Origin of the sequence: Stenotrophomonas testudinis, assembly GCF_024499815.1 — a bacterium.
In the GTDB taxonomy this organism is placed as follows: domain Bacteria; phylum Pseudomonadota; class Gammaproteobacteria; order Xanthomonadales; family Xanthomonadaceae; genus Stenotrophomonas.
In genome coordinates this window covers 170,399-228,069 of record NZ_JAMOKY010000001.1, presented here as the reverse complement: position 1 = coordinate 228,069, position 57,671 = coordinate 170,399, and the positions used below count along the sequence as shown (strand labels likewise).

Annotated in this window: 42 protein-coding genes (1 of these 42 cut by a window edge); 23 read left to right on the top strand and 19 right to left on the bottom strand. The window is 68.1% G+C overall.

What is annotated here, in order from left to right; translation table 11 throughout:
* The first annotated feature begins 42 nt into the window (after positions 1 to 42).
* The 3 genes from NQ204_RS00975 (at position 43) to NQ204_RS00965 (ending at position 4,961) form a co-directional block, all read left to right on the top strand.
* Positions 43 to 3,450 carry an autotransporter domain-containing protein gene (locus NQ204_RS00975; RefSeq protein WP_256642819.1) on the top strand — a complete coding sequence of 1,136 codons (3,408 nt, stop codon included), beginning with the start codon at positions 43 to 45 and terminating at the stop codon, positions 3,448 to 3,450.
* 151 nt (positions 3,451 to 3,601) lie between these two features.
* The gene (locus NQ204_RS00970; protein ID WP_079223275.1) at positions 3,602 to 4,378 is read left to right on the top strand and encodes an AMP nucleosidase; all 777 of its coding nucleotides are present in this window, start codon (positions 3,602 to 3,604) and stop codon (positions 4,376 to 4,378) included.
* Positions 4,379 to 4,421: 43 nt separating this feature from the next.
* Complete coding sequence (locus tag NQ204_RS00965) at positions 4,422 to 4,961, top strand: DUF924 family protein (RefSeq protein ID WP_116863844.1); 540 nt, start codon at positions 4,422 to 4,424, stop codon at positions 4,959 to 4,961.
* A 68-nt stretch (positions 4,962 to 5,029) separates the two neighbouring features.
* Here the strand turns inward: NQ204_RS00965 and grxD are convergent, their stop codons facing one another.
* On the bottom strand, positions 5,030 to 5,956 hold the full coding sequence (gene grxD / locus NQ204_RS00960; RefSeq protein WP_108769965.1) for a Grx4 family monothiol glutaredoxin: 927 nt from the start codon (positions 5,954 to 5,956) through the stop codon (positions 5,030 to 5,032).
* A 60-nt stretch (positions 5,957 to 6,016) separates the two neighbouring features.
* Here grxD and NQ204_RS00955 point away from each other — a divergent pair, with 60 nt between their 5' ends.
* The gene (locus tag NQ204_RS00955; RefSeq protein ID WP_256642818.1) at positions 6,017 to 6,796 is read left to right on the top strand and encodes a polysaccharide deacetylase family protein; all 780 of its coding nucleotides are present in this window, start codon (positions 6,017 to 6,019) and stop codon (positions 6,794 to 6,796) included.
* Positions 6,797 to 6,961: 165 nt separating this feature from the next.
* Here the strand turns inward: NQ204_RS00955 and NQ204_RS00950 are convergent, their stop codons facing one another.
* The 3 genes from NQ204_RS00950 to NQ204_RS00940 are packed head-to-tail and all read right to left on the bottom strand — an operon-like array spanning position 6,962 to position 9,579.
* Complete coding sequence (locus tag NQ204_RS00950) at positions 6,962 to 7,681, bottom strand: class I SAM-dependent methyltransferase (protein ID WP_116863846.1); 720 nt, start codon at positions 7,679 to 7,681, stop codon at positions 6,962 to 6,964.
* 3 nt (positions 7,682 to 7,684) lie between these two features.
* The gene (locus NQ204_RS00945; protein ID WP_256642817.1) at positions 7,685 to 8,302 is read right to left on the bottom strand and encodes an SGNH/GDSL hydrolase family protein; all 618 of its coding nucleotides are present in this window, start codon (positions 8,300 to 8,302) and stop codon (positions 7,685 to 7,687) included.
* A 2-nt stretch (positions 8,303 to 8,304) separates the two neighbouring features.
* Positions 8,305 to 9,579, bottom strand: coding sequence for a pyridoxal phosphate-dependent aminotransferase (locus NQ204_RS00940; RefSeq protein WP_256642816.1), 1,275 nt, complete (start codon positions 9,577 to 9,579; stop codon positions 8,305 to 8,307).
* A gap of 113 nt (positions 9,580 to 9,692) precedes the next feature.
* On the opposite strand from NQ204_RS00940, the gene rsgA reads away from it, so the two are divergent.
* The 4 genes from rsgA (at position 9,693) to NQ204_RS00920 (ending at position 16,204) form a co-directional block, all read left to right on the top strand.
* Positions 9,693 to 10,802 carry a ribosome small subunit-dependent GTPase A gene (gene rsgA / locus NQ204_RS00935; RefSeq protein WP_150453263.1) on the top strand — a complete coding sequence of 370 codons (1,110 nt, stop codon included), beginning with the start codon at positions 9,693 to 9,695 and terminating at the stop codon, positions 10,800 to 10,802.
* Between the two features lie 126 nt (positions 10,803 to 10,928).
* Positions 10,929 to 12,182, top strand: coding sequence for a flavohemoglobin expression-modulating QEGLA motif protein (locus NQ204_RS00930; protein WP_256642815.1), 1,254 nt, complete (start codon positions 10,929 to 10,931; stop codon positions 12,180 to 12,182).
* 491 nt (positions 12,183 to 12,673) lie between these two features.
* On the top strand, positions 12,674 to 14,962 hold the full coding sequence (locus NQ204_RS00925; protein ID WP_116864603.1) for a TonB-dependent receptor: 2,289 nt from the start codon (positions 12,674 to 12,676) through the stop codon (positions 14,960 to 14,962).
* Positions 14,963 to 15,100: 138 nt separating this feature from the next.
* Positions 15,101 to 16,204, top strand: a complete 1,104-nt coding sequence (locus tag NQ204_RS00920; protein WP_256642814.1) for a DUF4274 domain-containing protein — start codon at positions 15,101 to 15,103, stop codon at positions 16,202 to 16,204.
* Positions 16,205 to 16,309: 105 nt separating this feature from the next.
* On the opposite strand, the gene phbB is transcribed toward NQ204_RS00920, so the two are convergent.
* The 3 genes from phbB to NQ204_RS00905 are packed head-to-tail and all read right to left on the bottom strand — an operon-like array spanning position 16,310 to position 19,599.
* The gene (gene phbB, locus NQ204_RS00915; RefSeq protein ID WP_116864601.1) at positions 16,310 to 17,050 is read right to left on the bottom strand and encodes an acetoacetyl-CoA reductase; all 741 of its coding nucleotides are present in this window, start codon (positions 17,048 to 17,050) and stop codon (positions 16,310 to 16,312) included.
* 25 nt (positions 17,051 to 17,075) lie between these two features.
* Positions 17,076 to 18,404, bottom strand: coding sequence for a CitMHS family transporter (locus NQ204_RS00910; RefSeq protein ID WP_079225368.1), 1,329 nt, complete (start codon positions 18,402 to 18,404; stop codon positions 17,076 to 17,078).
* A gap of 58 nt (positions 18,405 to 18,462) precedes the next feature.
* Positions 18,463 to 19,599 carry an OprO/OprP family phosphate-selective porin gene (locus NQ204_RS00905; protein ID WP_256642858.1) on the bottom strand — a complete coding sequence of 379 codons (1,137 nt, stop codon included), beginning with the start codon at positions 19,597 to 19,599 and terminating at the stop codon, positions 18,463 to 18,465.
* 297 nt (positions 19,600 to 19,896) lie between these two features.
* Between NQ204_RS00905 and NQ204_RS00900 the strand changes: the two genes are divergently transcribed.
* Genes NQ204_RS00900 through NQ204_RS00880 form a run of 5 tightly spaced genes read left to right on the top strand, consistent with a single transcriptional unit; the run spans position 19,897 to position 24,178 of the window.
* Positions 19,897 to 20,589: a response regulator transcription factor gene (locus tag NQ204_RS00900; RefSeq protein ID WP_256642813.1), complete on the top strand. Its 693-nt coding sequence runs from the start codon at positions 19,897 to 19,899 to the stop codon at positions 20,587 to 20,589.
* Positions 20,582 to 21,973, top strand: a complete 1,392-nt coding sequence (locus tag NQ204_RS00895; protein WP_256642812.1) for a sensor histidine kinase — start codon at positions 20,582 to 20,584, stop codon at positions 21,971 to 21,973. Before NQ204_RS00900 ends, NQ204_RS00895 begins: the two co-directional genes overlap by 8 nt.
* Positions 21,970 to 23,025 carry an ABC transporter substrate-binding protein gene (locus NQ204_RS00890; protein ID WP_116864600.1) on the top strand — a complete coding sequence of 352 codons (1,056 nt, stop codon included), beginning with the start codon at positions 21,970 to 21,972 and terminating at the stop codon, positions 23,023 to 23,025. Before NQ204_RS00895 ends, NQ204_RS00890 begins: the two co-directional genes overlap by 4 nt.
* 49 nt (positions 23,026 to 23,074) lie before the next feature.
* Positions 23,075 to 23,722, top strand: coding sequence for a response regulator (locus tag NQ204_RS00885; protein ID WP_256642811.1), 648 nt, complete (start codon positions 23,075 to 23,077; stop codon positions 23,720 to 23,722).
* A 3-nt stretch (positions 23,723 to 23,725) separates the two neighbouring features.
* Entirely contained in the window at positions 23,726 to 24,178 is a 453-nt protein-coding gene (locus tag NQ204_RS00880; RefSeq protein WP_256642810.1) for a DUF695 domain-containing protein, read from the top strand.
* Positions 24,179 to 24,215: 37 nt separating this feature from the next.
* Here the strand turns inward: NQ204_RS00880 and NQ204_RS00875 are convergent, their stop codons facing one another.
* From NQ204_RS00875 to NQ204_RS00865, 3 genes are all read right to left on the bottom strand, one after another.
* A complete protein-coding gene (locus tag NQ204_RS00875) occupies positions 24,216 to 25,049 on the bottom strand; it encodes a DUF6891 domain-containing protein (RefSeq protein ID WP_256642809.1) in 834 nt (277 codons plus the stop codon).
* A 103-nt stretch (positions 25,050 to 25,152) separates the two neighbouring features.
* A complete protein-coding gene (locus NQ204_RS00870) occupies positions 25,153 to 27,801 on the bottom strand; it encodes a hybrid sensor histidine kinase/response regulator (RefSeq protein WP_116864597.1) in 2,649 nt (882 codons plus the stop codon).
* Between the two features lie 68 nt (positions 27,802 to 27,869).
* A complete protein-coding gene (locus NQ204_RS00865; RefSeq protein ID WP_256642808.1) occupies positions 27,870 to 29,036 on the bottom strand; it encodes an OprO/OprP family phosphate-selective porin in 1,167 nt (388 codons plus the stop codon).
* 324 nt (positions 29,037 to 29,360) lie between these two features.
* Here NQ204_RS00865 and NQ204_RS00860 point away from each other — a divergent pair, with 324 nt between their 5' ends.
* The gene (locus tag NQ204_RS00860) at positions 29,361 to 30,704 is read left to right on the top strand and encodes a dicarboxylate/amino acid:cation symporter (RefSeq protein ID WP_116864595.1); all 1,344 of its coding nucleotides are present in this window, start codon (positions 29,361 to 29,363) and stop codon (positions 30,702 to 30,704) included.
* Between the two features lie 228 nt (positions 30,705 to 30,932).
* The gene (locus NQ204_RS00855; RefSeq protein WP_256642807.1) at positions 30,933 to 33,224 is read left to right on the top strand and encodes an NADP-dependent malic enzyme; all 2,292 of its coding nucleotides are present in this window, start codon (positions 30,933 to 30,935) and stop codon (positions 33,222 to 33,224) included.
* Between the two features lie 155 nt (positions 33,225 to 33,379).
* Here NQ204_RS00855 and NQ204_RS00850 read toward each other — a convergent pair whose 3' ends face one another.
* Positions 33,380 to 34,126, bottom strand: a complete 747-nt coding sequence (locus NQ204_RS00850) for a basic secretory protein-like protein (RefSeq protein WP_116863960.1) — start codon at positions 34,124 to 34,126, stop codon at positions 33,380 to 33,382.
* 4 nt (positions 34,127 to 34,130) lie between these two features.
* The gene (locus NQ204_RS00845) at positions 34,131 to 37,475 is read right to left on the bottom strand and encodes a GH92 family glycosyl hydrolase (protein ID WP_256642806.1); all 3,345 of its coding nucleotides are present in this window, start codon (positions 37,473 to 37,475) and stop codon (positions 34,131 to 34,133) included.
* 417 nt (positions 37,476 to 37,892) lie between these two features.
* Here NQ204_RS00845 and NQ204_RS00840 point away from each other — a divergent pair, with 417 nt between their 5' ends.
* The 4 genes from NQ204_RS00840 (at position 37,893) to NQ204_RS00825 (ending at position 43,382) form a co-directional block, all read left to right on the top strand.
* A complete protein-coding gene (locus tag NQ204_RS00840; RefSeq protein WP_256642805.1) occupies positions 37,893 to 40,634 on the top strand; it encodes a TonB-dependent receptor plug domain-containing protein in 2,742 nt (913 codons plus the stop codon).
* Between the two features lie 110 nt (positions 40,635 to 40,744).
* Complete coding sequence (locus tag NQ204_RS00835) at positions 40,745 to 40,942, top strand: zinc-finger domain-containing protein (RefSeq protein WP_108769947.1); 198 nt, start codon at positions 40,745 to 40,747, stop codon at positions 40,940 to 40,942.
* Positions 40,943 to 40,954: 12 nt separating this feature from the next.
* The gene (locus NQ204_RS00830) at positions 40,955 to 42,070 is read left to right on the top strand and encodes a glycosyltransferase (RefSeq protein ID WP_256642804.1); all 1,116 of its coding nucleotides are present in this window, start codon (positions 40,955 to 40,957) and stop codon (positions 42,068 to 42,070) included.
* Positions 42,051 to 43,382 carry an O-antigen ligase family protein gene (locus NQ204_RS00825; RefSeq protein WP_256642803.1) on the top strand — a complete coding sequence of 444 codons (1,332 nt, stop codon included), beginning with the start codon at positions 42,051 to 42,053 and terminating at the stop codon, positions 43,380 to 43,382. The genes NQ204_RS00830 and NQ204_RS00825 overlap by 20 nt, the downstream gene beginning before the upstream one ends.
* A 55-nt stretch (positions 43,383 to 43,437) precedes the next feature.
* Here NQ204_RS00825 and NQ204_RS00820 read toward each other — a convergent pair whose 3' ends face one another.
* Positions 43,438 to 44,355 carry an LpxL/LpxP family Kdo(2)-lipid IV(A) lauroyl/palmitoleoyl acyltransferase gene (locus tag NQ204_RS00820; RefSeq protein WP_116863955.1) on the bottom strand — a complete coding sequence of 306 codons (918 nt, stop codon included), beginning with the start codon at positions 44,353 to 44,355 and terminating at the stop codon, positions 43,438 to 43,440.
* A gap of 60 nt (positions 44,356 to 44,415) precedes the next feature.
* On the opposite strand from NQ204_RS00820, the gene waaA reads away from it, so the two are divergent.
* Positions 44,416 to 45,714: a lipid IV(A) 3-deoxy-D-manno-octulosonic acid transferase gene (gene waaA / locus NQ204_RS00815; protein WP_200751356.1), complete on the top strand. Its 1,299-nt coding sequence runs from the start codon at positions 44,416 to 44,418 to the stop codon at positions 45,712 to 45,714.
* A gap of 213 nt (positions 45,715 to 45,927) precedes the next feature.
* Positions 45,928 to 47,184: an amino acid transporter gene (locus NQ204_RS00810; protein WP_256642802.1), complete on the top strand. Its 1,257-nt coding sequence runs from the start codon at positions 45,928 to 45,930 to the stop codon at positions 47,182 to 47,184.
* 148 nt (positions 47,185 to 47,332) lie between these two features.
* Here NQ204_RS00810 and NQ204_RS00805 read toward each other — a convergent pair whose 3' ends face one another.
* The 3 genes from NQ204_RS00805 to NQ204_RS00795 form a co-directional block, all read right to left on the bottom strand.
* Entirely contained in the window at positions 47,333 to 48,691 is a 1,359-nt protein-coding gene (locus NQ204_RS00805) for a TolC family outer membrane protein (RefSeq protein ID WP_256642801.1), read from the bottom strand.
* Positions 48,692 to 48,707: 16 nt separating this feature from the next.
* The gene (locus tag NQ204_RS00800) at positions 48,708 to 49,355 is read right to left on the bottom strand and encodes a protein-L-isoaspartate O-methyltransferase family protein (protein WP_116863953.1); all 648 of its coding nucleotides are present in this window, start codon (positions 49,353 to 49,355) and stop codon (positions 48,708 to 48,710) included.
* Between the two features lie 139 nt (positions 49,356 to 49,494).
* Positions 49,495 to 50,172, bottom strand: a complete 678-nt coding sequence (locus NQ204_RS00795; RefSeq protein ID WP_116863952.1) for a TetR/AcrR family transcriptional regulator — start codon at positions 50,170 to 50,172, stop codon at positions 49,495 to 49,497.
* Positions 50,173 to 50,293: 121 nt separating this feature from the next.
* Here NQ204_RS00795 and NQ204_RS00790 point away from each other — a divergent pair, with 121 nt between their 5' ends.
* Positions 50,294 to 51,424, top strand: a complete 1,131-nt coding sequence (locus tag NQ204_RS00790) for an efflux RND transporter periplasmic adaptor subunit (protein ID WP_256642800.1) — start codon at positions 50,294 to 50,296, stop codon at positions 51,422 to 51,424.
* Between the two features lie 4 nt (positions 51,425 to 51,428).
* Positions 51,429 to 54,590 carry an efflux RND transporter permease subunit gene (locus NQ204_RS00785; RefSeq protein ID WP_256642799.1) on the top strand — a complete coding sequence of 1,054 codons (3,162 nt, stop codon included), beginning with the start codon at positions 51,429 to 51,431 and terminating at the stop codon, positions 54,588 to 54,590.
* 194 nt (positions 54,591 to 54,784) lie between these two features.
* On the opposite strand, the gene leuB is transcribed toward NQ204_RS00785, so the two are convergent.
* The 3 genes in view from leuB to leuC are tightly spaced (each overlapping or abutting the next) and all read right to left on the bottom strand, a layout consistent with a single transcriptional unit that may run on beyond the window.
* Positions 54,785 to 55,846: a 3-isopropylmalate dehydrogenase gene (gene leuB, locus NQ204_RS00780; RefSeq protein WP_256642798.1), complete on the bottom strand. Its 1,062-nt coding sequence runs from the start codon at positions 55,844 to 55,846 to the stop codon at positions 54,785 to 54,787.
* Positions 55,836 to 56,414: a 3-isopropylmalate dehydratase small subunit gene (gene leuD, locus NQ204_RS00775; protein ID WP_256642797.1), complete on the bottom strand. Its 579-nt coding sequence runs from the start codon at positions 56,412 to 56,414 to the stop codon at positions 55,836 to 55,838. Before leuD ends, leuB begins: the two co-directional genes overlap by 11 nt.
* A protein-coding gene (gene leuC / locus NQ204_RS00770) for a 3-isopropylmalate dehydratase large subunit (RefSeq protein WP_256642796.1) crosses the window boundary here: on the bottom strand, positions 56,414 to 57,671 show its 3' portion. It continues 161 nt past the right edge of the window; the window shows 1,258 of its 1,419 coding nt (coding positions 162-1,419); the start codon falls outside the window, past its right edge; the stop codon is at positions 56,414 to 56,416. Before leuC ends, leuD begins: the two co-directional genes overlap by 1 nt.

The following is a 57,671-nucleotide window of genomic DNA, read 5'->3' as shown; positions in this document are numbered from 1 at the left end:
TGGCAACTGTACTTTTCATGGAATTCAAGGACGTACCTGTTGATGAGCGTTTCCACGTCGTACCGTACCGCCGCTGCACGCCGCGCCTTCCTGCCCTCGCCGCTGGCTTCGGCCATTGTCGGCTCGCTGCTGGTGGCCGCCTCGCTGCCGGCCTTGGCCCAGGGCAGCAGTGACGAGCTGTCGCGCTACCAGTTCCAGCGCAGCCTGCAGGCTGCCTTCGCCGCCCCGTCGCTGGCCTCTACCGCCGTCCCGTCGTCGGGTTTCGCCCCGGCTGCAGGCGATGAAGCCGCCGAGCCGATCATGGGCCAGGCCGGCGATGCCGCCAGCTGGCGTACCAGCGAGTTCAACAACGACTGGGGCCTGGGCGCGATCAATGCCGATGTCGCCTATGCCCGCGGCCTGAGCGGGAAGGGCATCCGCCTGGGCGTGTTCGACAGCGGCAGCGGCCTGGATCACGACGAGTTCGCCGGCAAGGACCACCGCAGCATCCATATCGCCGACCTGCTGGAAGACGGCAGCCTGTGCGGCAACACCGGTTTCATCGACGGCCCGGATGCCTGCTTCAGCAGCGACGGTGACGATGTCTCGATCGAATACACCGCGTTCGACGCCAGCGTCCCGCAGAACATCCGCGACATCATCATTTCCGACCCGCGCTACGTGCAGCCGGGCATTTCCTTCCAGACCCACGGCACCCATGTGGCCGGCACCATCGCCGCCAACCGCGATGGCAACGGCACCCATGGCGTGGCCTTCGGCGCCGACCTGAGTGTGGCGAAGCTGTTCTTCAACAGCGCGCAGGTGTGGGCGCGTACCGCCGCCGGCTACCAGGTGGTTTCCGTCGGCGGCGTGGGCCCGGACAGCACGGCCTTCGAAAGCATGTACGCGCAGATGAACGAGCAGGGCGTGCGTGCGCTCAACCACAGCTGGGGCCTGAGCAACGAGCCGACGACCGTGGAAGACGTCGACGGCCTGTACGAATACAACATGGATTACCTGGACATCTTCGCCGAAGGCTCGCGCAGCAACGGCATGATCCAGGTGTGGGCCGCAGGCAACAACCAGGTCTACGCCGACGAGGCGGAAGACGCGCCGATCGCCGGCATCTACGCCACGCTGCCGCGCGCCTTCGCCGACATCGAGCCGTACTGGCTGAGCGTGGTGAACGTGGCCGAAGTGGCGCCGGGCAGCTATGTGCTGGACAGCTCCTCCAACCGCTGCGGCCTGAGTGCCAACTGGTGCCTGGCCGCGCCGGGCACCGACATCCTGTCCACCGTCTACGGCAGCGATTCGGCGCTTGACGCGCAGCTGGTCAACGGCGGCAACGGCAACGTGCTGCTGGAAGTGCTGGAACGCGTGCCGACCTACAGCTATGGCTGGATGACCGGCACCTCGATGGCGGCCCCGCACGTCACCGGCGCACTGGGCCTGCTGTTCGAGCGCTTCCCGTACCTAGACAGCGCGCAGGTGCGCGACATCCTGCTGACCACGGCCACCGACCTCGGCGCCGAGGGCGTGGACGATGTCTACGGCTGGGGCATGATGGACCTGGCCAAGGCCATCGAGGGCTACGGCTCGCTGCGCGTGGACACCGACGTGGTGATGAACCAGAAGGCAGGTGGCCTGAAGGTGTGGGAAGGCGATGCATGGGACGACTGGACCAATGACATCGGCGGCCCGGGCAAGCTGACCAAGAGCGGCATCGGCTGGCTGCGCCTGAGCGGCGACAACAGCTTCAACGGCGCCGTGGTGCGCGAGGGTGTGCTGGAGCTGGACGGCGTCAACGCGCTGACCAGCGCCGTGGAAGTGACCGGTGGCAGCCTGGTGCTGAACGGCACGCTGGAAAGCACCGCGCTGAACGCCAACGGTGGCGTCAGCTTCGTCACCAGCACCGGTGTGCTGGACGGCTCGGACCTGAGCGTGTCCGGCGGCGTGGTCTCGTTCAACGGCGTGCAGACCGGCGGCCAGACCTTCGTCGGCGCCAAGGGCACGCTGAAGTGCGTGGGCGAACTGGGCGACACCACCGTGTCCGGCATCATCGCGCCGGGCAACTCGATCGGCACGCTGACCATCAACGGTGACTACGTGCAGACCGCCAGCGGCGTCTACCAGGCCGAACTGGCCCCGGGCGGCCGCAGCGACCTGCTGCACGTCACCGGCACCGCCACCCTCGGCGGCTCGCTGGTGGCACTGCCGGAAGCGGGCACCTACTACCTGGGTGAGCAGTTCAACTTCCTGCAGGCCGATGGCGGCACGATCGGGCAGTTCGCGACCACCGATTTCAGCGCGTTCTCGCCCTTCATGCAGTTCAGCCTGGTCTACGGCGCCTCCGGTGCCCGGATCGAGGTGGCCCGAGGCGCCGCACTGGCCACCGCCGCCACCACCGCCAACCAGCGCGCCGTGGCTGGCGTGGCCGACACCCTGGCCGTCGGCCAGGGCCTGCCGCGTCCGCTGACCCTGCTGTTCCCGGAACAGGTGGGTGCGGCGCTGGACGGCCTGAGCGGCGAGCTGCACGCAGCCACCGCGGCAGCGCTGGTGGAAAGCAGCCGGAACGTGCGTGATGCCGCGCTGTCGCGCCGTGCCGGTGCCACCGCACCGGGCGCCAGCGATGCCGACGCGACCGGCGTCTGGGTGCAGGCCATCGGCGGCAGCACCACCCTGGACGGCAACGCCAACACCGCCCGCACCCAGGCCAACAACAACGGCTTGCTGGTCGGCGTGGACCGCGAGTTCGGCGGCTGGCAGGTGGGCGTGCTGGCCGGTACCGGCCGTACCGACGTGAAGCAGCAGCAGGGCCGTCGTGCGCGCTCGAAGATCGACAACACCCACTTCGGCGCGTACGCCAGCCACAACTGGGGCGGGTTCGGCCTGCGTGGCGGCCTGGCGGTGAGCAACCACGACGTGGACAGCGCCCGCGAGCTGGCGTTCTCTGGCTACACCGACACGCTGAGCGCCCGCTACGACGCCCGTACCCGCCAGGCGTTCGTCGAAGCGGCCTACCGCTTCGGTGGCCGTGAAGCCGGCCTGGAGCCGTATCTGCAGGTGGCCCGCGTGGAAGTGGACACCAAGCACATCGACGAGCGCGGCGGTGCCGCCGCCCTGCAGGGCCGGGTCGACGACGCCCGCACCACCGTGGCCACGGCCGGTGTGCGCTTCGACAAGGGCCTGAAGGCCTCGTTCCAGCAGGACAGCTGGCTGCATGTGACCGGTGCGGTGGGCTACCGCCGGGCCAGCGGCGACCGTGACCCGTCGGCATCGCTGGCCTTCGCCAGCGGCAGCGATGCGTTCGTGGTCAGCGGTGCGCCGATCGCCGACAGTGCGGTGGTTGCGGAGCTGGGCCTGTCGGCCTGGCTGACCGAGCGCCAGCAGCTGGAACTGGGCTACAGCGGCCAGTACGGTGATGAGAGCCGTGACCACGGCGCCAACCTGCGCTGGTCGGTGCGCTTCTAAGCGCCCGGCGCGGCAGTAACGGTTCCCGGGCAGGACGCGCCGGGAATCCCCAGGAGGGCGGCCGCAGGGTCGCCCTTCTTTGTTGCCGGGCCAGGTGAAGGCCGGCGGACACGCGCCTACAATAGCGGCCCCACGCCGTAGCGGATGCGCCATGAAGAGCAAGCAGGAAATCGTCGACAACTGGTTGCCACGCTATACCGGAGTGCCCCTGGACCAGTTCGGCCAGCACATCCTGCTGACCAACTTCGGCGGTTACCTGCATACCTTCGCCGAGCTGACCGGGGCGCCCATCGTCGGCCTGGACCGGCCGATGGCCAGCGCCACCTTCGACGACATCACCATGATCAACTTCGGCATGGGCAGCCCCAATGCCGCCATCATCATGGACCTGCTGTCGGCGGTGATGCCCAAGGCGGTGCTGTTCCTGGGCAAGTGCGGGGGGCTCAAGCGCAAGAACCAGCTGGGCGACCTGGTGCTGCCGATCGCCGCCATCCGCGGCGAGGGCACCTCGGGGGACTACCTGCCGCCGGAAGTGCCGGCGCTGCCGGCCTTCGCCCTGCAGCGGGCGGTGTCCACGATGATCCGCGACCTGGGCCACGACTACTGGACCGGCACGGTCTACACCACCAACCGCCGGGTCTGGGAGCATGATGAGGCCTTCAAGGAGCGGCTGCGGGCGATGCGCTGCATGGCCATCGACATGGAAACGGCCACGGTGTTTGCCGCCGGCTTTGCCAACCACATCCCCAGCGGGGCCCTGCTACTGGTGTCCGACCAGCCGATGATCCCCGACGGGGTCAAGACCGAGGCCTCCGATGCCAAGGTCAGCTCCCAGTTCGTGGAAAACCATATCCAGATCGGTATCGAGGCGCTTAAGCTTATCCGGCGCAACGGCAAGTCGGTCCGCCACCTGCGCTTTGACGAATGATGATGATGGTCTGGCGCCGGGCGCCGGCCCTGGAGAGCAGGTGATGGACGTTGCCGCGCAAGTGGTGGAATTCTGGAGCGAGGCGGGCCCGGCGAAGTGGTTCGCCCGCGATGACGCGTTCGACGCGCGGTTCCGCGAGCGGTTCCTGGAGGAGCACTATGCGGCGGCGTCGCGTGGGCGCGAACACTGGCTGGGCAGTTCCGATGGCGCGCTGGCGCTGATGCTGCTGCTGGACCAGTTCCCGCGCAACTGCTTCCGCGGCACCGCCCATTCCTATGCCACCGATGGCCTGGCCCGGCATTACGCCATGCGTGCCATCGAGGAAGGCCTGGACCTGCAGCTGGTGCCCAAGCTGCGTGCTTTCATCTACCTGCCGTTCGAGCATTCCGAAGATCCGTTCGACCAGGATCGTTCGGTCGCCATGTTCGACGTACTGGGCGACAAGGAATACCTGCAGTACGCCGAAGTCCACCGCGACGTCATCCGCCGCTTCGGCCGCTTCCCGCACCGCAACGCGGTGCTGGGCCGCATGCCCAGCCCGGAAGAACTGGATTTCCTCGCCGAAGGCGGGTTTGCGGGGTAGATCCACGCCATGCGTGGATAAAAAAAACGCCGGCGTCTGCCGGCGTTTTTCGTGCGGGGGCTGGCCGATCAGTACTTCGGCACGCCGTTGTCCACTTCGTCCGACCAGGCGTCGATGCCACCGGTGACGTTGAACACCTTGGTGAAGCCCAGGGTGCGGAACTGCTCGGCAGCCTGCGCACTGCGGCCACCGTGATGGCACAGGAAGGCCAGCGGGGTGTCCTTGGGCAGGCCTTCCAGCTCGGCGCGGCCGTTGCCGTCGAAACTCTTGAACGGCACGCCGACCGCGGCGATGGCGCGTTCGTCGGCCGGGCGCACGTCGACCAGGGTCACGTTGCCGGCGCGGACCAGATCGTCGGCGTCACGCACGCTGATTTCCTGCACCGGCTTCGGCGCGTTCGGGTTGTCGATGGCCAGACCCTTGCCGCGGATGTCATCGACCCAGTCGATGGTGATGCCGTCGGCGCGACGCGCGCTGGACAGGTCGAACTGCACGCGCAGGCCGTTGGATTCGGCGGCGATGGCGCTGTCATCGTGCGGGGCCAGCTGGAAGTTCGGCTGGAAACGCGCGTCGATGGTCAGCTGCAGCGAAGCACCCGGGGCATCGGCCAGCGCGCCCTTCAGCATTTCCACGGCGGCCGGAGTGACGGTGATGCGCGGCGGGGTGCGGTCCGGTGCGGCCAGGCCGAGCACGGTGCTCAGTTCGCCGCTGGCGGCCATCTGCAGGATGATGTCGCTGCCACCGACCAGTTCGCCGTCGATATACAGTTGCGGGATGGTCGGCCAGTCGCCATAGGCCTTGATGCCTTCACGGATTTCCTGGTCGGCCAGCACGTTGACGTGGGCGAAATCGACGCCCAGGTCCTGCAGGGCGCCCACGGCCTTGGCCGAGAAGCCGCACTGCGGCATCGACGGCTGGCCCTTCATGAACAGCACGACGCGGTTGTCGTTGAGGAGGGATTCGATGCGCGAACGCAGGGCGGGATCGAGGGACATGGGCAGTCTAGGGTCCGTAAATTCGAATCACCCATTCTACGCCCCATGGCATCATGGGGCATGACCAACGCAGGAACATTGCATCGCATCCCGACCCGGCCGTGGCGCTGGCTGCCCTGGCTGGTGGCGTCGCAGGTGGCGGTGATCCTGGTCTGGGTGCTGGCCGGCTGGCACTGGGGGCTGCCGTTGATGGTGGCCAGCCACGCACTGTTCATGGTGCCCGTGTTCCTGCCCAACAGCCGTTTCTACACCCCGGTGCTGGACCGCCTGCCCGGTGCGGACGACAGCGTCTGGCTGACCATCGACGATGGCCCCAGCGAGGAGACCCCGGCGCTGCTGGATCTGCTCGACCGGCACCAGGCGAAGGCGACCTTTTTCCTGGTCGGCGAGCGCGCACTGGCGCATCCGGCCCTGGTGGAGGCGATCCTGCGTCGCGGCCACGACCTCGGCAACCACAGCCACACCCACCCGCAGATCCGCTTCTGGCGGCTGGGGCCGGCGGCGATGCGTGCCGAGATCGAAGGCTGCCACCAGGCCCTGCAGGCGGTCAGCGGCCGCCCGACGCGCTGGTACCGCTCGGTGGTGGGCATGACCAACCCCTTCGTGGCGCCGGTGCTGGCCGCGCTGGGGCTGGTGCGGGTGGGTTGGACCGCGCGTGGCTATGACGGCGTGGGCTGCACGCCCGACGGCGTGATGGCGCGCCTGCTGCCGGATCTGCAGCCCGGTGCCATCGTGCTGCTGCATGAAGGTGCCGCACATGGCCACAACCTGGCCATCATCGAGCGCGTGCTGCAGGTGCTGGACCAGCGCGGGCTGAAGGCGCGATTGCCGTCGCTGTAGCGCGGTAGCGCCGGGCCATGCCCGGGCAGCGGCGCGATGCGCCGCAAAGGCAGCCGAGCATGGGCTCGGCTCTACACGTCAGAGGTGTGACCATCTGTAGCGCCCGAGCCTGTGCTCGGGCGGCGGCGCAACGCGCCGTAAGGGCAGCCGAGCATGGGCTCGGCTCTACGCGGGGGATCGCCGGGCTACCAGCAGCCAGCTGTTGAACGGCGTGCGCCCGTGCAGCGGCCGCACCTCGCCCACCTGCAAACCGGCCTCGGCCAGCATCGCCCGCAGCAGTGCCGGGTCGGGGTAATGCCGTGGCCGCGTGCCCATCCAGCCCACCAGCCAGGCCAGTCGATCAGCCACGCGCGTGGTGCGGTCGCGGCGGTCGCCGGTGGCCAGCGGCGTGCGCAACAGCAGGCTACCGCCGGGCGCCACCCGCGCGCTGGCCGCTTTCAGCAGGTCCAGCTGCGGCTGCGCATCCAGGTACTGCAGCACATCCAGCAGCAGCACGTGCCCGGCCTGCGCAGGCAGGGACGCCTGCACGTCCAGGCAGTCAAACCTCACATCCTCCAGGTCGCCACCGGCCCGCTGCGCGCGGGCGATCTTGCCCGCATCCACGTCCACGCCCAGGTAGGGCTGGCCGCGGCAGCGCTGGCGCAGCACGTGGGCGAACAGGCCCAGCCCGCAGCCCAGGTCGAGCAGCGGCAGGCCATCGTCGGGAAGGTGCTGCAGCACGCCGTCGTACAGCGGATCGCTGCCCAGCTTGCCGCGCGTGTAGTAATAGTCGCGGCGGTTGCCCCAGGCCTGCACCGGCCGGAACGCCTCGGCGATGGCCCGTGCCTGGCCGCGCTCCAGCGGCGAACAGTTCAGTGGTTTGCCGTTCCCTGGCAGGCCATCCATCGCTCAGTCCGTTCGCTGCAGCAGGCGCGTGGCCACCGGCAGGGCGCGTTCGGCCCACAACGCATACATCCGCGCGGAGGGATGCAGGCCGTCCTCGGCGATCATCGCCGGGTCGGCGCCGTGCGTGCGGCTGATGTCGGTGATGTCGACGAAGGCCACGCCCTGCTGGGTGCTGATGACCTCGGCGGCGGCGTTGAATTCGTCGGTCTCGATCCCGATGCAGGCCAGGTCACGGCCGCTGCCGGCACCGAACGGGGTCGCACCCCAGTCGGGGAAGGACAGCACCAGCACGCGGCCGGCATCGCCACCGGCATAGCCGATCGCACGCTGCAGCAGGGCCTCGAACTGCTGGCGGTACTCGTCCAGCGGGCGCCCGCGGTACTGGTTGTTGACCCCGATCAGCAGGCTGACGAAATCGAACGGGCCCTGCGGTGCGGCGGCATCGATGCCGGCGTCCAGCTCGTCGGTGGTCCAGCCGGTGGTGGCGATGGTCTGCGGATCGGCCAGGTCCACGCCCTGCGCACGCAGTGCGGCAGCCAGCTGGTGCGGCCAGCGGCCTTCAACCGCGACCGCTTCACCGATGGTGTACGAATCGCCCAGCGCCAGGTAGGACAGCGCCACGCTCAGGCCACCGAGCGGCGCGGCTTCAGCGGCACGACCTTGGTGGCGTCTTCGGCGCGGCGGGCCAGCACGCGGTCGATGCGCGCGAACACATCGCGCATCACCGAGGCTTCCGGCAGCAGGGTCACGCGGAAGTGGTGGCGGTAGGGCACGTTGAAGCTCGAGCCCGGCACGACCAGCACGCCCTCGTCGTTCATCAGGTCTAGCGCGAAGGTGTGGTCGTCGAAGCCCTTGGCGGCGGCACCGACCACGGCCGGGAACGCGTACAGGGCGCCGGCCGGGGCGACCAGCGACAGGTGCTCGCTGGCGTTGCAGGCCTCGATCACCGCGCGGCGGGTTTCATACAGGCGGCCGCCGGGGGCACACAGTTCGGAAATGGTGTCCGGGCCGTTCACTGCGGCGTCGATGGCGTACTGGCCCGGCACATTGGCGCACAGGCGCAGCGCGCTGAGCAGGTCGAGCGCTGCGCGGAATTCACCCAGGCGCGCATCGTCGCCGGTGAGGTGGGCCCAGCCCACGCGCCAGCCGCAGGCACGGTGCACCTTGCTCAGGCCACTGAAGGTCAGGCAGGGATGGTCGCCGGCCAGCGGCGCGACCGGCTGGAACACCGCGTCGTCGTACAGGATCTGGTCGTAGATCTCGTCGACCAGCAGCAGCAGGTTGTGGCGGCGGGCGATCTCGACCACGCGCTCCAGCAGCTCGCGCGGGTAGCTGGCGCCGCTGGGGTTGTTCGGGTTGATCAGCACGATTGCGCGGGTGCGCGAGGACACCAGCGTCTCGATCTCGGTCGGGTCGGGCTGGAAGCCGTTCTCCGGCGCGCAGCGGTAGTACACCGGGCGGCCGTCATTGAGGATGGCCGCCGCCGACCACAGCGGGTAGTCCGGCGAGGGCACCAGCACTTCGTCGCCCGGGTTCAGCAGGGCGCGCAGCGACAGGTCGATCAGCTCGCTGACGCCGTTGCCGACGAACACGCGGTCCGGGTGGGCATCGGGCGCACCACGGCGTGCATAGGCGGCGGCGATGGCTTCGCGGGCCACCGGCAGGCCCTGCTGGTGGGTATAGGGATCGGTGCGGCCCATGTCATCGGCGATGGCGTGCTGCAGGTGTTGCGGCGCACGGAAGCCGAAGCTGCCCGGGTTGCCGATGTTCAGCTTGATCAGCTTGCGGCCCTGCGCCTCCAGCTCCCGCGCTCGCCGGGCCAGCTCTCCGCGGATCTCGTAGCGCACTTCGGAAAGGCGCTCGCGGGTGGCCAGGGGCTTGTGCGAGGGGGTGGACATGGGGCTGGGCCGTCAAAAGGCGTGGGGTTTCCATCCTACCGGAATTGCTGCAGTGCATGGCAAGGCCCCAGGGCCTGCCGTTGCTGGGCTGGCAGGGCATCGGGCCGGTTAGAATGGCGGCGATGACCCAGACCCCCGATTTCAACGCCCTGCAGACCATCGGCTGGCCCTGGCCGGGCCCGCCGCAGCAGGCCGACTGGCAGGCCGCGATGGCCGAGCACCCGCAGGCCCGTCCGGCGCGGGTGATCGAACAGCACCGCACCCACTACGTGGTGGCCGATGGCCCGGAGGCCTCGATCAAGGCCGAGTCGCTGCCGGAATGGCAGCGCCCGCGCTTCCCCAGCCATGAACGGCCGGCGGTGGGCGACTGGGTGCTGCTGGACGGCATCCGCATCGTCGCCCTGCTGCCGCGGCGTACCGCCATCAAGCGTGGCGCCGCCGGCGAGCATTACCACCAGCAGGTGATCGCGGCCAACATCGATACGGTGTTCATCGTCTGCGGCCTGGATGCCGACTTCAACCCGCGCCGCATCGAGCGCTACCTGCTGCTGGTCGGCGGTGGCGGTGCCGAGCCGGTGGTGGTGCTGACCAAGGCCGACCAGACCGAGTACAGCGAAGACGCGCTGGCGGTGCTGGAGGAGCTGGAGCTGCAGGGCATCGCGCTGCATGCGATCAATGGCCTGGATGCCGACAGCGTGTCCGTGCTGGAACCGTGGCTGGGCCCGGGCCGCACGGTGGTGCTGGTCGGTTCGTCCGGTGCCGGCAAATCCACGCTCACCAATACCCTGCTGGGCGAGCAGCGGATGAAGACCAATGCGGTGCGCGCCAATGATTCGCGCGGCCGCCACACCACCACCCACCGCGCGCTGATGCCGCTGCCGATGGGCGCGTGCCTGATCGATACGCCGGGCATGCGTGAGCTGAAGCCGACCGGCGAAGAGACGCTGGCCGAAGGTGGCTTCGCCGATATCGAAGCGTTGGCGGCGCAGTGCCGCTTCAACGACTGCATGCACCAGCAGGAACCGGGTTGCGCGGTGCGCGCGGCCATCGATGCCGGTGAGATCGAAGAGAGCCGGCTGCAGAACTACTTCAAGCTGAAGGAAGAAGTGGCGGCTGCCGCCGCCAAGCTGGCCGTGCGCCAGGCCGAGACGGCGCAGGAGCGCGGCGGCAAGAAGGGCAAGGGCCAGCAGTTCCGGCCGGCGAGCAAGAACCGCCGGCGGTAGCACAGCAGCCGAGCGTGAGCTCAGCTCTACAGTAGGTCCGCGGCGGACTCATTTCCTGTAGCGCCCGAGCCGATGCTCGGGCGGCGGCGCGCAGCGCCGGACACAGCAGGGCGCTATAGTCCGCCCATGGAAACGACCGCGACGCTGGACCATGACGTGGCCCACCATGCGGCGCTCGATGCGCGACTGGTCGAGGCCGTGGGCGGCATCCGCCTGCTGGGGCTGACCAGTTGGCCGGCAACGGTGCAGGCACCGTTCCTGGACAGCGTGGCCCGCGGCCAGCCGGTGCTGCCGAAGGTGGATTATCCGAAACTGGACTTCAGCGAGGAACGCCGCGCCCTGGCCGCCATCGCCGCTGAGTGTGATCCCAGCCATCCGCTGGGCCACTACGTGCAGCAGTCCGCGCAGAGCTGGGACCTGGCCGCGCAGCTGCTGGAAGGCCTGGGCACCGCCGCTGTCGATCGCTGTTCCGTGCAGCTGTTCGGTGCGCCGGAGCAGCCACTGCCCGGCAACGGCCCGAGCACGCGCGAAGCGGCCCGCCACTTCATCCAGATCGCCAGCGAGCTCGACAGCGAACTGCTGGCCCCGGAAGAACAGGTGCCTGTCTCGGCCGTCGCCCTGCAGCTGCAGCTGCAGAACGATCTCGATGGTTTCTTCGAATCGCGCATCATCCAGGTGCAGCTGGACCCGGAGCTGGTGTCCAAGGCCGCCGCCGGCCCGACCCGGATCCGCCTGCGCACCAGTGCGCGCTTCAGCGCCTACGACCGCGCGCAGTTGTTCCACCACGAAGCGCTGGTGCATTCGCTGACCGCCTTGAACGGCCGCGAACAACCGGTGCTGCCCAGCCTGGCGCTGTCCTCGCCACGGGTGACCGCCACCCAGGAAGGCCTGGCCACGTTTGCCGAGCAGATCACCGGCAGCATCGACATCGAGCGCCTGAAGCGCATCAGCCTGCGCACCGAAGCCATCGCGATGGCACGCGAAGGTGCGGACTTCATCGAGGTGTGCCGTTACTTCTGCGATGCCGGGCAGAACCCGGAGGAAAGCTTCGCCTCGGCGCAGCGCGTGTTCCGGGGCGTTCCACCGAGCGGCGGCCTGGCCTTCACCAAGGACACGGTGTACCTGCGCGGGCTGGTGTCGGTGCACACGTTCTTCCGCCATATGCTGGCCGAAGATCGCCTGCAGGTCTGCCGTTGGTTGTTCGCCGGCAAGATGAGCCTGACCGACGCGATCGCGTTCGCACCGTTGTTCGGGAGCGGCGTGTTGAAGCCACCGCGCTGGCTGCCGCATTGGGTCAGCCGCGCGAACGGGTTGGCAGGCATGCTGGCGTTCTCGCTGTTCGCCAACCGCATACGGATGGACCAACTGGCGCGGGAGTGAAAGGCGTGGTGGAAGCCACACCGAAAACAATCGCAAACATCAAAAACAGAACCGGGGTCGGATCCCGTTGCGGAGCAACGGGATCCGACCGCGTGCCGACCAACGGTCGGCACCCACCATCAGCAGCAGGTTCCAACATCAGCAGGTACCAACAGCCCGCAGGAAACTGTCGAAGGCGGGGTGGGTCCGGTTGCGGGGGCGTGAGCCGCATGGATGCGGCGACCGAGCTTACATGGACGTACTTGCAGCGTCCCCCGCAACCGGACCCCCCCCGCCATCCTATGGATAGCCCGCTGTTGCTGTTGCTTCCGCCTTGGCCTCTGCAGGTGCAGGTGCAGGGCGCAGCCCTGCCGACAACCCCCCACGAACGAGACGCGCGTCACTGCCCGCAACACCCGCGCCACTTCGTAAAAAACATTTCATCTTCCATTCGCATAGTGGCCTGGCGCCGTGCCGAGTCGCGGCGGACTCCCCCCATGCAATGGATCCACATGCAGACCCGACACCTCACGATCGCCGTCGCGATCGCGCTTTCCGCCGCCAGCGCCCATGCCGCTGAAACCACCGATGCCACCGCCGACGCCGCGCTGAGCGCACAGACGCTCGACACCGTGTCCGTCATCGGCCAGGGCGAAACCCGCCAGGTGCAGCGCATCACCGCCGTCGACAAGCAGGTGCTGCCGCCGGGCACCAGCGGCCAGAAGATCCTCGACCGCCTGCCCGGCGTGTCGGTGCAGTCCAACGATGCCTTCGGCGCCAATGAAGAATCGCAGACGATCAGCCTGCGCGGCTTCGACAAGAGCCGTCTCGGCTACACGCTCGACGGCATTCCGCTGGGCGACAACAGCTATGGCAATTACAACGGCCTGAGCATCGCCCGCGCGCTGATCGCCGAGAACCTCGCCGGCGCCGAACTGTCGCAGGGCATTGGTTCGCTGGGTGTAGCCTCCACCAGCAACCTCGGTGGCACCATCCAGTACTTCTCGATGGACCCGTCCACCGAATTCGGCGGCCGTGCCAGCGTCACCGTCGGTGACAACAACCAGCGCCGCGGTTACCTGCGCGTGGATACCGGCGACATCAACGACTTCTCTGCCTATGTCTCCGGCGTGCACCAGGACCAGGACATGTGGGCCGCGCCGTACCAGAACCAGACAACCCGCCAGTTCAACGCCAAGGCCGTGTTGAACGTCGGCGACCATCGCTTCGGTGCGTTCGTCGCCACCTCGCGTGCCAGCCAGGCCAACTACGCCTACCTGTCCAAGGACATGCTGGATCGCGGCCTGGGCTGGGACTGGAACATCTACGCACCGGACTGGGACCGCGCCGTCGCCGCCGCCTACTGCGCGCCGGGCACGCGTGATCCGGCCAAGTGCCAGTTCAGTGGCGGCGTCAACAGCATCGACGATGCCTACTACCAGAGCCGCGCGCTGCGCGATGACAACCTGTACTCGGTCGACGCCGACCTGCGCCTGGGCGAGCAGGGCCGCCTGAAGCTGGTGGCCTACCACCACGACAACCGTGGCCAGGGCCACTGGTGGGCGCCGGGCCAGCCGTCCTACCCGGGCACCGACCAGATGCTGCCGATCTCCATCCGTAGCACCAACTACACCATCAACCGCGACGGCCTGACCGCCGCGCTGTCGTGGCAGGTGGGCATCCACGAGCTGGAAGCCGGCCTGTGGTACGAGCAGAACGACCACAACGTGTCGCGCAATTTCTATTACATCAGCGGCCCGTTCCTGGATGATCTGTACCTGAAGAATCCGGACCGCCTGCTGTTCAACCAGGACTTCGACATCCGCACGCAGCAGTTCTACGTGCAGGACCGCATGCGCTTCCTCGACCAGCGCCTGACCGTGGACGTGGGCCTGAAGAGCCCGAACACGCGCATGCGCGCCACCGCCAAGGGGGGTGTGGAAACCAGCATCGCCTCGGGCACGCTGACCGCCAAGGAATCGGTGCTGCCGCAGGTCGGCCTGGGCTTCAAGCTCAATGCGAACAACGAGCTGTTCGCATCGTATGCCGAGAACATCGCGGCCTTCGTCGGTGGCGGCAGCGGTGGCCCGCTGCAGGTCTCGCCGGAATCGTTCGCGGCCAGCGCCGGGCTGGAGCCGGAGAAGTCCAAGAGCTTGGAAGCCGGCTTCCGTACCTTCGGCGAGAATTACCAGGCGTCCATCGCCGCCTACAACGTGACCTTCGACAACCGCCTGCTGTCGCTCAACCCGTGCTCGAGCATCGAAGTCGGCACGCGCCCGGAGTGCGTCACCCGCTTCATCAACGTGGGTTCGGTTAAGAGCCACGGCGCCGAGCTGACCTTCATCCTCAAGCCGATCGACGGCCTGCAGTGGTATAACGCGCTGTCGTGGAACAAGACCACCTACGAGGACAACTACACCTCGGGTGGCGAGATCGTTCCGGTGGCCGGCAAGATCACCGTGGACACGCCGCAGCGCATGGCGTCCAGCGAAATCAGCTGGAACCGCGATGGCTTCTTCGCCAGCCTGCGCGCCAAGTACACCGGCAAGCGCTATTACACCTACACCAACGACCAGTCGGTGCCGGGCGTGACCACCTTCGATGCGGGCGCCGGTTATGACTTCGGGCCGGGCATGGGCCTGCGCAACATCCGCGTGTCGATGAACGCGACCAACCTGACCAACAAGCGGTATGCGGGCCAGCTGAGTTCGTTCGCACCGACCGACCCGAATGGCACGCGCTACGCCATCCATGCCAGCGCACCGCGCCAGGTGTTCATGACGGTGGCAGCGGACTTCTGATCGGCCGAAGCATGAAGCGTCCACGCGTGGCGTGGATCTACTGAGCCAGTAGATCCACGCCATGCGTGGATGCGCTCCGGCCCGCAGATGGCAGGGGCCGCTAGACTGCACGGGCCCCTGAGCCACGAGAAGTCCCCCTTGACCCACGACGAGTACGACCGCGCCTCCCGCGCACTGCTGCAGGACTACTTGCTGCAGGCATCTCCCGAGCAGCGCCACATCTACGTCGCGCGCCGCAACTACGACGACAGCGCCGAGCTGCTGGCCTGGCTGGCGGAGCGCAGCGAGCTGGATCGCGCGACGGCGCTGATGATGTACTGGTCGCTGGGCGCGGCCTGGTTCACCCAGTACGCCGCTGATGACTACGTGCCCGCACATGAGCGCGACGCCCATGCGATCGTCCGCCGCATCGAGCAACGCTACATCGATGGCTTCTATGCCGGTCGTGCGCTCGCCTTCGACCCGGGCAACTGGCCGGGCCCTTCGATGGGTGATCATCCCGGCCTGGTCGTGCGTCGCGCCGTCCCGGACGCCATGCTGGCTGCGGTGGCAGGCGAGCGCGCCTGCGATCCCTTTGCAGAGGCCGTCGACGCGGACTTCGATGATGGCCTGCCGCTGGCGCTCGCAGCACAGCTGCACGACATGGCCGCGGCGGTGCAGCCTGATCGTGGGCCGGCGCTCGGCGATGCCGTCGCCGGCAATGTCGACATCTGGGCCGAGGTGATGCCGCCGACGCTGTCGCCGCTGGCGACGGTCGTGGATCCGGGCTGGCCGGTCCTTGAGACCTTCCTGCGCCAGGCCGCGCCGCAGGAGTGCCATCAACTGATGCTGTTCGCTGACACCAGTGCGCTGTCAGACGCGCTGCAGTGGTTGCTGGACCAGCCGACATTGGCCGCTTCCAGCGCATTGGCGCTCTACTGGAACCTGGGTGCGTCGTGGTACGTCCCCTTCGCGACGATCGAGGATGTGCCGGAGTCACACCGCTACACGGCAGCCGTGCTGAGACGCATCGAACAGCGCCTGGCTGATGGCGGTTACGCGGATCACGGGCTGGGTTTCGACCTGGCACGGAACCGGCCGCGTTTCCCTGCGTGTTGGCCGGGTCGGGAGGTGCTGCGTGCGATTCCTGACCCGATGTGGCAGCCGCGCCCGGGGCAGATCGTGGACGAGTCGGACGAGGTGGATTTCATCACCGGCCTGCCGGAAGACATTGCCGAGGCGCTCGCGAACGCCCGCGGGTAGAGGATCAAGCATCCACGCATCAAGCAGGGGTCAGAGCCCTTTCGCAGGCGAAAGGGACGGGTCGGATCCCTTTCGCGTGCGAAAGGGCTCTGACCCCACTGGGCCTCAGCCCATATACAACCCACCATTCACCGGGTAATCCGCACCGGTCACATACGAGGCTTCATCCGAAGCCAGCCAGGCCACCAGGCCGGCCACTTCTTCCGGGCGGCCCAGGCGGCGCACCGGTACCGAGGCAGCCAGCCGGTCCAGCACGTCCGGCGGGAAGCTGCTGATCGCCTGGCTGGCGATGTAGCCCGGCGACAAGGTGTTCACGGTGACGCCGCGCGAGGCGACTTCGGCCGCCAGCGCACGGCTGAAACCGTGCATCGCCGCCTTCGCCGTCGCGTAGTTCACCTGGCCGATCTGGCCCTTGTGCGCGCTGACCGAACCGATGTTGACGATGCGGCCCCAGCCACGCGTGGCCATGCCGTCGACCACCTGCTTGGTCAGGTTGAACAGTGCGTTGAGGTTGGAGGCGATCACTGCATTCCAATCCTCCACCGTCATCTGCCGGAACAGCAGGTCGCGGCTGCCGCCGGAGTTGTTGACCAGCACGTCCACCTCGCCCACCTCGGCACGTACCTTGGCGAAGGCCGCCGTGGTCGAGGCCCAGTCGGTGGCGTTGCCTTCGGAGGCAATGAAATCGAAGCCCTGTTCGCGCTGTTCGCGCAGCCAGTTGGCCTTGCGTGGCGAGTTCGGTGCGCAGCCGGCGACCACGGTATGGCCGGAACGGGCCAGGCCCTGGCAGATGGCAGTGCCGACACTGCCCATGCCGCTGGTGACGTAAGCGATTCGAAGCGTCATTGCAGAAGGCTCCTTGGTGTCCGGATCAGGATGCGAAGGGATACAGGCCGAACAGCAGGCCACCGACCATCAACAGCAGCGAGATGGCAATCGCCCACTTCAGGGTGAATTTCTGGTGGTCGGCGAATTCGACCTTGGCCAGGCCCACCAGCAGATAGGTGGAGGGCACCAGCGGACTGAGCAGGTGTACCGGCTGCCCGGCCAGCGACGCGCGGGCCATTTCCACCGGGGTAATGCCGTAATTGCCGGCCGCCTCGGACAGGATCGGCAGCACGCCGAAGTAGAAGGCATCGTTGGACATGAAAAAGGTGAATGGCATCGACGCGATGGCGGTGATGACGGCCAGGTACGGGCCCCACGATTCGGGAATGATCGCCAGGAAGCTGTGCGACATCGCCTCGACCATGCCGGTGTTGTTGAGGATGCCGGTGAAGATGCCTGCGGCGAAGATCAACGCGACCACCGACAGCACGTTGCCGGCGTGGTTGACCACGCGGCGGCGCTGCTCGGCCAGGTTCGGGTAGTTGATGACCAGGGCGATGGCGAAGCCGACCATGAACAGCACCGGCATCGGCAGCACGCCGGCAATCAGTGCACCCATCAGCGCCAGGGTCAGTGCCAGGTTCACCCACAGCAGCTTCGGCCGCTTGATGTCCTCGGCGTCTTCCACCGACGGCAGCGCGTTGTTGTCATCGGACACGCTGTTGTCCATCCAGCTGCCACCCTGCGGCAGGGTGACCACGCCCAGGCGGCGGCGTTCCTTCATGCCCAGGTACCAGGCCAGCAGCAGCACGCCGGCACAGGCAATCACCATCGACGGGATCAGCGGCACGAACACATCGGCCGGGTCCACGTGCAGCGCGGTGGCCGCGCGTGCGGTCGGGCCGCCCCACGGGGTCAGGTTCATCACGCCGCCGGCGAGGATGGTCACGCAGGTCATGTTCAGCGCGTTCATGCCCAGCCGCTGGTACAGCGGCAGCATTGCCGAGACGGTGATCATGTAGGTGGTCGAGCCATCGCCATCGAGCGAGATCAGCATCGCCAGCACGGCGGTGCCGAGCACGATCTTCATCGGATCGCCCTTGACGAAGCGCAGGATGATGCGCACCAGCGGATCGAACAGGCCCGCATCGATCATCACGCCGAAGTAGAGGATGGCGAACATCAGCATCACGCCGGTGGGCGCGATCTTCTTGATGCCTTCCAGCATCATTTCATCGATGTTGGCGCCGAATCCGCCGAGCAGGGCGAAGATGATCGGGATGGTGATCAGTGCGACCAGCGGCGACAGTCGTTTGCTCATGATCAAGTACATGAACGTAATGACCATGCCAAAGCCGAGGATGCTCAGCATCATCTGCGGACTCCTTGCGTACTGCGGTTGAAGAGGGGAGGGGTAGGGCGTGCGTGGCTCAGAAGTCGAACTGCAGGCGGCCCGTGACCGCGCGCGTGCGGTCCAGCGTCACCCCGGCCAGGCGGTCGCGGTTGCGGCTTTCGATCACGTCGAGCATGAAGCGCAGGTTGTCGCGCAGGTACCAGTTGCCGCCCAGCGTCCAGGCGGCGGTGCTGCCACGACGCAGGTCCGGCGCGCCATCGAGGTGCTGCGCGCCCCACATCTGGTCGTAGCGCAGCGCTACTTCGAAGGCACCGGCCTTGTTGCGGATGTTCTTGACCCGGGCGAAGCGGCCGGTCTTGCGGTCGTAGGCCTTGCTTTCGCCGGTGACGAACCAGCTGAGCATGCCGTAGGCGGCCATCACGTCGCCGCGCTGGCCGCCGTCATCGAAGGTGGCGCCGCTGAATTCGCCCTGCCAGGACAGCGGGCCGCGCACCTGCGCGTATTCCAGCGACCACTTGTTGACGTCGGTATCGCGGCCGGCGGAGAAGTCGACCAGGGTCAGGCGGCTCTCATCGGACAGGTGGCCGGCCGGGCGCGGGCGGATCTTCAGGCCGGGGGTGCCGTTGCTGCCGGGGTTGTCGTAGGCCTCATGGGCCAGCGACAGGCCGAGGTGCAGCACGTCGCCATCGCTGGGCGAGGGTGCCCAGGTGACGCGGCCACCGGCGGCGCGGCCCTTCACCTGCCAGGCATCGATGCTTTCCAGGCTGTAGAGGCTGGCGGCCCAGGTGAAATCACCCGGATTGGCCTGCCAGGACGCGCCCAGGCGGTACAGCGGCGCCAGCGTGGTGCCGGCGTTGCCGCGCTCCAGGAAGCTGCCGTAGTTGGAGCTGGTGCGGTCATCCAGCGAGAAATACTGCTTGAACTGGCCGACCGTAAGCTTGCCGGCCTTGCCGAAGCTTCGGCTGAGGTAGACGTCCTTGGCCTCGACCCGGTCGCCGGAAAAGTCCGCTTCGGCCTTGTAGTCGACCAAGAAGAACTTGCCCGACACGTCCAGCCAGGCGCGGCGGATCTCGGTGTCGTCCTTGTTCGGGGTGCCACGGTCGTCGTTGTCGAACGTGGCGAAATCCAGGTGCAGGCGGCCGCCGACGGTGGCGGTGACCGGCCGGTCGTCTTCAGCAAAGGCCGGCGCGGCCAGCGCAGCCAGGGCCATCATGGCGGCGGGGCGCGGCCAGGCAAACTTCAGTTCCACAAACCCTCCCAGGTGCGCGCCAGGCGCGCGGCAATCGTGGGCACCGGATGGTGCGCGGCCGCAGTCTGGGTTGCGGTAGCTGTCATCGTCCTGTCAGCGGTTTGTGCGGTGCAGCGTAAAAGCCGCCGCGATGCCCGGCGAAGCCCGTCGACGCCGCGATCCCCGGTAGCGCCGGGCCATGCCCGGCGGGATGCCCGCCACACGTCACCGCGCAGCACGCGGTAGCATTCGCTTTCCCCCGCGTCCTTCCGTTCCCCGCCGATGCGCCTGCTGCTGGTCGAAGACAATCCGGATCTGGCCGATGCCATCATCCGCCGCATGCGCCGCAGCGGCCACGCGGTGGACTGGCAGGCCGACGGCCTGGCCGCCGCCAGCGTGCTGCGCTACCAGAGCTTCGACCTGGTGGTGCTGGATATCGGCCTGCCCAAGCTGGATGGCCTGCGCGTGCTGGCCGGCATGCGCGAGCGTGGCGACAGCACGCCGGTGCTGATGCTGACCGCACGCGATGGCATCGAAGACCGCGTGCAGGCACTGGATGTCGGCGCGGATGATTACCTCGGAAAGCCCTTCGACTTTCGCGAATTCGAAGCGCGTTGCCGCGTGCTGCTGCGGCGTGCACGCGGCCAGGCCAGCGAAGTGGTGCAGGTGGGGGGCTTCCAGTTCGACAACGCCGCGCACCGCGTCAGCGTGGACGGTGAGCCGATCGAGCTGCCTAACCGCGAATACCGACTGCTGGAAATCCTGGTCGGCCGCCTCGGGCAGGTGGTCGGCAAGGACGAGATCGGCAACGGCCTGTTCGGCTTCGACGACGAAGCTGGGCCGAATGCCATCGAGCTGTACATCGGTCGCCTGAGAAAGAAGCTGGCCGGTGCATCGCTGCGCATCACCACCGTGCGGGGTGTCGGCTACCTGCTGGAAGAAGCCGGCGACGGCAGCAGCGATGGCGATGGCTGAGGCCCTCACCGCGGTAGCCGCGCCGGGTTCGCTGCGGCGCATCCTGCTGCTGTACCTGGGCACGCTGCTGGCGGTGTTCGCCGTGGCCCTGCTGTTTGCCGCGCGCGATTACGGCCAGCGCGCCGCGAACCGTTCCTACGACCACCTGCTGGTGTCCTCGGCCCTGTCCATCGCCGATTCGGTGGCGCTGGTCGATGGCCAGTGGCAGGTGGACCTGCCGTACGCCGCGTTGGACCTACTGGCGATGGCGGCGGAGGACCGCGTGTTCTATCGGGTGGCCGACAGTCGCGGCAACCTCATCACCGGCTATGGCGACCTGCCCGCGCCACCGCGTCGGCCGGGCACGCAGCCGCAGCTGTTCGATGCGTCCTACAGTGGCGAGACCGTGCGCTTCGTGGTGGTCTGCCGCAGCTTCGCCGCCGCGTCCGCGCAGGGCGAGGTGCAGGTGCAGGTGGGGCAGACCCGCCGCGCACGCGAGGCGTTGGCGCAGGATATGGTCAACCGCGCGCTGCTGGCCATCGGCGTGCTGTCGCTGCTGCTGCTGGCCCTGGTGGCCTTCGGCGTGCACCGCGCGTTCCGGCCGCTGGTGCGGGTGGAGCGCGAACTGTCGCGACGCGAACCGTCCGACCTGAAGCCGCTGGATGCGCGCGTACCGCGCGAGATGGACCAGATGGTCGCGGCGCTGAACCGTTTCATGGAACGCCTGTCCAGCAGCAACGAGACGCTGCGTGCGTTCATGGCCGAGGCCGCGCACCAGATGCGCACGCCGCTGGCCGCACTGCGCGCGCAGGCGCAGCTGGCACTGGACGATGACGACCCGGACGACATGCGGCGCAGCCTGCAGGCCATCGAGCGCAATGCCACGCACATGAGCCGCCTGCTCAACCAGCTGCTCAGCGATGCCAGCGTGATCCACCGTTCCAACCTGCAGCGCTTCGCGGCCGTGGACCTGGCCGAGACGGTGCACCAGGCCCTGCATGAAGCACTGCCGCAGGCCGGCCCTGCGCCGCGCGTGCAGTTGGCGATGACCGCCGAGCCGGTGCAGGTGCATGGCGATGCGCTGCTGCTGCGCGAGGCGATCAAGAACCTGGTCGACAACGCGCTGAAGTACGGCGGTGACGGCCCGCTGCAGATCGCACTGACCGTGGAAGGCGGACAGGCGGTATTGACCATTGCCGACCACGGCGCCGGCATCGCCGCGGCCGATGCCGGCCGCGTATTCGAGCGCTTCGCCCGTGGCGAGGGCGCACCGGCCGGTGGTGCGGGCCTGGGCCTGGCCATCGTCAAGCGCGTGGTCGACAGCCATGGCGGCCACATCGACCTGAGCAACCGTCCGCAGGGCGGCCTGGTCGCCACCATCCGCCTGCCCCGGAGCAGTCCATGATCCGCCTGTTCGCCACCGCCTTCGCCCTGCTGCTGGCGCTGCCGGTGCTGGCCGCGCCCGGCGATGTGCGCCGCTTTGCCGCGCAGGGCCCGGCCACCGCGCAGCTGCGTATACATGGCAGCACCGACATCGAGGTGTTCGCGGTGGTCATCGCCGATTACCAGCGCCTGCACCCCGGCACCGAAGTGGTGTACGAGGACATCATCACCCAGGACCTGTACGCGCGGTACCTGCACGATCGGGCCGGGCCGGATTCGCCGGACCTGCTGATTTCCAGCGGCATGGACCTGCAGACCAAACTGGTGAACGACGGCCACGCGCTGCCCCACCGCTCGGCGCAGACCGCCGCGCTGCCGGCCTGGGCGCAGTGGCGCAGCGAGGCATTCGGCATCAGCTACGAGCCGGTGGTGATGGTCTACAACACCCGCCGCCTGCCGGCCGCCAAGGCTCCGCATACACGACGCCAGTTGCTGGACCTGCTGCGCGCCGAGGGCACGCCGCTGCGCGGCAGGGTCGGCACCTACGATATCGAGCGCAGCAGCGTGGGCTATCTGCTGGCTACCCAGGACGCACAGCGCGGCAGCATCGCCGGCGCGTTGCTGGGCGCGCTGGGCGACAACGCGGTGCTGCGCGAGGAGCGCACCGGCGTGCTGCTGGACAAGGTCGCCAGCGGCGAACTGTCGCTGGTCTACAACGTGCTGGGTTCGTACGCACAGGCACGCATCGATGGCGGCGCGCCGCTGGCCATCATCGAGCCGGAGGACTACACCCTCGTGGTGCTGCGCACGGCGGTGATCCCGCGTACCGGGCCGCACCCGGAAGAGGCGCGCCGCTTCCTGGATTACCTGCTGTCGCCGCGTGGCCAGCAGGTGCTATCGCGCGAGGCACGGCTGATGCCGATCGTCACCGGCAACGCGCGCAGTGACGACGCGCCCGGACGCAGCCGCCGCCCGATCCAGCTCGGTCCGGGCCTGCTGGTGTACCTGGACGCGCTGAAGCGCCGCCAGTTCCTCGATGCCTGGCGCAGCAGCGTGGAGCCGGCCGGGCGCTGACCCTGCGGGTAGCGCCGGTGTATGCCCGGCGGATGCGTACAATGGCCCCATGAGCGAATACACCATCCTGATCGCCGATGACCATCCGCTGCTGCGTTCGGCGGTGGTGCAATCGCTGCGGCAGATCCTGCCGCTGGCGCAGGTGCGCGAGGTGGCCAGTGCCGATGCCCTGGCCGAAACCCTCGACGCCCAGCCCGAGGTGGACCTGGTGCTGCTGGACTTGACCATGCCGGGTGCGCACGGTTTCTCGGCGCTGCTGCATGTGCGTGGCTCGCACCCGGATATCCCGGTGGTGATTCTTTCCTCCAATGACCACCCGCGGGTGATCCGCCGCGCCCAGCAGTTCGGCGCCGCCGGTTTCATCCCCAAATCCGCCCCGGCCGAGACCATCGGCCAGGCGGTGCAGGCCGTGCTCGACGGCAGCCTGTGGTTCCCGGCGATGGCGCCGGAGCGCAGCGAATCCGATGCCCTGCTGGCCGCACGCCTGGCCCAGCTCACCCCGCAGCAGTTCCGCGTGCTGCTGTGCCTGGCCGACGGCCTGCTCAACAAGCAGATCGCCTACGAACTGGGCCTGGCCGAGAACACGGTGAAGGTGCACGTGACCGCCATCCTGAAGAAGCTGGAGTGCCACAGCCGCACCCAGGCGGCAGTGCTGGTGAAGGCGCTGGAGCCGGAAGGTGACGCGGGCGGGATCTGACCGATGCGCGAACCCCCGGCGCCGTTCTACACCCTCATCAACACGGGTCTCGGCGAGGATCCGGCCGTGGTCGTGGTCAACACGGCGCTGCGGAGCTATGCAGGCCGGGACGCAATTCCCTGGCACCTGCGGATCGGCATCGCCTGCAGAGGATTGGGTGACAACGGCACGCCCACCCCGGAAGAGCTGGAAGTGGTCACGTGCCTGGAAGGGCTGCTCGAATCAAGCATTGGAGCGGACGGCAACGCCGTTTTCCTTGCGCGCATCACCGCCCGTGGCGAGCGCGTGCTGCTGTATCGGGTGGATGATCCCGAACAGGCGAATGACCGCCTGCAGCAGCTGCTCGCCGCACCGGTACAGCTGCGGGAATGGGAGTTCCAGATGGAATACGACCGCGACTGGACGCTGGCCCAGCCCGAGCTTGACCTGCCGCTGCAGGATTTCCGGCTCAACTGAGCTCTGTAGAGCCGAGCCCACGCTCGGCTGATGCCTCTCAGGCGTTGAGCGAACGCAGATCGATGCAGGGACGCATGCGTTCCGTGCCATCCCACTCGGCTGGCAGGCCGACGCTGGCGGCGTCGACGATGGCCTGGCCGATCTGTTCCATGGCAGCGCTGTCGGGCGGGCCCCAGAAGCCAATGGAGAGATCGCTGGCGCGCTTGGCGCGCTTCATGTCATCGCCGGAACAGAAGCAGAACCCTTTGAGGCCTGCATCTGTGCCGCCGCGCTGCCAGAAAAGCTCATTGGTGTCATCGGCAGCGTCGTCCGGCGTATCGCCGCACCCAGCAGTGGCGACGATGCCTGCTGCTTTCAGGACTGCAAATGCCGCATCGATCCTGGCTCGCGCCAGCTTCCACGCAGCAGCGGACATCTTCCGGTCCGGCTTGCGCACCACGACCGAGGGAATGGCGTGGCTGGTCAGCGCGGAAAGCAAGGCCTTCACCAGCGGTGACCAGGCGTTTTCCACGATGTGGTTGCCATGTGTGTCGCACACATCGGGCTGTGCACCGGCATCGATCAGCAGCTGCACCGCCTCGGGTCCTTCCGGCGAAAACTCTGCCGCCAGGTACAGCGCTGAGCGTCCGCCCACGCCGATGTGCTCCAGCGGGCTGCCGGCATCGATCAGCAGGCGCAGGGTCGCGAGGGTGTCCTCCATCGGCGCACAGTCCTGGCTGGATGCGGCCCTTTCCAGTGCGGTGAATCCAAAGGCATCCACCGCGTGCACGTCCGCGCCGGCGGCGAGGAAGGCTGCGGTGGCGGCTGCGTTGGCGTTCCAAGCTGCTTCAAAGATATCCGCGGGAATTTTCACCTTCGGGGACTTCTGCATGCTCAGCGATCCGTGCACGGGTAGGGGGCGATTGTAGGCAATGCAGCCGAGCGTGGGCTCGGCTCTACAGGAAGCGGAGCAATGCAGTCGAGCAAGCTCGACTCTACGCCCGATGCCGCAACAGCATCTGCGTCATCAACGCGCGCAGCGCCGGTGGTCGCACCGGTTTGGGCAGGAAGCCCCACCCGTGTTCGGCGGCATGCGCCTTCAGCGCGTCATCGCGCTCGGCGGTCACCAGGATCACCGGCGGCCGCGCCTGCCACAGCGTGCACAGCGCCTCGTACAGATCCGGCCCGTGCCATTGGCCCATGCGCACGTCCAGCAACAGCAACTGCGGCACGTTCAGCGCGCTGGCGATCTCCAGTGCGCCCTGCGGGCCATCGGCCAACTCGACGTTGCAGCCCCAGCGCTCCAGCAGGGCCCGGGTGGCCGCGCACACCCGCGGGTCGTCGTCAATGCTCCACACCCGGCACTGGCGCAGCGGGCTGTCGTCGGACGGTTCGGCGGCCAGCACGGGCGGCGGTGCCGGCGCGGCCACATCGTCGGCATGCCCCAGCGCCACGCTCACCGCGAACACGCTGCCCTTGCCCAGCGTGGAACGCAGGCTGATGCGGTGGCCGAGCAGTCGGCCGATGCGCTCGACGATGGCCAGGCCCAGGCCCGCGCCGCGTTCCTGTTCGACGCCATCGTTCAGGCGGCGGAATTCCTCGAAGATCTCGCCCTGCAGGCTTTCCGGAATGCCCGGCCCCTGGTCGTGCACTTCGATGCGCAGCTGGTCGCCCACGCGCCGGCAGCCGATCAGCACGCGTCCGCGCGGGGTGTAGCGCAGCGCATTGGACAGGAAGTTCTGCAGGATGCGGCGCAGCAGGGCTTCATCGCTGACCACCACCGCGCGGGTGTCGATCCAGTCCAGCTGCAGGCCACGGCTCTGCGCGGCGATGCCGAACTCGCGGGCCAGGGTCTCCAGCAGCGGCGACAGTGCGAATGCACGCACGCGGGTCTGCAGGGAGCCCGATTCCAGCCGCGAGATATCCAGCAGGCTGTTGAGGATGGCGTCCTGCGCGGCCAGTGCGGCGTCTACGTGCTCACTCAGTTCGCGCGCTTCGCCATTCAGCCGCGCGCGCAGCACCGAAACGAACATGCGCGCAGCATTCAACGGCTGCAGCAGGTCGTGCACCGCCGAGGCGACGAAGCGGGTCTTGTAGCGGTTGGCCTGCACGGCCTCGCGGCGCGCTTCCTCCAGGTCATGGGTGCGCTCGGCCACCCGGTGTTCCAGCGCATCGGCCAGAGAGCGCAGTTCGCGCGCGGCGTTCTTGTAGCTGGTGATGTCCGCATAGCTGGTGACGAAGCCACCGTCGGGCAGGGGATTGCCGCGGATCTCCAGCACCGTGCCGTCGTCCTTCTCGCTTTCGCGCATGTGCGGGCGGCCGCTGCGCAGGTGGTTCAGGCGGCGCTCGATGGCATCGTCGACGGGGCCGGGACCGAGCAAGCCGCGGCGGGCGTTGAAGCGGAACAGCTCCTCGATCGGCCGGCCCACCCGCACCAGCCCCTGCGGGAAGCGGAACAGTTCGATGTAGCGCGAATTCCACGCCACCAGGCGCAGTTCGCGGTCGATGATGACCACGCCCTGCGGCAGGTGCTCGAGGCTGCGGCTGAGCCCGCTGTCGGCGTCGGTGGCGGCCTGCAGCAGGCCGTCCTGGGCGGTGCGCAGTTCCTGCGCGTGCTGCTTGAGCAGGGTTTCCAGCTCGCTGCGGCTGCGCTGGCGGTGCCGGGACAGGCGCCGGCGCTGCTGCACGAACAGCACCAGGAAGCCCAGTGCCAGCCACACGGCGGCACCGGCCATGGCCGCGGCGCGGCCCACGCTGGACGCACCGCCGGCGTCATGCAGCAGGTGCAGGCTCCAGTCCTCGTCGGGCAGCGGCAGGGTCTGCCACAGCATCGCCTGCGGCAACGCCGGGTCGAGCAGGCGCACCATGCGCCCGCCATCGGCCAGCACATCTTCGGTGCGCACGCGCAGCGGCTGCAGCGAACGGTCGGCGTACTGGCGGGCATCGAGCATCTCGCGGCGCTCGTCGGCCCCCAGCGGGCGCAGCAGGCGATAGCGCCACTCATCGCGGTTGGCCAGGAACACCACGTCATGGTTGTCGCTGGCCAGCACCACGTCGGGGCTGCCCAGCCATTCCTGTTCCAGTGCGGACAGCTCGATCTTGATGACGATCACGCCGATGCGCTGGCCGTCGCCATCGACGATCGCCTCGGACATGAAGTAGCCCGGCACGCCGGTGGTCATGCCGATGCCGTAGAAGCGGCCACGCCCATGCGCCAGCGCCTGCTGGTAGTAGGGGCGGTAGGCGTAGTCCTCGCCGACGTTGGTCGAGGGCTGGTCGAAGTTGCTGGCCGCCACGGCCACGCCATTGCGGCCGACCAGGGTCAGAGTCGAGGTGCGGGTGACCTGGTTGGCGCGCTGCAGCTTGAGGTTCAGGCGCTGCGTTGCGGCGGGTGTCAGCGGCGCGCGCAGCGCCTGCAGCAGGTCCGGGTCCAGCGCCATTACCTGCGGCAGGGTGCCGAAGCGGTCAATGCGCTGCTGCAGCCCCTGGCCGTACAGCTGCAGCTGGCGCTGCACCTGGTTGCTTTCTGCAGCCAGCGCGCGGCGCCAGGCGAAGTGGCCGGCGGCGATCGCGCACAGCACGGTGCCACCGACCAACACCGCGATGGTCAGCAACAGCATCCGGTGGCGGCTGAGCCAGTACATGGCGGCAGTCTACGCAGGGCCGGCGGGGGTGGCATGCACGCCCGCCGGTCTCTGCTCTGTGGAAGGGATCAGAAGTGCATCTGCGCGCGCAGTTCGAAGATTTCCGGGGTGCTGTGCACGCCACGGCGGCTGGCATCGACCTTCACGTAGTTCGCCTGGAACTTGAAGTGGCTGGTCAGGTACCAGTTGGCGCCCACGGTCAGGTCATGCTGGCGCCCGCCGAGGATGCTGCCGTCGTCGAGGTCGATGCGGCTGTAGCGGGCCAGCAGCTCGACCGCACCGTAGCTGTGGGCCGGCTTGATGTTGGCGACCGCGCCGGCGCTGTACGGGCGCGATTCGCCGGTCAGCACCCAGCTGGCCATGGCGTACTGGCCGCTGCCGGTGTAGTCGGGCAGGCCCTTGCGGGTCACCGTGGCCTGCAGGGCTTCACCCTGCAGCGAGAATGGACCGCGGATCCAGATGCCTTCCAGGCCGGTGCGGCGGATCTGGTCGGCAGTGACCAGCGCGCCGGAGTCGACCAGGCGGATGTCGGTCAGGCCGGCTTCCGGGCGCGCACGCAGGCGGGCGCTGGCTTCGTGGTGCACGTCGCGGCCGTCGCGGTAGCCGCGCGGGTTTTCCTGCGAATAGGCCAGGCCAAGGTGGACCACGTCGCCCGGTGCCTTGATCGGGGTCCAGACCGCGCGCACGGCCTGGGTGGTGCCGGGGTTGTCACCCTGCAGGTCCTTGCCACCGTAGGCGCCAGCCTGCAGCAGGTACTGCGGGCGCTCCAGCACCCATTCCACGCCGGTGCGACGGCCTGCGTAGAAGGCCTGCACGGGCAGGGCGGTCTCCAGGAAGCTGCCGGCGCGCGAGGAGGTGTTGCCGTCCAGGCCGACCGGGGTCTTCATGTAGCCGAAGCGGAAGCGGCCGACATCACGGCCGAGGAAGGCCTTGCTCTCGAAGCGCACGAACACGTCCAGCCAGGTATCGGACTGGAAGTCGTAGTACACCATCGCGTCGTACACGCCCTTCTTCTTCAGGGTCGCGCCGAACTCCTTGCGGCGCACGGCGTCATCGTCTTCGATCCCGCTGCCAGAGGAGAAGTCGTTGTAGTCGTAGGCGATGTTGCCGGTGGCGGCCAGTTCGGTGCCATCGCTGAAGGCGTACTTGGTCGGCCAGTTGTCAAAATCGGCGGCGGAGGCGAAGGCGGGCAGGGCGGCCAGCGACATGGCCAGCAGGGTCGGAATGGGGCGCATGGTGGTGCGGCTCTCTCTCTCGGATGCGTGTGGACAGGACAACAACGGCCGCGCTGGCCGGAACTTTCGCAGGGGGGCGCCCGATCGTTCAGGTCGGGCCGGTGGCCGTCCCCGGGACAGGCGGTGCGGCGCCAGTGTAGGCACCCGAGCCACCTGAACCGGGGGGCTAGTACCAATAGGTTATCTGCGGCGGCGTGCCCTGCGCGTACAAAGGCGTCCATTGGACACGCCCGTGCATGCCGCGCAGGTCGGTCCAGATCCACGGAGACGGTCCCGCCAACGCGGGAGCCGTATGCGCAAGAACCGCCCCTTCCGGAGTCCGCCATGCACATCCCGACCACCCCGGCGCTGCCCAGCAAGCCGCTGCCGCTCTACCGCCAGCTGTACTTCCAGGTGATCGTGGCGATCATCCTGGGCGCCGTCCTCGGCCACTACGAGCCGATGATCGGCGAGAAGATGAAGCCGCTGGGCGATGCCTTCATCAACCTGGTGAAGATGATCATCGCGCCGGTCATCTTCCTGACCATCGTCACCGGCATCTCCGGCATGACCCACCTGCGCACGGTGGGCCGCGTCTTTGCCAAGGCGATGGCGTACTTCCTGTTCTTCTCCACCCTGGCCCTGATCGTGGGCATGATCGTGGCGCACGTCGTGCAGCCCGGCGCGGGCATGAACATCAACCCGGCCGAGCTGGACCAGACCGCGGTCCACAGCTACGTCGAGAAGTCGCATGACCTGACCCTGGTCGGCTTCCTGATGGACGTCATCCCGAAGACGCTGATCAGCGCCTTCGTCGACGGCAACATCCTGCAGGTGCTGTTCGTGGCCGTGCTGTTCGGCATCGCGCTGGCTTCGGTGGGTGAGAAGGGCAAGCCGATCGTGAACTTCCTGGAGGCGCTGGTCGCCCCGGTGTTCAAGCTGGTGCACATTCTGATGAAGGCCGCCCCGATCGGTGCCTTCGGTGCCATCGCCTTCACCATCGGCAAGTACGGCGTCGGTTCGCTGATCAACCTGGCCTGGCTGGTGGGTTCGTTCTACCTGACCGCCTTCCTGTTCGTGGCCGTCATCCTCGGCGTGGTCTGCCGCCTGTGCGGGTTCTCGGTGTTCAAGCTGGCCCGCTACCTGAAGGCCGAGCTGCTGCTGGTGCTGGGCACCTCCTCCTCCGAATCGGCGCTGCCGTCGCTGATGGAGAAGATGGAACGCGCCGGCTGCAGCAAGTCGGTGGTCGGCCTGGTGGTCCCCACTGGCTACTCGTTCAACCTGGACGGCACCAACATCTACATGACCCTGGCCGCGCTGTTCATCGCCCAGGCCACCAACACCGAACTGACCCTGGGCCACCAGATCGCCCTGCTGCTGGTCGCCATGCTCAGCTCCAAGGGCGCGGCCGGCGTCACCGGTGCCGGCTTCATCACCCTGGCCGCCACTCTGGCCGTGGTACCGGAAGTGCCGGTGGCTGGCATGGCGCTGATCCTGGGCGTGGACCGCTTCATGAGCGAATGCCGCTCGCTGACCAACTTCATCGGCAACGCGGTGGCCACGGTGGTGGTGTCGCGCTGGGAAGGCGCGCTGGACCGTGACCGCCTGAAGCTGGCGCTGGACGGCCGCGAGAGCGAGCTGCCGCTGCCGGTCGATGCCGTGCCGGAGGCACTGCCCGCCAAGGGCTGACACAGGTGTGTGGTACCGCGGGGCCGGTCACGTGAGTGACGCGGCCCCGCAACGTTTCAAGGCGACCCATGGCTGTCGTGGGCATCGCCGAAGCTGGTCCCTGGACTAGTCGCATACGGCACGGAATTGTGCAGTCGCAGCATGATTGCGACAGGATAGCGACAGGTCCAGGCCCTCCAACGGGGGTATCATCCCCTGTCCCCCTTGCCCATTCATTAATCCACGTCGATGTCCAACGAAGATTTCAAACAGGCCGCCCTCGATTACCACCGGATGTCCCCGCCGGGCAAGATCAAGGTCTCTGCAACCAAGCCCATGCTGACCCAGCGCGACCTGTCGCTGGCGTATTCGCCGGGCGTTGCGTACGCCTGTGAAGCGATCAAGGCCGACCCGCAGCAGGCCAGCGAGCTGACCGCGCGCGGCAACCTGGTGGCGGTCATCTCCAACGGCACCGCGGTGCTGGGTCTGGGCAACATCGGCGCACTGGCCGGCAAGCCGGTGATGGAAGGCAAGGGCGTGCTGTTCCAGAAGTTCGCCGGCATTGATGTGTTCGACATCGAAGTGGACGAGACCGACCCGGACAAGCTGGTCGACATCATCGCCTCGCTGGAGCCGACCTTCGGCGGCATCAACCTGGAAGACATCAAGGCCCCGGAATGCTTCGTGGTCGAGCGCAAGCTGCGCGAGCGCATGAAGATCCCGGTGTTCCATGACGACCAGCACGGCACGGCGATCATCGTCGGCGCGGCGGTGATCAACGCCATGGCCATCACCGGCAAGAAGATCGAAGAAGTGAAGCTGGCGACCACGGGCATGGGCGCGGCCGGCATTTCCTGCGTGAACATGCTGGTTCAGCTGGGCCTGAAGCCGGAGAACATCCTGGCCTTCGACCGCGAGGGCGTCATCCACACCGGCCGTACCGATCTGGACCCGGAAAAGCAGCGCTATGCGCGCGACACTGACAAGCGCACCCTGGCCGAGATCGTCGACGGCGCAGACATCTTCCTGGGCCTGTCGGCCCCGGGCATCCTGACCGCGGAGATGGTCAAGACCATGGCGCCGGATCCGGTGATCTTCGCCCTGGCCAACCCGACCCCGGAAATCATGCCGGAACTGGCGCGCGCCGCCCGTCCGGACGCGATCATCGGCACCGGCCGTTCGGACTACCCGAACCAGGTCAACAACGTGCTGTGCTTCCCGTACCTGTTCCGTGGCGCGCTGGATGTCGGCGCCACCGCGATCAACGAGGAAATGAAGATCGCCTGCGTGCGCGCCATCGCCGCGCTGGCCCGCCGTGCGGCCACCGACATGGGCTCGGCCTATGGCGGTGACACCCCGAGCTTCGGCCGTGAATACCTGATCCCGCGTCCGTTCGACCGCCGCCTGCTGGTGGAGCTGTCGGCCGCCGTGGCCCAGGCCGCGATGGATTCGGGCGTGGCCGCCCGTCCGATCGCCGACATGGGCGCCTACCGCGACAAGCTGGCCCAGTTCGTCTACCGCACCAGCCTGATGATGAAGCCGGTCTACGACCGCGCGCGCAACGACAAGCAGCGCGTGGTCTACGCCGAAGGCGAAGAAGAAGTGGTGCTGCAGGCCGTGCAGAACGTGGTCGACGAAGGCCTGGCGCACCCGATCCTGATCGGTCGCCCGGACGTCATCGAATCGCGCATCGAGCGTCTCGGCCTGCGCCTGAAGGTCGGCGAGAACATTGAGGTCACCAACATCAATGACGACCCGCGCTTCAACGAATACTGGCAGTACTACCACGGCCTGACCGGCCGCCGCGGCGTGACCGTGGCCGCGGCGAAGAACCTGATGCGTTCGCGCCCGACCCTGATCGCCGCCGTGATGGTTGCCCGTGGCGAAGCCGATGCGATGCTGACCGGCATCGTCGGCCGCTTCCACAAGAAGCTGGGCTACGTGCGCAGCGTGCTGCCGCTGGAATCGAAGGTCACCTCGACCTCGGCCATGACCGGCGTGATCAACCAGCAGGGCGTGTTCTTCTTCGTGGACACCCACGTGCAGGAGGACCCGACCGCCGAGCAGCTGTGCGAAGCGACCCTGCAGGCCGCCTACCGCATGAAGCTGTTCGGTATCGAGCCGAAGGTGGCGCTGCTGTCGCACTCCAACTTCGGCAGCCACGATTCGAAGGATGCGCTGAAGATGCGCCAGGTGCGCGAGATGCTGCTCAAGCGCAACCCGCGTCTGAACGTGGACGGCGAGATGCAGGGCGACACCGCATGGGACGAAGCCCTGCGCCAGAAGCTGCTGCCGGGCTCGACCCTGCAGGGCCGTGCCAACCTGTTCGTGCTGCCGAACCTGGAAGCGGCCAACATCGCTTACAACCTGGTGCGTGTGTTCACCGACGGCGTGGCGATCGGTCCGATCCTGATGGGCGTGAACAAGCCGGTGCACATCCTCACCACCAGCGCGACCTCGCGCCGCGTGCTGAACATGACCGCGATTGCCGCGGTGGATGCGCAGATCCGCAAGCAGCTGGAAGCGGAAAAGAAGGCGTAAGCCTTCGTTCCCGCGACACCTGCAGAAACGCGCCCCATGGGGCGCGTTTCTGTTTCCGCACAGCGGAAACCGGATCGGGTAGCGCCGGGCCATGCCCGGCGAGCGCGCAGCGCGGCCAATCAGGCATTCCGCCGGGCATGGCCCGGCGCTACCGGTCAGCGCTTGCCGCGTCGTGCCGGTGCCGGCGGCGGGGCATCCGAACGCGGCTTGGCGTACTCGGCCCACAGCGCCGGCAGTGCCTTGCCGGCGTGCTTCTGCCACAGCGCCGGGGTGTACTGGCCTGCACGCAGGGCCTTGTCCAGCGTCAGTACCAGGCCGGGGTGTTCGCCCTCGGCCCACTTCAGGAACGCACCGGTCACCCGGTAGCCGCTTTCCACGGTCTGGCCCTTGCCCACCTTCTGCGGCAGCGCCCAGCCCGCCGCAGCATTGCCCATGCCATAGCGGTCGCGTGCGTAGTCGGCGATGCCTTCCACCAGCCAGCCCGGCACGCGCTTGTCGCCGTAGCTCGGGTAGCCCTGCACGATGTGCATCGCCTCGTGGGTCACCAGGTCGATGTCATCGGGGTGCTGCAGCAGCCAGCCCGGGTTGATGGTGATCGTGGTGGCCTTGTCCTTGTCGCCCACGTAGGCGACGCCGTTGTAGGCCGGGTCGATCACGATGCGCACGTCGGCCGGCGCCTTCGGGTGGAAATCCGCCCGTTCGCGCAGGTAGGCGAAGTAGAACGTGTCGATGATCCGCTTCCGTACCGGCGCGGACAGCGCGCCGGTGGGATCCTGGTAGGAGAGGGTCACGCCTTCGCGCGTGACCTGGCCATCGAAGGCATCGGTCTGCGATGGCTGGCCCTGCGCGATGCCGGGCAGGGTGAATGCAGCGAGGGCAAGAGTCAGCAGGCGAAGGCGCATGGGATCAGTTTACGGTGGAGGGCGACAACAGTTCGATCTCGGCCAGCTGCAGGCGCCCCGGCGCAGCCACGCGCAGACGGTACTCTGCAAAGCGTGAGGGCGAGGCGATGCGGAACGGGCGAGTCTGCCGCGGCGAGGTGAAATCTTCGCTACGGCGCTCATCCAGCGTCGTCCAGCGGCCGCCGGCCGTGCGTGCTTCCAGCGTCCATCCGGCACCGCGGATCGCGCCTTCACCGCTGGTCAGCGTGTACATCGTCGGCGCGCCATCGCCCACCACCGTCAGTGCAATGGTGGCGCCCGCGCCCAGCGGCACGGCCGTGGTCGCATCGTCGTCCAGCAGCGCGGGCACCGCACGGCCATCGGCCAGCGCCGCGCGGGCACCGTTGCCGAGCAGGTCATGCAGCATCTGCGGGCGCTTGCCCGGCGCGGTCAGCGAACGCGGCACATCGTCGGCACCGCTGCCCCAGCGCGAGGGCTGCGGGCCCATCACGAAGTCCAGCGTCGCGCCCTTGGCGATCATCTCGTGCGGCACCCAGGTCTTGGTCCACGGCTTGCCGTTGATCTTCAGCGACTGCACGTAGACGTTCTGCGCCGAGTTGTTGGCCGCGTTGACGGTCAGCACCGCGCCGCCCTGCAGTTCCACCCGCGCATGCTCGAAGGCCGGCGAGCCGATCACGTACTCCGGCGCGCCCATGCGCAGCGGGTACAGGCCCAGCGAGGCCAGCAGATACCACGCCGACGTCTCGCCGTTGTCCTCATCGCCCGGGTAGCCCTGGCCGATCTCGCTGCCGACATAAAGGCGCGACAGGATCTCGCGCACGTGCTGCTGGGTCTTCCACGGCTGCCCGGCGTACAGGTACATCCACGGGATGTGGTGCGCCGGCTGGTTGCTGTGCGCGTACATGCCCATGCGCACGTCGCGCGCTTCGGTCATTTCATGGATGGTGCCGCCGTAGGAACCGGCCAGCGCCGGGTCGGCGGTTTCCGGGGTCGAGAAGAACGTATCGAGCTTGGCGGCCAGCTTGTCGCGGCCACCGTACAGCGCAGCCAGGCCCTCGCCGTCGTGCGCGGCGGTGAAGGCGAACGTCCAGCCGTTGGATTCGGTGTAGTCGTAGCCCCACACACGCGGGTCGTAGGCCTTCGAATCCAGGCGCCAGCTGCCATCTTCCTTGCGGCCCTGGAAGAAGCCGGCGGCCGGGTCGAACAGGGTCGAATAGCCGGCCGCGCGGTAGCGGAAGTAATCGGCCTCGGTGCTGTAGCGCTCGCGTTCGGCGGCGCTGCTCGCGCGCTTGGCCAGGGCCTCGGCCATGTTGGCGATGCCGAAGTCGTTCAACGCGCCTTCCATCGTCCACGACATGCCTTCATGCACGTCGGCGCTGGCGTAGCCACGGAAGGTCGAGCGGTCCATGCCCTTGCGGCCGACATGGCGGTCCGGTGGCACTACGGTGGCGTTCTTCAGCGCGGCGGCATAAGCCTCGGCCGGGTCGAAGCCACCGATGCCCTTCAGCCACGCATCGGCGAAGGCCACGTCCGAGCTGGTGCCGACCATCAGGTCCGCGTAGCCCGGCGAGGACCAGCGTGCGATCCAGCCACCCGCGCGGTACTGCTCGATGAAGCCCTGCACCAGCTTGCCGGCATCGTCCGGGGTGAACAGCGCATAGGCCGGCCACGTGGTGCGGAAGGTATCCCAGAAACCGTTGTTGACGTACACCTGGCCATCGCGCACCGGCGCGAAGCTGCGGTTGGCGCTGCCGTCGGTGTTGTTGTCCTCGGCGCTGGCCTGGCTGGCGTAGCGCCAGTCCGGCGCGGCCGCGGTGCCGGCATTTTCATGGCCGGAGTTGGGGTACAGGTACAGGCGGTACAGGCTGGAATACAGCGTGGTCTTCGCATCGTCGCTGGCATTGCCGATGTCGAAGCGGGCCAGGCGTGCATCCCAGGCGTCCTGCGCGCGGCCGGCGACGCTGTCCAGCGTGTCGGCGGCGGCGATTTCCAGGTCCAGGTTGTGCCGCGCCTGCTCGACCGAGATCAGCGAGGTGGCGATGCGCATGGTCACCTGGCGATCGCTGCCCGCGTCGAACTTGATGTAGCCGGTGGGGCGGCCGGTGTCGATGCGGCCGCTGCTGCGCCACGGCTTGTCGAAGCGGGCGACCACGAACATGCGGGTGGCGCCGTTGGACAGGCCGCTGCGGGTATCCGTATAGCCGCTCAGGGTCTGCGTGGCCGCATCGAGGCTCAGGCCGCCACGCGCATCGACGTTGTCGAACAGCAGGTTGGCATCACCGCCCTCGGGGAAGGCGAAGTGGAACAGCGCGGCGTGGTCGGTCGGCGCGATGGACGCGGCGATGCCGTTGTCGAAGCGTACGTCGTAGCGGTACGGGCGCGCGCTTTCGTGGCTGCGGTCGAAGGACAGCGCACGCTTGCCACGGTCGGCCTCGGGCACGCCACGGCTGGCCGAGGGCATCACCTGGAAGGTCTGGCGGTCGCCCATCCACGGGCTGGGCTGGTGGCTCAGTGCCAGCGCCTGCAGCTGCGGACGGTTCTTCGCATCGTTCTGCTCGTTCCAGCGGTACAGCCAGTTGAGCGCGCCGGCATCGGTCACCGGGGTCCAGAAGTTGAAGCCATGCGGCACCGCCGTGGCCGGGAAGTTGTTGCCGCGCGAGAAGGTGCCGTTGGCCTGGGTGCCGCGGGTGGTCAGCACCCAGTCCGAAACCCGCTGCGGCACGTTGCGCGGCTGCGCATCCAGGCGCACGTCGTCGATCCAGCCGGAGACCGGCGCGCCCTCGGCGCTGGCCACCTCCAGCTCGATGGCGACCACGCGGCGGCCGCGCAGCGCCGGCACGTCGCCCAGGCGCACGGCCTTGCGTGCCCACTGCTGCGGGTACAGCGTCTTCGAATCGCCCTGCGCCTGTGCGCCGAGGGCGATGCCGTGCTGGTCGCGCGCGTTGCTGGCGGACACGCGGCTGCCATCGTCCAGGCGCAGGTCCAGCGATACGTAGGTGGAGGCCACCGTGTCCTTGCCGACGATCTCAGGCAGGACCAGCCAGGACAGCGTGGTATCGGCGTCGATGGCCAGGTCGGTGTTGAACAGTTCGCGCCGCGCGCTGCCACCGCCGGCCTGGTAGTGCAGGGCGCGCAGGCCGCTGTAGCCGACATTGCGCTTGGCCGCATAGGGCTCGGCCGGACCGTTGCCGATCTGCACCTGCAGGGCGCCGCCGGCCTTGGCCGGTGCCGGTTCGCCCGCTTCGAACGAGGTCTGCAGGCCCTGCGCCAGTGCGGGCAGGGCGGGGGTGGCGCAGGCCAGGGCGAGGGCAAGCGGAAGCAGGGCGCGGCGCGGATCGGACAGGGTCATGCAGGGTCTCCCGGTAGGGCAGGCGGCAGGCAGAACCCGCATCGGCACGCACCACGGACAGCATCGCGCCCGCCGCCCAGGGGGCAGTGGAAAGGGGCGATGCCGGTCCGGTGGGGGTCGGGCCGTGCGATCGGGTCAGGGTCGGAATCGCCCCGATCCTGCCTCAGCCCATTGCCCCCTGACAAGTGCAATTAGTTCGATCCAAATCCGGCAAAACCGTTTCATTTCAAATTATTGACAGATTGCCTTGGATCGATTTAAAAGTGGCCAGCTCACCCCTGTACCGGAATGCCCCGCATGTCCTGATCCGGGCCGGCCCCATGGCCGTCCCGCTGTTGCCCGCCACTGCCGTCCATCCACGACCTTCCCGTCCGCCCCCCACCGGCTGGACCGTCATCCGCCTCTGGAGAGAGCTTGATGAAACCCCGGTTGTTGTCGTTGTTGATGTCGTCGTTGCTGTTGTCGCCACTTGCCGTACAGGCCCAGTCGACCCCGCAGGGGGAAGGCACCGATCCGCCGCGCACCCGCGACCTGGATGCGGTCAAGGTCACCGGCTCGCTCATCCCGCGCGCACAGGTGGAGGGTCCCTCGCCGGTCACCACCATCACCGCCGAGCAGATCCAGGCACAGGGCTTCACCACCGTGTTCGACGCGCTGCGCTCGCTGCCGGTGTCGAACGGCTCGGTTCAGGATTCGCAGGGCACCGGCTTCTACACCCCGGGCGCCAAGACCATCAGCCTGTTCGGCCTGGACCCCAGCTACACCCTCACCCTCATCAACGGGCGGCCGATCAACAGCTACCCGCTGGCCTACAACGGCAACACGAGCATCGCCGACATCGCCAACATCCCGCTGGGCATGGTCGAGCGCATCGACGTGCTCACCGGTGGCCAGTCCTCGGTGTATGGCTCCTCGGCCATTGCAGGCGTGGTCAACATCGTGCTGAAGGACCGCGTCGAAGGCACCCACCTGCGCTACCGCGTCGGCGGCTACAGCCAGGGCGGCGGCTCCAGCCAGCGCTTCAGCGCCAGCAGCGGCCAGACCTTCGGCAACCTCGATATCAGCTACGGGCTGGAATACACCAACCAGAAGGCGATCTACGCCTTCGACCGCAGCCGCATCGACAGCGTCAACGACAACCCGACCGGCCCGCAGGATCCTTCGCGCAGCTTCCTGCGCATGCGCATGGGCCCCAACGCCTACATCGACCCGGGCGCGGCCACCTGCGCGCCCCTGTCGGACCTGTTTGGCGGCAGCACCGTGTACGCGCACCGTGACATCTCCGGCGGCGGCTACTACTGCGGCACGCCTGACAACGTCGGCACCGCGTCGCTGTACAACTCCAGCCAGGACGTCAACGCCACCACCTTCCTGCGCTACCACCTCAGCCCGGACACCGAGCTGTACTCGGACATCCTGTTCGGCTTCGGCCGGCCCACCTACAGCGGTGGCAGCCCGTTCTGGAACAAGACCTTCTACAACCAGACCAGCGGCCAGTACGAACAGTGGCAGCGCATCTACGCGCCGGAGGAAGTCGGCCTGGATGCCAAGGACCAGCGCGTCTACACCCGCTCGCTCAACATCACCGCCGGCGTGCGCGGCGTGCTTGGAGGCTTTGACTACGACGTCTACGTCAACCGTTCCAGCACCGACGTCACCCGCAAATCCACCGATTTCCTGGCGAAGAACGGCGTTGACGACTACTACCTGGGGCCGATGCTGGGCATTCAGGATGGCTACGAGGTCTACGCGCCGGATCTGTCGCGGCTGTACCAGCCGATCAACCGCGAGCAGTACGACAGCTTCAGCGGCCTCAACCGTGCAGCATCCAGTGCGTCGCGCACCGCAGTGACAGCGCTGCTGACCGATCGCTCGCTGTTCACCCTGCCGGCCGGCGACGTCGGTTTCGCGCTGATCGCGCAGGGCCAGCGCGAGAAGTTCTTCAACCAGTCGGCCGATCCCAACGCGGGGGTGCTGTTCCGCGGGCAGACCGCCGGCACCTCGGCGCAGGGCCAGCGTGACCTGTACGCGCTGGGCGCCGAACTGCAGGTGCCGATCATCGATACGTTCAGCGCCAACCTGTCCGGGCGCTACGATAAGTACGCGCTGCAGGGCGGCGGTGGCAACGGCAAGGCCACCTGGAAGCTGGGCCTGGAATACCGGCCGATCGAATCGCTGCTGCTGCGCGGCAGCTACGCCACCGCCTTCCGTTCGCCGGACATGTTCTACCTGTTCTCGCGCGAAAGCAGTGGCTACACCACCAACACCGATCTCTACCAATGCCGGCAGGCCGGGTACACCTCCGACAACTTCGACGAGTGCGACCAGTCCGGCCTCTCGGTGCTGTCCTCCAGCACCGGCAACCGCGACCTGAAGGACATCACCGCGCGCACCTTCACCTATGGCGTGGTGTGGTCGACCCTGGACAACGCCTTGACCCTGTCGGTGGACTACAACTCGGTGGTCATCGAGAACGAAGTGCGCATCCTCGGCACCGACAGCATCCTCGACACCGAGGCCAACTGCCGCCTGGGCGTCTCGGAGAACGGGCAGACCCCGTTCGACATCAACTCGCCCACCTGCCAGCAGGTGCTGGGCCAGGTGCAGCGCAAGCCGGCCACCGATCCGCTCAACCCGAACGGCGTGGACAAGGTGTTCTCGTACCCGATCAACATCGCCAGCCAGCGCCAGAACGGCGTGCAGGCGGCGCTGGACTACCGCTGGGCCACGCAGTCGGTGGGTGACTTCGCGGTCAATGCCGGCTACTACCGGCCGCTCAAGCACACCACCCAGGACAAGGAAGGCGACCCGGTCTACGACCAGCTGTGCTGCGCCAACTCCAACGAGCTGCAGTACCGCGCCACGCTGGGCGTGAACTGGAAGCGCGGGCCGTTCACCGCCAGCGCCTTCGGCATACGCAATGCCCCCACCTGGGACAGCCGCGGCGAGCAGCGCGACATCGGCCCTTGGACCACCTGGAACGCGACGGTCGGCTACCGCATCAACGACCTGGCCAGCCTGCTGCTGACGGTCAACAACCTGACCGACGAGATGCCGCCGATCGACCGCAGCAACGGCAACTGGCCGTACTACGACCAAGGCGTCTACAACGCCTTCGGCCGTTCGGCCTTCCTGGAACTGTCGCTGGACTTCCAGTAAGGGCCGCTGGCCCCCGGGCACGCCCGGGGGCCTTGAACGGGCAGGGGGCGGCCGGACCGCCCCAAGGTGCTAGAATCGCAGGCCTCGCAATCCGTTCATCGACACCCGCCATGAGCCATACCGCCACCGCGCCCGCCAACGCCGAAAAGCGCTACACCGTGCACCGCAGCGACCTGCCGCTGAGCTGCCCGACTCCGGAAATGGCGCTGTGGAACTCGCATCCGCGCGTGTACCTGCCGATCGAAGACGAGCCCAACGGCGAGGCGAAGTGCCCGTACTGCGGTTCCACCTTCGTGCTGGCTGACTAAGCAGGCACCTCGATGCGCCGACTGACCGTGGTGCAGTTGCTGCCGGCGCTGCACTCCGGTGGCGTCGAGCGCTCGACCCTGGAAATCGCTGCGGCCCTGGTCGCCGCCGGCCATCGCGCGCTGGTGGTGTCCGCCGGTGGCCGCCTGGTGAAGCCGCTGCTGGACAGCGGTGCCGAGCACCTCACCCTTGATATCGGCCGCAAGTCGCTGATGACCCTGCGCCACCTGTCCACCCTGCGGCGGTTGTTCGCCGAGGTTGGTGCGGACATCGTACATGCGCGCTCGCGCCTGCCGGCGTGGCTGGGCCTGTACGCGATCCGTGCGATGCCGGCCGCGCAGCGCCCGCACTGGGTGACCACCGTGCACGGCCTGAACTCGCCCAGCCGCTACAGCGCGGTGATGACCAGCGGTGAGCGCGTCATCTGTGTATCCAACACGGTGCGCGACTACGTGCGGCAGCATTACCCGACGGTGCCGGAGCAGCGCCTGCAGGTCATTCCGCGTGGCGTCGATGCCGGCCAGTTCCCCCGCGTGGCCCGTGCCGACCGCCGGCCGCGGCTGGCGCTGGCCGCCGATTACCCCTGGCTGGCCCAGGTCGACGGCCCACTGCTGCTGCTGCCGGGCCGTGGCACCCGCCTGAAGGGTCATGCGCACGCACTGCAGCTGCTGGCCGACGTGCGCGCTGCCGGCGTGCCGGCACAGCTGTGGATGCTGGGCACCGACGAGCCCGGCCGCGAAAGCTACGTGGCCGAGCTGCGCCGCCAGGCGGCCGCGCTGGGCGTGGCCGAGGCGGTGCAGATCAGCACCCCGACCGCGCGCATCGCCCAGGCCTATGCGGCCAGCGATCTGGTCCTGCAGCTGTCGGACAAGCCCGAGGCATTCGGCCGTACCGTGGTCGAGGCGCTGTCGGTCGGTCGCCCGGTGCTGGGCTGGGACCATGGTGGCGTGGGCGAACTGCTGCAGCAGCTGCAGCCGGCCGGCGCCGTGCCGCTGGGCGATGCCCGGGCGCTGGGTGAACGTGCGCTGGCCCTGCTGGCGCAGCCGCCGTCCTTGCCGAGCCGTATCCCGTTTACCCTGCAGACCATGCAGCGCGACACCCTCCGCCTCTATGCCGACCTTGCAGGCTGACGCCGCACCCATCGCGTTTGACGAGCGCGCTGGGCGCTGGGCGCCATGGTGGGTGCTGGCCTACGTGGCCCTGTGGCCGTTGCCGGGCGTCGCCGAAACCGTGCTCGGCCTCGGCGCGGTGTATGCCGCGGTACGCATGATCATGCGCCGCCTGCAGCGCCGCCCGCACCTGCTGACGCCCGCGGCGTGGGCACTGACGTCGATCCTGTTCCTCGGTTACTGGCTGCCGCAGGCGTTTTCCGCCTTCGATGCGATCGACACGGCGGCGTCGTGGACCAAGGCGGCCGCCGGCCTGCGCTACCTGCCCTTCATGTGGCTGGTGGCGATTGCCGTGGCCACCCCGCAGCGGCGGCGCCTGATCTTCGGTGGCCTGGCGCTGATCACCGCGCTGTGGACGCTGGATGCGCTGGTACAGGCGATGGCCGGTACCAGCCCGTGGTTCTGGTCGCTGCAGCAGCTGAAGCTGGCGGTCAGCGGCCACGCGCTGTGCCCGGCCGAGGAAATGGCCCTGGCTGACCGCCTCAGTGGTCCGCTGGGGCCGTGCAACCTCAAGTTCGGCCAGGTCCTGGCCAGCCTCTCGCCGTTCCTGCTGCTCCCCGCCGCACGCCGCTTCGGTACGCCGGGCTGGCTGCTCGCCGGTGCGGCGCTGGCCATCGTGCTGCTGCTGGCCGGTTCGCGCGCGTCGTGGATCACCTTCGCGGTGATCGTGGCCTACAGCGGCATGCGCCAGCTCGGCTGGAAACGGCTGGGCCTGCTGGCAGTGGTCGGCCTGCTGGCCACGGCGGCACTGACCGCCAGCGTGCCGCAGCTGCGCGAGCGCGTGGCGCGCACCGCGATGGTCTGGGACGGCGGCACCGAGGGCGTCGACCAGGCGCTGTCCGGACGCGGGCGCATCTGGAGTGCGGCCGGTTGCATGATTGCCGAACACCCGATCAACGGCGTGGGCGCACGCGGCTTCCGCGATGCGTACCCGCAGTGCGTCGGTGACGATGGGCCCGCGGTGTGGGGCGCCGAACCGGCGCTGCACGCCCACCAGATCGTGCTGGAAATCCTCGCCGAAACCGGCGTGCTGGGGCTGCTGCTGTGGCTGGCCGCCGTCGCCCAGGCGTGGCGCGCCTGGCGTTTCGCACCGCCCGCGGCCCGTGACCGCGCGCGCCCGGCAATGCTGGCGCTGGCCGCCACCGTGTTCCCGCTCAACACCCAACTCGCGTTCTATTCCGCGTTCTGGGGCGGGGTGACGGTGTTGTTGGCTGCGTTGTTCGTCGGCACGTTGCTGGCCCGCGAACCGGACGACGCACCGAAAGCGGTGTGATCGCGCATCCACGCCGATGCGTGGTTGGGCCTTTCCCGGTTATCGGTGGAAACGGTTATTTGTAGAAATCGCTTCTGCCACCGGGCTGGCGCTTGAACCGCCGATGGATCCACAGGTACTGGTCCGGGGCCTCGCGCACCATCTGTTCGATGGCCTGGTTGACCCGCGTGGTATCGGCTTCCACGTCCTCGCTGGGGAAGTTCTCCAGCGGCGCGCCGATCTTCAGGAAGTACTTTCCGCCTTCGCGGCGGTGGAAGTAGGGGATCACCGCGCAGCCGGTCATCCGCGCCAGCTGGTGGGTGGCGGTGATGGTGGCGGCGGTGTGGCCGAAGAACGGCACGAACACGGTGTCCTTGCCGCGCATGTCCTGGTCCGGCGCGTACCACAGGAAGCCGCCCTTCTTCAGGTGGCGCACGGTGGCACGAATGTCCTCGTTGGCGTACATCGCCTTGGCGTAGCGCAGCCGGCCGAACTTCACCGCCCACTCGTACACCGGGTTCTTGTGCTTGCGGTACATGCCCGACAGGTCGACGTGGTCGCACAGCAGGCGGCCGCACATCTCCAGGGTCATGAAGTGCCCTGACACCAGCAGCACGCCGCGGCCTTCGGCCTGCATCTGCTTGAGGTGCTCCAGGCCCTCGATCTGGACCTGCGGGCGGATGCTGTCGATGCTGCCCCACCACGAACGCGCGCATTCGAAGATGCCCACGCCGAGGGCATCGAAGCTGTCGCGCACCAGGCGGTTGCGCCAGGCTTCGTCCTTCTCGGGGAAGCACAGCTTCAGGTTCACCTCGGCGGCACGGCGGCGGCTGCCGAGCAGGCGCCAGGTGATCCAGCCGACGCCGCGGCCGAGCGCGCGCTGCAGCATCCAGGGCAGCCGGGCGATGCCGAAGGCAGCGAACATGGCCGCGAACATCGGCCAGTTGCGGGGATCGGCCAGGGACGGGCGGACGGCGGTAGAGGCATCGGACATGCCGCCATTCTACCAACCCCGTCGCGTGTCTTTCCCGGGGGGCTCCCGTATCCTTGCCGCATGCGTAAAGACCCTGTCGAATGGATCCTGCGCGGCCTGTATTCGGTCGTGCTCTACATCCTGCTGCCAATCACCGTGTACCACCTGGTCTGGCGCGGTTTCCGGGTCCGTGAATACTTCCGGCGCTGGGATGAACGCTATGCGTCCTATCCGCAGCCGACCGGCCAGCCGCGGGTCTGGCTGCACGCCGTCTCGGTGGGCGAGGTCAACGCCGCCGCGCCACTGGTCAACGCCCTGCGCGAGCAGCGCCCGGACATCCGCTGGGTCATCACCACCATCACCCCGACCGGGTCGGAGCGGGTGCGCGCGCTGTGGGGCGATGCGCTGGACCACGTCTACCTGCCGTATGACGTGCCGGGCAGCGTCAACCGTTTCCTCGGCCATTTCCAGCCCAGCCTGGCGCTGATCCTGGAAACCGAGCTGTGGCCGAACATGCTGTTCGGCTGCCGCGACCGCCGCATCCCGGTCTACATCCTCAACGCCCGCCTGTCGGCCCGCTCGCTGCGCGGCTACCGGGTGCTGGCCGCGCTCATCCGCCGCGCGCTGCGCACCGTCACCTGCGTGGCCGCGCAGTCGGAAGACGACGCGGCGCGCTTCGTGCAGCTCGGTGCGGCACCGGAGCAGGTACAGGCGCTGGGCAACCTGAAGTTCGACATCACCACGCCGGATGTGCGGCCGTTCGTGGCCCAGTTCCATGCGCAGGTGCCGGCCACGCGGCCTGTGTGGATCGCTGCCAGCACCCACGATGGCGAAGAGCAGGCGGTGATCGACCTGCATCGGCGCCTGCGCGAGCGCCATCCGGACCTGCTGCTGCTGTGGGCACCGCGCCATCCCGAACGCTTCCCGAAGGTCGAAGCGCTGGCCCGCGAGCAGGGCTGGAGCGTGGCCACGCGCCGCGCGCAGCAGTGGCCGGGTGCGGGCACGGAGGTGTTCGTCATCGATACGCTGGGCGAACTGATGCCGTTCTATGGCTGTGCGCAGGTCGCCTTCGTCGGCGGCAGCCTGCAGGCTATCGGCGGGCACAACCTGCTGGAACCGGCGGCAATGGGCACGGCTGCGGTGACCGGTCCGCACCTGCATAATTTCTCCGAGATCTCGCGGCGCATGCGCGAGGCCGGGGCGCTGCTGATCGGCGAGGACGTGCAGGCGGTGGGCGATCTGCTGCAGCACCTGCTGGACGACGCGCAGGCCCGCGAAGACATGGCGCGGGCCGGTTGCACGCTGGTGAGCAACGGCCGCGGGGCGCTGCAGCGCACGCTGGCGCTGGTCGCACCGCACCTGCCGCCGCCGCGCGACTGAAGCTGGCGCACGGTGCCGTCCCGGTACTGTCGCGTTCAACGGATTCAAGCCTGCTTGATGCCCTCCGCGCTGTCGTAGTCGGACCGCCAGGCATCGTCGCACCGTGGCTGCCATCACAACGCGGCACACGTTCGGCCGATTCTGATTCCGTCCCTGGGGCCGTGCTGCCAGCCTGATGACCATCACGCTTGGATGGCATCAAGGGAGCTTGCGATGAAGGACGACAGCGGTGCCGGTCTGCGCAGCGGGCGCGCGGCGTTCGACCGGTTGGGCAGCGACCACCTGCTGGTGCTGGCGCTGACCCTGCTGATCGGGGGCAGCGTGATCGCGCTGGTCAGCCAGAACACCGCGGCACGCGCGGGGCCGGCCATCGTGCTGAGCCTGTTGCTGGCGGCCGTGGGCACGGCGCCGCTGCTGTTCTGCCTGCGTGAGGTCATGCGCCGCACGCCGGATGCGGCAGGGTTGCCTGCGTTGTTGCACGGTATCTGTGGGCAGCGTCTGGCGGCCGTCCTGCTGGCCTTGTTGCTGCTGGATCTGTTGGCCACCCTCGCCGGTGCCGCGCAGTCGGGGGCCCGCCACCTGAACGCCGTAGCCTGCGCCCTGGGCGTACCACCGCAGCGCTGGTTGCCGATATCCATGGCGGCGGCGCTGGGCCTGCTGCCGGTCGGCCTGGCGGCGATGCTGCGGCCCCGTCGTACGCTGCTGGTCGCCTGCGTGCTGCTGAGCGTGAAAGTCGGCCTGGGCCTGCTGCTGGTGGTGGTGGCTGCGCGCTACGTGCATTACGGCAACTGGGTGCCGTGGATGCCGTCCTCCACCGGCCCGCATCGATTCGGCCTGGGGGGCGTGGTGGCTGCGGCCGTGCCGCTGTTGGGGGTGTTTGCCAGCGCGAGCCTGCTGCTGGGCGTGGCGCCGCGGGTGCAGCGTCCGCACCGGCAACTGACCCAGGTGGCCGGTGGTGCGGTCCTGGCGGCCATGCTGCTGCTGATGGGGCTGGCGGCGCTGCAGTCGGGCCTGGTGCAGTTCGTGGCGCTGGACAGCACGCGGCCGCTGTCGGTGGCCGTGCAGGCGGTGCCGCAGCTGCAGTGGATGCTGCCGCTGCTGCCGGTGGCAGGCTGGGCCGGGCTGATGGCGCTGCAGGTGGTGGTGCTGCTGCTGGCGGTGGAACTGCTGCCGGCGCTGTGGCGGCGGCCGGGTGCCGCTGATCACGACAACCGCGACCCGGGGCGGGCGACGCTGGCTCTGGGCGTGGCCACGCTGGCAATGCTGCTGGTGCCGTGGCTGCCCGAACGCGCGATACTGCCGCCAGGCCTTGGCGTGCTGCCGTTGCTGGCGGTGTTGTGCCTGGGCCTGCTGCGGCCACAGGGCCAGGTGCCGTGGCAGCGCACGGTGTGGATCTACCTGTTCGCACCGTTGGCGGCCGTGTTGTGCCTGGTGCCGCTGGCCCGGCACATCCAGCTCTGGCAGGGGTAGGGAGGCGTGATCGCGCACGGCAGCCACGCATGGGGTGGCTCTACTGCCCTTGGATCCATGCCACGCGTGAATGCACACCTTGCGACTCGCATACACAAAAAAGCCACCCTCGCGGGTGGCTTCTTTGTTCTACCGGAAGGGCGACGACTCAGTTCGTGGTCGTGGCCGGGTTGCCGGCATCCTGGGTCAGCAGGCGGTTGATGTCCTGCAGTTCGGCCACGTCCAGCGCACCGAGCGACTGGCTCAGCAGCAGGCGGTTCTGCAGGAAGGTGTAGCGGGCGTTGGCGTAGTCCAGCTGCGCCGAGAACAGGATGCGCTGGTTCTGGATCACGTCCAGCACGGTGCGGGTACCCACTTCCAGGCCGACCTGCGACGCGTCATACGCGCTCTGCGCCGAGACCACCGCCAGGCGGCGGGCTTCCACTTCGCTGATGCCCTGCACCAGGGTCTGGTAGGCATTGCGGGTGTTGCGGTCCAGGGCACGCTTCTGCTGCTCGTAGCCGTCCTGGGCGATGTCACGCTGGGCCAGCGCCTGGCGCACGCCGGACTGGGTGGCACCGCCGGAGAAGATCGGCACGCTCAGGGTCAGGCCGATGCTGTTGGTGCGCGCATCGGGGGAGAGCGAACCGGAACCGACGCTGTCGCCCCAGGTCGCGCTCTTGCCCCAGCTGCCGCCCAGCGACAGGGTCGGGTAGTGGCCGCCACGTGCAGCCTGCACGCCGGCTTCAGCCGCGCTGACCTTCAGTTCCTGCGCCTTCAGCGCCGGGTTCTGGCTGGTCGCCTGCTGCACCAGTTCGCTGATGTTGCCGCGGTTGGCTGGCACTTCCGGACGGAAGTCGGCCGGCAGGCCCTTCAGGTTCATCACCGGCTGGCCGGTCAGTTCGGTCAGGGCCTGGTAGTTATCGGCCAGGGTGTTCTGCGCAACGATGGTGTTGGCGCGTGCCTGGTCGTACTGGGCACGTGCTTCGTGCACGTCGGTGATCGGCGCCAGGCCCACTTCCAGGCGCTTGTCGGCGAAGTCGAACTGCTTCTTCGCGGCCGCTTCATTGGTCTGTGCGGCGTTCAGCGATTCGATCGCCACCAGCACGTTGAAGTAGGCCGCCGAGCTGCGCACGATCAGGCTGTCGTTGGCCGAATCGAGGGTGAAATCCGCCGCCTTGCTCAGCTCACGCTGCGAGCGCAGGTTGTTGATCTGCGTCCAGTTGAACAGCGTCTGGCTGCCGTCGATCGTATAGTTGCGGCGCTTGCTGGTGACGGTGCCGGAGTTGGCATCGGCATCGGCTTCGGTGCGCGTGCGGTTCAACGAGGCGGTGCCGTTGATCTGCGGCAGCAGCGCGGCACGCGCCTGCACGGCGCCTTCCTTGTCGTACAGCCGGGTCGATTCGGCGGCCGACAGTTGCGGATCGCCATTGCGTGCCATTTCATAGACCTGCAGCAGGTCGGCGGCATGGGCGGGCAACGGCAGCAGGGCAGTGGCCAGCGCAACAGCGAGGGATCGGCGGATCATTGCGGCTTCCTTGGACTCAGAGGTGGAACTGGGGTGCCGGGGCGGCACCGCGCAGGTAATCGATATCGGTTTCGAACAGCGATTCGGTGCTGCCGTCGGCCTTGACCAGCAGGGCTTCCATCGCCGGCGAGCGGCCGTGGATCACGAACAGGCGACCACCGGGACGCAGCCACGAGGCGAACTGTGACGGCACCACGTCAACCGCGCCAGTGACACAGATCACGTCAAAACGGCGCTCGGTCTGCCAGGTCAGGGCATCGGCCACTTCGACGCGGACGTTGGTGCCCAGGCCCGAAGCATCCAGGCGGGCGCGTGCAGCGGTGGCCAGCTCCGGGTCGATTTCCAGACTCAGCACGTCGCGCGCCAGCGCGCCGATGCAGGCCGAAAGGAAGCCGCTGCCGGTGCCGATTTCCAGCACTTCGTCACCTGGCTGCAGATCCAGCGCCTGCAGGGTACGGCCCTCGATGACCGGCTTCATCATCTTCTGGCCGTTGCCGATCGGCAGTTCGACGTCGGCATAGGCCAGCGCCCGGTGCGCGTCGGCGACAAAGGCCTCGCGCGGCAGGCGGGCGAGCACGTCGAGCACCTTGATGTCCAGCACGTCCCAGGGACGGATCTGCTGTTCCACCATCAGTTCGCGGGCGTGGGCGTAATCAATCGTCATGAGGTTCAAATCCAGCGCAGTGGGCCGGCCATTTTACCGGTGCCGGAGGCCGGCGGCGCGCCCAGAGCATCAGCTTTCGGGCGGCCGGGGTCGCAGTGCCGGAAGTCATCGCGACCTCCGGTTCGTTCAGTTTGGTGCTTCAGGCGGTTCCAGACCCTCGCGGCGCATAGGCGCGCAGGAAGAAATCGACGCTGTCGGGCACGTGGCTGGAAGCATCGCACTGTCCCGGTGACAGCGGCATGCCGCACATCCGGTTCATATGGACTTCGCCCTTGATGAGGGTCAGGAACTGCTGGCCGGCCAGGCGGAAATCGCTGATCTCCAGCTCGCCGCGCGCGGTGCGCGAGCGCAGGAAATCGGCCAGTGCCTCGCAGGTGCGCTCCGGGCCGGCCTGCCAGAACAGTTCGCGCAGGCGTTCGTCGGTCTCCGGGGCCATCATCACCCGCTGCACCGAGATCGCCGCATCGGAGGTGATCATCTCGAAGAAGGCCTGGCCGATGCCCAGCAGCTGGTCGCGCAGCGGGCCCTCGGCATCGGCCACAAACAGCGCGTCCGGCAGCATCTCCATGCACTTGGACTGCACAGCTTCGGTGAAAAGCGTTTCTTTATCGCCGAAATGGCTGTAAACGGTCAGCTTCGATACGCCCGCCTGGGCGGCGATGCTGTCCATGCTCACGCCGGTATAGCCCTGTTCGACGAACAGGGTCTTGGCCGCTTCGAGGATCGCCGCGCGCTTGCCGAGGTCCTTCGGACGCCCGGGACCGGCGGCCTTGCCAGCAGGCTTGGCCGATGCTTTGCGGGAAGTGGGAGAACTCATTCCCGTAATACTAGACCAACCGGTTCGATATTTATACTATACCGGCCAGTTTACTAAATTGGGGCTGGCCCTCGTGCCGGCTCCCCCGCGTTTGAACCCTGTGTTTTCAGGACGTTGACCGATGAAGAGCGTGCGCTGGCTGGGCAGTTGGGTGTGGGTGGTGGCGCTGGCCGCCTGTTCGGGGCCGGAGCAGGCGCCGCAGGCGGCGGTGCCGGTGCTGGTGGTGCATCCGGGCGAGCAGGCCGGGCAGGGCGCGGCGTCGTTCCCGGGCACCATCCGGGCCCGCCAGGAAAGTCCGCTGTCGTTCCGCGTGGGCGGCAACCTGGTCAAGCGGCATGTGGACGCCGGCCAGCGGGTGAAGAAGGGCGACGTGCTGGCCGAGCTGGACGTGGCCGACTTCGCCCTGCAGGCGCGCGCCTCGCAGGCACAGCTGGCGGCGGCCGAGGCCGACCTGGCGCGTGCCCGCGATGACCTCAAGCGCTACCAGGTGCTGGCCGACCAGCAGCTGGTCAGCCGTTCGCAGCTGGACCAGCAGAGTGCCGCCTTCAAGGCCGCACAGGGCCAGGCCAACGCAGCCCGCGCCAACCTCGACGTGCTGCGCAACCAGGCCGGCTATGCCCAGCTGCGCGCGCCGGCCGACGGCGTGATCGCCAGCCGCGAGGCCGAGGCCGGGCAGGTGGTGTCGGCCGGCCAGACCATCTTCAACCTGGCCGCCGATGGCGCCCGCGAAGTGCTGATAGACCTGCCCGAAGCAACCTTCCGCGATTACGCGGTGGGCCAGCCGGTACAGGTGGAACTGTGGAACCGGCCGGGCCAGCGCCTGCCGGGCACTATCCGCGAGATCGCCGCTGCGGCCGACCCGCAGGCGCGCACCTACGCCACCCGCGTCAGCCTGGCTGCCGAAGCGCTGGCCGATGTCGAGCTGGGGCAGAGCGCGCGGGTGTTCAGCAGCGCCGGGCGCAACGGCACCCTGCAGCTGCCGCTGGCTGCCCTGCAGCGCGGTGCCAACGGCGCCTCCAGTGTCTGGGTGGTGGATCCGGCCAACAGCACGCTGAAGGAAGTGACCGTCACCACCGGTGCCTATGGCAGCGACAGCGTGCCGGTGCTGTCCGGCGTCGCTGCCGGCGATTGGGTGGTGGCCGCGGGTGGCCATCTGCTGCGCGCCGGCCAGCCGGTGACCGCCGTGGACCGGCAGAACCGCCCGGTGCTGAAGCCGGCCACGCCGGCCGCCGCGCCGAAGGCCAAGGAGTAAGCCGGTGCGCCGCTTCAATCTTTCCGAGTGGGCGCTGGCCAATCGTCCGCTGGTGCTGTTCGCCATGCTCGCCTTCGCAGTGATCGGCGCGTGGTCGTACAAGCACCTTGGCCAGTCCGAGGATCCGCCGTTCACCTTCAAGGCGATGGTGATCCGCACGCAGTGGCCTGGCGCCACCGCCGAGCAGGTGTCGCGGCAGGTGACCGAGCCGATCGAGAAGGCGCTGATGAACACCGGCGAATACGAGTTCATCCGCTCGTACTCGCGCCCGGGCGAATCGCAGGTGATCTTCATGGCCCGCGACAGCCTGCGTTCCAGGCAGATTCCGGACCTGTGGTACCAGGTGCGCAAGCGCGTGGGCGACATCCGCGCGACGTTGCCGCGCGAAATCGTCGGCCCGTTCTACAACGATGAGTTCGGCGATACCTACGGCAATATCTACGCGCTCACCGGCAAGGGCTTCGACTATGCGGTGATGCGTGACTACGCTGACCGCATCCAGCTGGAACTGCAGCGCGTGCCCGACGTCGGCAAGATCGATCTGGTCGGCCTGCAGGACGAGAAAGTGTGGATCGAGCTGTCCAACACCCGCCTGGCCACGCTGGGCCTGTCGATGCAGCAGGTGCAGCAGGCGCTGGCCGACCAGAACGCGATCGCCGGCACCAGCTTCTTCGAAACGCCGACCGACCGCGTGCAGCTGCGCGTGACCGGCCAGTTCGACAGCATCGAGGCGATCCGTCAGTTCCCGGTACGTGCCGGTGAGCGCACCGTGCACCTGGGCGACATCGCCGAGGTCAAGCGCGGCTTCGCCGATCCGGCCTCGCCGAAGATGCGCTTCATGGGCGAAGAGGCCATCGGCCTGGCCGTGGCCATGAAGGACGGCGGCGACATCCTCAAGCTGGGTGCGAACCTGGATGCAGAGTTCGAGCGCCTGCAGAAGACCCTGCCGACCGGCATGCAGCTGCGCAAGGTCTCCGACCAGCCGCAGGCGGTGGAAGAATCCGTCGGCGAGTTCGTGCAGGTGCTGACCGAAGCGGTAGTGATCGTGCTGCTGGTCAGCTTCTTCTCGCTGGGCCTGCGCACCGGCCTGGTGGTGGGTGTGACCATTCCGCTGGTGCTGGAAATGACCTTCTTCGTCATGCATTACTTCGGCATCGGCCTGCACAAGATCTCGCTGGGCGCGCTGGTGCTGGCGCTGGGCCTGCTGGTAGACGATGCGATCATCGCGGTGGAGATGATGGCCACCAAGATGGAGCAGGGCTACGACCGCCTGCGCGCGGCCAGCTTCGCCTGGGAATCGACCGCGTTCCCGATGCTGACCGGTACGCTGATCACCGCGGCCGGCTTCCTGCCGATCGCCACTGCCGCGTCGAGCACGGGCGAGTACACGCGTTCGCTGTTCCAGGTGGTGACCATCGCGCTGGTGGTGTCCTGGATTGCAGCGGTGCTGTTCATCCCGTACCTGGGCGACAAGATGCTGCCGGACCTGTTCAATCCGCAGCCGCCGAAGCCCGGCAGCCTGTCCGCGCGCTGGCTGGCCCGGCGCCGGCAGTGGGCCGACCGCTTCCCGGCGCTGGCCAACCTGATCGCCCCGGCCCAGCACGGTCACGATCACGACCCGTACCAGCGGCCGTTCTACCAGCGCTTCCGCCGCTTCCTGGATGCCTGCCTGCGCCATCGCTGGTGGGTGATCGCCGCGACCATCGGCCTGTTCGTGTTCTCGCTGATGATGTTCCGCTTCGTGCCGCAGCAGTTCTTCCCCGATTCAACCCGGCCGGAACTGATGGTCGACATCGAACTGGCCGAGGGCGCCTCGCTGCGCTCGACCCAGGCCCAGGCCGAGAAGCTGGAAAAGCTGCTGCACGGCCGTGAGGACATCGCCAACTACGTGTCCTACGTGGGCACCGGTTCGCCGCGCTTCTACCTGCCGCTGGACCAGCAGCTGCCGGCGACCAACTTCGCCCAGTTCGTGGTGCTGGCCAAGGACACCCACGCCCGCGAAACCGTGCGCACCTGGCTGATGAAGGACGTCATCCCGCAGTTCCCCGACGTGCAGATGCGCGTGACCCGCCTGGAAAACGGCCCACCTGTGGGCTACCCGGTGCAGATGCGCGTGTCCGGCGAGCACGTCGAGCAGGTGCAGGCCATCGCGCGCCAGATCGAGGCCAAGGTGCGTGAGAACCCGCACGTCATCAACGTCAACCTGGACTGGAGCGAACCGAGCAAGGTGGTGCGCCTGGTGATCGACCAGGAACGTGCGCGCGCGCTGGGCGTGAGTAGTGCGCAGGTCAGCCAGTTCCTGGCCAGTTCGCTGGCCGGGCAATCGGTGAGCGTGTACCGCGAAGGCAACCGCCAGATCGAGATGCTGCTGCGTGGCCCGGCCGACGAGCGTGACCAGCTGGAGCTGCTGTCCAGCCTGGCCATGCCCACCGCCAACGGTGGCAGCATCACGCTGTCGCAAGTGGCGACGATGGAATATGGCTTCGAGGACGGCATCATCTGGCACCGCAACCGCCTGCCGACGGTGACCGTGCGTGCCGACATCGGTGATGGCATGCAGCCGCTGGACGTGGTGCAGCAGCTCCTGCCGACGCTGGATGGCATCCGTGCGCAGCTGCCCAGCGGTTACCTGCTGGAAACCGGCGGCACGGTGGAGGATTCGGCGCGTGGCCAGGATTCGATCAAGGCCGGCATGCCGCTGTTCCTGATCGTGGTGGCGACCCTGCTGATGCTGCAGCTGCGCAGCTTCTCGCGGGCGGCGATGGTGCTGGTGACCGCGCCGCTGGGCATCATCGGCGCCACGCTGTTCCTGCTGCTGTTCCGCGCACCGTTCGGCTTCGTAGCCTTGCTGGGCACCATCGCGCTGGCCGGCATGATCATGCGCAACTCGGTGATCTTGATCGACCAGATCCAGCAGGACATCGACGCCGGGCACGACCGCTGGCACGCCATCATCGACGCCACCGTGCGTCGCTTCCGCCCGATCGTGCTGACCGCGCTGGCCGCGGTGCTGGCGATGATCCCGCTGTCGCGCAGCGCGTTCTACGGCTCGATGGCGATCTCGATCATGGGCGGCCTGATCGTCGGCACCGTGCTGACCCTGGTGTTCCTGCCGGCGCTGTATGCGGCGTGGTTCCGGGTCAAGCCGGGCGAATCCGGGGCATAACGCCCCGGATTCTACGGCCACCGCCTCTGGTAGGTGCCAACCTTGGTTGGCACTGCGGCTTGCATCCACGCATGGCCCGGATTGTTCTGCTCGCGGGATCTGCTTTATGTAGAGCCGAGCCATGCTCGGCTGCTCTTCGCGCGATGATGGGATGAGTCGAGCATGGCTCGACTCTACAGGCGTTGCCCGATGGGTCAGCGCAGCTTGGCCAGCACCGCGTCGGTGGCAGCAGCGGTGCTGACCGCCTGCCCCTTGGCCGCAAGGTCGGCGGTGAACACGCCGTCATCCAGTACCGCATGCACGGCGGCTTCCACCGCAGCGGCTTCGGCCTCCAGGCCCAGCGAATGGCGCAGCAGCATGGCGGCGCTGAAGATCGTTGCGTAGGGATTGGCGATGGCCTTGCCGGCGATGTCCGGGGCCGAGCCATGGATCGGCTCGTAGATGCCCACCGCGCCCGGCTCGCCCAGCGAGGCCGACGGCAGCAGGCCCAGCGAACCCGCCAGCATCGAGGCTTCATCGGTGAGGATGTCGCCGAACATGTTCTCGGTGACGATCACGTCGTACTCGCGCGGCTTGGCCAGCAGGTGCATGGCCATCGAATCGACCAGCTGGTGTTCCAGCGCCACGTCCGGGAACTCCTCGCGGCCGATGCGCGCGGCCACGTCGCGCCACAGGCGCGAGGTTTCCAGCACGTTGGCCTTGTCCACCGAAGTGACCTTGCCACGGCGCTGCTGGGCCAGGCGGAAAGCGCTGCGCAGCACGCGTTCGATCTCGGCCACGGTGTAGCGGCACAGGTCGCTGGCGCTGTCGGCGTCGCGGGTCTTGTCGCCGAAGTAGATGCCGCCGGTCAGTTCGCGCACCACCACGAAGTCCACGCCCTGCAGCAGCTCGGCCTTGATCGGCGAGGCGTGCAGCGCGGCTTCATGGGTGCGCACGGGGCGCAGGTTGGCGTACAGGCCCAGCGCCTTGCGGATCGCCAGCAGGCCCTGTTCCGGGCGCACCTTGGCGTTGGGGTCGGACCACTTCGGGCCACCCACGGCGCCCAGCAGCACCGCGTTGGCGGCCCGGCAGGCGGTGAGGGTGGCGGCCGGCAGCGGCTCGCCATGGCGGTCGATGGCGATGCCACCGATGTCGTGCTCGCTGAAGGTGAAGCTGTGGTTGAAGCGTTCGGCGACGGCCTTCAGGACGGCCACTGCGGCAGCGGCAACTTCCGGGCCGATGCCATCACCGGGCAGGACAACAATTTCAGCGTGCATGCTCACTCTCGTAACGTTTGATTTCAGGGACACGGCCCAACAGATACCCCAACTGGTCGACACCTTCCAGCAGGCAGGTCTGCGAGAAGCCATCCAGCGGGAAGGAATAGACGCGGCCGTCGGGCGTGCGCAGCTCGCGCGCGGCGACGTCGATGGTCAGCTCGTCGTCCGGGCGCTGCATCAGCGCCTGCACGTCGGCCTCGTCCAGCACGATCGGCAGCAGGCCGTTCTTCAGCGAGTTGCCGCGGAAGATGTCGGCGATCTCGCTGCTGACGATGGCACGCAGGCCCAGGTCGGTCAGCGCCCACGGCGCATGCTCGCGCGAGGAACCGCAGCCGAAGTTGCGGCCGGCCAGCAGGATGCTGCGGCCGGCGTTGTGCGGCTGGTTGAAGGCGAAGTCGGCCACCGGCGAGCCGTCGGCCTGCCAGCGCCAGTCGTTGAAGGCGTTGCGGCCCAGGCCGGCGCGTTCGGTGGTGGACAGGAACCGCGCCGGAATGATCTGGTCGGTGTCGATGTTGGTCTGCGCCAGCACCACGCTGGACGAGGTCAGGGTACGGAAACCGGCCATCACGCCACCTCCTGTGCGAACAGTTCGCGGGTGTCGGCCACCTGGCCCTTCACCGCTGCCCACGCCGCGCTCATCGGCGAGGCCAGCAGGGTGCGCGAACCGGGGCCCTGGCGGCCCTCGAAGTTGCGGTTGCTGGTGCTCACGGCCAGCTGGCCTGGGGCGACCAGGTCACCGTTCATGGCGATGCACATCGAGCAGCCCGGCTCGCGCCATTCGGCACCGGCCGCACGCACGATTTCGTGGATGCCTTCGGCCTCTGCCTGGCGCTTGACGATTTCCGAGCCCGGTACCACCAGCATGCGCACGCCGTCGGCGACGTGGCGGCCACGCAGTACCTGCGCCACTTCGCGCATGTCGCTCAGGCGGCCGTTGGTGCACGAGCCGACGAACACCACGTCCACCGGGGTGCCGGCCAGCGCCTTGCCCGCCTGGAAGTGCATGTAGTCCAGGCCCTTCTGCGCGGCGGCATCGTTGGCAGCCGGAATCGGCGTGTCCACGGCGATGGCGGTGCCCGGGTGGGTGCCCCAGGTCAGGGTTGGGCGGATGTCGGCGGCGTCGATGCGCACTTCGCTGTCGAAGCGTGCGCCTTCATCGCTGCGCAGCTGCTGCCAGCGCGCCACGGCGGCGTCGAAGTCGGCGCCTTTGGGGCCGCGCGGAGTGTTGGCCACGAAGTCGAAGGTGACCTGGTCGGGGGCGACCATGCCGGCACGCGCACCTGCTTCGATCGACATGTTGCACAGGGTCATGCGCTGTTCCATGTCCATCGCTTCGATGGTGCTGCCACGGAACTCGATGACGTGGCCGGTGCCACCGTTGACGCCGATCACGCCGATGATGTGCAGGACCACGTCCTTGGCACCGACGCCCGGCGCCAGCGGGCCGTCGACGTTGATGGCGAAGGTCCTGGCCTTCCGCTGCAGCAGGCACTGCGTGGCCAGCACGTGGCCGACTTCGCTGGTGCCGATGCCGAAGGCCAGCGAACCGAACGCGCCGTGGGTGGAGGTGTGGCTGTCGCCGCAGACGATGGTCATGCCGGGCTGGGTGAAACCCTGCTCCGGGGCGATGACGTGGACGATGCCGCGGTTGTCCGAGGCCATGTCGAACAGCTCGATGCCGTACTCGGCGCAGTTGCGCGCCAGGGTGGCGACCTGCGCTTCGGAGGCGGCGCTGGCGTACGGCAGCTTGCCGTCGGCACCGGCCGGCAGGGTCGGGGTGGAGTGGTCCATCGTCGCCTTGGTGCGATCCGGGCGGCGCGGC

Bases quoted from the DNA above. Each gene is read 5' to 3' on its own strand.
- NQ204_RS00975 (WP_256642819.1), top strand. From the start codon at position 43: ATGAGCGTTTCCACGTCGTACCGTACCGCCGCTGCACGCCGCGCCTTC.
- NQ204_RS00970 (WP_079223275.1), top strand. From the start codon at position 3,602: ATGAAGAGCAAGCAGGAAATCGTCGACAACTGGTTGCCACGCTATACC.
- NQ204_RS00965 (WP_116863844.1), top strand. From the start codon at position 4,422: ATGGACGTTGCCGCGCAAGTGGTGGAATTCTGGAGCGAGGCGGGCCCG.
- grxD (WP_108769965.1), bottom strand. From the start codon at position 5,956: ATGTCCCTCGATCCCGCCCTGCGTTCGCGCATCGAATCCCTCCTCAAC.
- NQ204_RS00955 (WP_256642818.1), top strand. From the start codon at position 6,017: ATGACCAACGCAGGAACATTGCATCGCATCCCGACCCGGCCGTGGCGC.
- NQ204_RS00950 (WP_116863846.1), bottom strand. From the start codon at position 7,681: ATGGATGGCCTGCCAGGGAACGGCAAACCACTGAACTGTTCGCCGCTG.
- NQ204_RS00940 (WP_256642816.1), bottom strand. From the start codon at position 9,579: ATGTCCACCCCCTCGCACAAGCCCCTGGCCACCCGCGAGCGCCTTTCC.
- rsgA (WP_150453263.1), top strand. From the start codon at position 9,693: ATGGCGGCGATGACCCAGACCCCCGATTTCAACGCCCTGCAGACCATC.
- NQ204_RS00930 (WP_256642815.1), top strand. From the start codon at position 10,929: ATGGAAACGACCGCGACGCTGGACCATGACGTGGCCCACCATGCGGCG.
- NQ204_RS00925 (WP_116864603.1), top strand. From the start codon at position 12,674: ATGCAGACCCGACACCTCACGATCGCCGTCGCGATCGCGCTTTCCGCC.
- phbB (WP_116864601.1), bottom strand. From the start codon at position 17,050: ATGACGCTTCGAATCGCTTACGTCACCAGCGGCATGGGCAGTGTCGGC.
- NQ204_RS00910 (WP_079225368.1), bottom strand. From the start codon at position 18,404: ATGCTGAGCATCCTCGGCTTTGGCATGGTCATTACGTTCATGTACTTG.
- NQ204_RS00905 (WP_256642858.1), bottom strand. From the start codon at position 19,599: ATGATGGCCCTGGCTGCGCTGGCCGCGCCGGCCTTTGCTGAAGACGAC.
- NQ204_RS00900 (WP_256642813.1), top strand. From the start codon at position 19,897: ATGCGCCTGCTGCTGGTCGAAGACAATCCGGATCTGGCCGATGCCATC.
- NQ204_RS00895 (WP_256642812.1), top strand. From the start codon at position 20,582: ATGGCTGAGGCCCTCACCGCGGTAGCCGCGCCGGGTTCGCTGCGGCGC.
- NQ204_RS00890 (WP_116864600.1), top strand. From the start codon at position 21,970: ATGATCCGCCTGTTCGCCACCGCCTTCGCCCTGCTGCTGGCGCTGCCG.
- NQ204_RS00885 (WP_256642811.1), top strand. From the start codon at position 23,075: ATGAGCGAATACACCATCCTGATCGCCGATGACCATCCGCTGCTGCGT.
- NQ204_RS00880 (WP_256642810.1), top strand. From the start codon at position 23,726: ATGCGCGAACCCCCGGCGCCGTTCTACACCCTCATCAACACGGGTCTC.
- NQ204_RS00875 (WP_256642809.1), bottom strand. From the start codon at position 25,049: ATGCAGAAGTCCCCGAAGGTGAAAATTCCCGCGGATATCTTTGAAGCA.
- NQ204_RS00870 (WP_116864597.1), bottom strand. From the start codon at position 27,801: ATGTACTGGCTCAGCCGCCACCGGATGCTGTTGCTGACCATCGCGGTG.
- NQ204_RS00865 (WP_256642808.1), bottom strand. From the start codon at position 29,036: ATGCGCCCCATTCCGACCCTGCTGGCCATGTCGCTGGCCGCCCTGCCC.
- NQ204_RS00860 (WP_116864595.1), top strand. From the start codon at position 29,361: ATGCACATCCCGACCACCCCGGCGCTGCCCAGCAAGCCGCTGCCGCTC.
- NQ204_RS00855 (WP_256642807.1), top strand. From the start codon at position 30,933: ATGTCCAACGAAGATTTCAAACAGGCCGCCCTCGATTACCACCGGATG.
- NQ204_RS00850 (WP_116863960.1), bottom strand. From the start codon at position 34,126: ATGCGCCTTCGCCTGCTGACTCTTGCCCTCGCTGCATTCACCCTGCCC.
- NQ204_RS00845 (WP_256642806.1), bottom strand. From the start codon at position 37,475: ATGACCCTGTCCGATCCGCGCCGCGCCCTGCTTCCGCTTGCCCTCGCC.
- NQ204_RS00840 (WP_256642805.1), top strand. From the start codon at position 37,893: ATGAAACCCCGGTTGTTGTCGTTGTTGATGTCGTCGTTGCTGTTGTCG.
- NQ204_RS00835 (WP_108769947.1), top strand. From the start codon at position 40,745: ATGAGCCATACCGCCACCGCGCCCGCCAACGCCGAAAAGCGCTACACC.
- NQ204_RS00830 (WP_256642804.1), top strand. From the start codon at position 40,955: ATGCGCCGACTGACCGTGGTGCAGTTGCTGCCGGCGCTGCACTCCGGT.
- NQ204_RS00825 (WP_256642803.1), top strand. From the start codon at position 42,051: ATGCCGACCTTGCAGGCTGACGCCGCACCCATCGCGTTTGACGAGCGC.
- NQ204_RS00820 (WP_116863955.1), bottom strand. From the start codon at position 44,355: ATGTCCGATGCCTCTACCGCCGTCCGCCCGTCCCTGGCCGATCCCCGC.
- waaA (WP_200751356.1), top strand. From the start codon at position 44,416: ATGCGTAAAGACCCTGTCGAATGGATCCTGCGCGGCCTGTATTCGGTC.
- NQ204_RS00810 (WP_256642802.1), top strand. From the start codon at position 45,928: ATGAAGGACGACAGCGGTGCCGGTCTGCGCAGCGGGCGCGCGGCGTTC.
- NQ204_RS00805 (WP_256642801.1), bottom strand. From the start codon at position 48,691: ATGATCCGCCGATCCCTCGCTGTTGCGCTGGCCACTGCCCTGCTGCCG.
- NQ204_RS00800 (WP_116863953.1), bottom strand. From the start codon at position 49,355: ATGACGATTGATTACGCCCACGCCCGCGAACTGATGGTGGAACAGCAG.
- NQ204_RS00795 (WP_116863952.1), bottom strand. From the start codon at position 50,172: ATGAGTTCTCCCACTTCCCGCAAAGCATCGGCCAAGCCTGCTGGCAAG.
- NQ204_RS00790 (WP_256642800.1), top strand. From the start codon at position 50,294: ATGAAGAGCGTGCGCTGGCTGGGCAGTTGGGTGTGGGTGGTGGCGCTG.
- leuB (WP_256642798.1), bottom strand. From the start codon at position 55,846: ATGCACGCTGAAATTGTTGTCCTGCCCGGTGATGGCATCGGCCCGGAA.
- leuD (WP_256642797.1), bottom strand. From the start codon at position 56,414: ATGGCCGGTTTCCGTACCCTGACCTCGTCCAGCGTGGTGCTGGCGCAG.